This window comes from Anaerostipes sp. MSJ-23 (assembly GCF_018918155.1).
In the GTDB taxonomy this organism is placed as follows: Bacteria; Bacillota; Clostridia; order Lachnospirales; family Lachnospiraceae; genus Anaerostipes.
On sequence record NZ_JAHLPY010000001.1, the window covers coordinates 1 to 57,671 of the forward strand.

At 36.8% G+C, this 57,671-nt stretch carries 57 protein-coding genes (1 of these 57 running past the window's edge); 12 read left to right on the forward strand and 45 right to left on the reverse strand.

Going from position 1 to position 57,671, the window contains the following annotated elements:
* Positions 1-862 (reverse strand): transposase (locus tag KQI71_RS00005; protein ID WP_216432850.1); only part of this gene is annotated, 862 nt, incomplete at its 3' end.
* A 76-nt stretch (positions 863-938) separates the two neighbouring features.
* On the opposite strand from KQI71_RS00005, the gene KQI71_RS00010 reads away from it, so the two are divergent.
* Positions 939-1,511: a transposase gene (locus KQI71_RS00010; RefSeq protein WP_253287852.1), complete on the forward strand. Its 573-nt coding sequence runs from the start codon at positions 939-941 to the stop codon at positions 1,509-1,511.
* Positions 1,478-2,329, forward strand: a complete 852-nt coding sequence (locus tag KQI71_RS00015) for an IS3 family transposase (RefSeq protein ID WP_330655209.1) — start codon at positions 1,478-1,480, stop codon at positions 2,327-2,329. Before KQI71_RS00010 ends, KQI71_RS00015 begins: the two co-directional genes overlap by 34 nt.
* Before the next feature lie 97 nt (positions 2,330-2,426).
* Here KQI71_RS00015 and KQI71_RS00020 read toward each other — a convergent pair whose 3' ends face one another.
* The 4 genes from KQI71_RS00020 to KQI71_RS00035 all read right to left on the reverse strand — a co-directional run bounded on the left by KQI71_RS00020 (position 2,427) and on the right by KQI71_RS00035 (position 5,139).
* Positions 2,427-2,948 (reverse strand): nitroreductase, encoded by a 522-nt coding sequence (locus KQI71_RS00020; protein WP_216432853.1) that lies wholly within the window; start codon positions 2,946-2,948, stop codon positions 2,427-2,429.
* Between the two features lie 27 nt (positions 2,949-2,975).
* A complete protein-coding gene (gene trpS / locus KQI71_RS00025; RefSeq protein ID WP_216432855.1) occupies positions 2,976-4,067 on the reverse strand; it encodes a tryptophan--tRNA ligase in 1,092 nt (363 codons plus the stop codon).
* Between the two features lie 101 nt (positions 4,068-4,168).
* Positions 4,169-4,633: a hypothetical protein gene (locus tag KQI71_RS00030; protein WP_216432857.1), complete on the reverse strand. Its 465-nt coding sequence runs from the start codon at positions 4,631-4,633 to the stop codon at positions 4,169-4,171.
* An 80-nt stretch (positions 4,634-4,713) separates the two neighbouring features.
* Positions 4,714-5,139, reverse strand: a complete 426-nt coding sequence (locus KQI71_RS00035) for a putative ABC transporter permease (protein ID WP_216432859.1) — start codon at positions 5,137-5,139, stop codon at positions 4,714-4,716.
* A 142-nt stretch (positions 5,140-5,281) separates the two neighbouring features.
* Between KQI71_RS00035 and argH the strand changes: the two genes are divergently transcribed.
* Positions 5,282-6,664 (forward strand): argininosuccinate lyase, encoded by a 1,383-nt coding sequence (gene argH, locus KQI71_RS00040; protein ID WP_216432861.1) that lies wholly within the window; start codon positions 5,282-5,284, stop codon positions 6,662-6,664.
* 16 nt (positions 6,665-6,680) lie between these two features.
* Positions 6,681-8,366 (forward strand): hypothetical protein, encoded by a 1,686-nt coding sequence (locus KQI71_RS00045; RefSeq protein WP_216432863.1) that lies wholly within the window; start codon positions 6,681-6,683, stop codon positions 8,364-8,366.
* 35 nt (positions 8,367-8,401) lie between these two features.
* On the opposite strand, the gene KQI71_RS00050 is transcribed toward KQI71_RS00045, so the two are convergent.
* From KQI71_RS00050 to KQI71_RS00105, 12 genes are all read right to left on the reverse strand, one after another.
* Positions 8,402-9,682: an MFS transporter gene (locus KQI71_RS00050; RefSeq protein WP_216432864.1), complete on the reverse strand. Its 1,281-nt coding sequence runs from the start codon at positions 9,680-9,682 to the stop codon at positions 8,402-8,404.
* Positions 9,669-11,414, reverse strand: coding sequence for a class I adenylate-forming enzyme family protein (locus tag KQI71_RS00055; RefSeq protein ID WP_253287853.1), 1,746 nt, complete (start codon positions 11,412-11,414; stop codon positions 9,669-9,671). The genes KQI71_RS00050 and KQI71_RS00055 overlap by 14 nt, the downstream gene beginning before the upstream one ends.
* 327 nt (positions 11,415-11,741) lie before the next feature.
* Positions 11,742-12,368 carry a C39 family peptidase gene (locus tag KQI71_RS00060; RefSeq protein WP_216432866.1) on the reverse strand — a complete coding sequence of 209 codons (627 nt, stop codon included), beginning with the start codon at positions 12,366-12,368 and terminating at the stop codon, positions 11,742-11,744.
* 456 nt (positions 12,369-12,824) lie between these two features.
* A complete protein-coding gene (locus KQI71_RS00065) occupies positions 12,825-13,673 on the reverse strand; it encodes a mechanosensitive ion channel family protein (RefSeq protein WP_216432868.1) in 849 nt (282 codons plus the stop codon).
* Positions 13,674-13,773: 100 nt separating this feature from the next.
* Entirely contained in the window at positions 13,774-14,859 is a 1,086-nt protein-coding gene (gene asd, locus KQI71_RS00070) for an aspartate-semialdehyde dehydrogenase (protein ID WP_216432870.1), read from the reverse strand.
* A 14-nt stretch (positions 14,860-14,873) separates the two neighbouring features.
* Entirely contained in the window at positions 14,874-16,031 is a 1,158-nt protein-coding gene (locus KQI71_RS00075; RefSeq protein WP_216432872.1) for a phosphoglycerate dehydrogenase, read from the reverse strand.
* A 9-nt stretch (positions 16,032-16,040) separates the two neighbouring features.
* Positions 16,041-17,123 carry a 3-phosphoserine/phosphohydroxythreonine transaminase gene (gene serC, locus KQI71_RS00080; protein WP_216432874.1) on the reverse strand — a complete coding sequence of 361 codons (1,083 nt, stop codon included), beginning with the start codon at positions 17,121-17,123 and terminating at the stop codon, positions 16,041-16,043.
* Between the two features lie 25 nt (positions 17,124-17,148).
* Positions 17,149-18,843, reverse strand: coding sequence for a biosynthetic-type acetolactate synthase large subunit (gene ilvB / locus KQI71_RS00085; protein WP_216432876.1), 1,695 nt, complete (start codon positions 18,841-18,843; stop codon positions 17,149-17,151).
* A 21-nt stretch (positions 18,844-18,864) separates the two neighbouring features.
* Complete coding sequence (gene ilvD / locus KQI71_RS00090) at positions 18,865-20,529, reverse strand: dihydroxy-acid dehydratase (protein ID WP_216432879.1); 1,665 nt, start codon at positions 20,527-20,529, stop codon at positions 18,865-18,867.
* A gap of 84 nt (positions 20,530-20,613) precedes the next feature.
* Positions 20,614-21,699 (reverse strand): 3-isopropylmalate dehydrogenase, encoded by a 1,086-nt coding sequence (gene leuB / locus KQI71_RS00095; protein ID WP_216432880.1) that lies wholly within the window; start codon positions 21,697-21,699, stop codon positions 20,614-20,616.
* Positions 21,700-21,748: 49 nt separating this feature from the next.
* A complete protein-coding gene (locus KQI71_RS00100) occupies positions 21,749-22,057 on the reverse strand; it encodes an AzlD domain-containing protein (protein WP_216432882.1) in 309 nt (102 codons plus the stop codon).
* Positions 22,044-22,763 carry an AzlC family ABC transporter permease gene (locus KQI71_RS00105; RefSeq protein ID WP_216432884.1) on the reverse strand — a complete coding sequence of 240 codons (720 nt, stop codon included), beginning with the start codon at positions 22,761-22,763 and terminating at the stop codon, positions 22,044-22,046. Before KQI71_RS00105 ends, KQI71_RS00100 begins: the two co-directional genes overlap by 14 nt.
* A gap of 233 nt (positions 22,764-22,996) precedes the next feature.
* Here KQI71_RS00105 and KQI71_RS00110 point away from each other — a divergent pair, with 233 nt between their 5' ends.
* Together KQI71_RS00110 and lexA are read left to right on the forward strand one after the other, a co-directional pair.
* Positions 22,997-24,415, forward strand: coding sequence for an N-acetylmuramoyl-L-alanine amidase (locus KQI71_RS00110; RefSeq protein ID WP_216432886.1), 1,419 nt, complete (start codon positions 22,997-22,999; stop codon positions 24,413-24,415).
* Positions 24,416-24,560: 145 nt separating this feature from the next.
* Positions 24,561-25,181 (forward strand): transcriptional repressor LexA, encoded by a 621-nt coding sequence (gene lexA, locus KQI71_RS00115; protein ID WP_216432888.1) that lies wholly within the window; start codon positions 24,561-24,563, stop codon positions 25,179-25,181.
* Between the two features lie 42 nt (positions 25,182-25,223).
* On the opposite strand, the gene rsfS is transcribed toward lexA, so the two are convergent.
* The 19 genes from rsfS to thiM form a co-directional block, all read right to left on the reverse strand.
* Entirely contained in the window at positions 25,224-25,583 is a 360-nt protein-coding gene (rsfS, locus tag KQI71_RS00120) for a ribosome silencing factor (protein ID WP_216432890.1), read from the reverse strand.
* Between the two features lie 10 nt (positions 25,584-25,593).
* Positions 25,594-26,157 carry a bis(5'-nucleosyl)-tetraphosphatase (symmetrical) YqeK gene (gene yqeK, locus KQI71_RS00125; protein ID WP_253287854.1) on the reverse strand — a complete coding sequence of 188 codons (564 nt, stop codon included), beginning with the start codon at positions 26,155-26,157 and terminating at the stop codon, positions 25,594-25,596.
* On the reverse strand, positions 26,144-26,749 hold the full coding sequence (gene nadD, locus KQI71_RS00130; protein WP_216432894.1) for a nicotinate-nucleotide adenylyltransferase: 606 nt from the start codon (positions 26,747-26,749) through the stop codon (positions 26,144-26,146). Before nadD ends, yqeK begins: the two co-directional genes overlap by 14 nt.
* 15 nt (positions 26,750-26,764) lie before the next feature.
* Positions 26,765-27,064: a ribosome assembly RNA-binding protein YhbY gene (yhbY, locus tag KQI71_RS00135; protein WP_216432895.1), complete on the reverse strand. Its 300-nt coding sequence runs from the start codon at positions 27,062-27,064 to the stop codon at positions 26,765-26,767.
* Positions 27,065-27,082: 18 nt separating this feature from the next.
* Complete coding sequence (gene obgE, locus KQI71_RS00140) at positions 27,083-28,366, reverse strand: GTPase ObgE (protein WP_216432897.1); 1,284 nt, start codon at positions 28,364-28,366, stop codon at positions 27,083-27,085.
* A gap of 91 nt (positions 28,367-28,457) precedes the next feature.
* Entirely contained in the window at positions 28,458-28,739 is a 282-nt protein-coding gene (rpmA, locus tag KQI71_RS00145) for a 50S ribosomal protein L27 (protein WP_137328918.1), read from the reverse strand.
* A gap of 4 nt (positions 28,740-28,743) precedes the next feature.
* Positions 28,744-29,070 carry a ribosomal-processing cysteine protease Prp gene (locus tag KQI71_RS00150; protein ID WP_216432899.1) on the reverse strand — a complete coding sequence of 109 codons (327 nt, stop codon included), beginning with the start codon at positions 29,068-29,070 and terminating at the stop codon, positions 28,744-28,746.
* Positions 29,071-29,087: 17 nt separating this feature from the next.
* On the reverse strand, positions 29,088-29,396 hold the full coding sequence (gene rplU / locus KQI71_RS00155) for a 50S ribosomal protein L21 (protein WP_216432901.1): 309 nt from the start codon (positions 29,394-29,396) through the stop codon (positions 29,088-29,090).
* A gap of 93 nt (positions 29,397-29,489) precedes the next feature.
* The gene (locus tag KQI71_RS00160; RefSeq protein ID WP_253287855.1) at positions 29,490-30,623 is read right to left on the reverse strand and encodes a ribonuclease E/G; all 1,134 of its coding nucleotides are present in this window, start codon (positions 30,621-30,623) and stop codon (positions 29,490-29,492) included.
* Between the two features lie 6 nt (positions 30,624-30,629).
* A complete protein-coding gene (fabV, locus tag KQI71_RS00165; protein WP_216432906.1) occupies positions 30,630-31,820 on the reverse strand; it encodes an enoyl-ACP reductase FabV in 1,191 nt (396 codons plus the stop codon).
* 154 nt (positions 31,821-31,974) lie between these two features.
* Positions 31,975-32,436, reverse strand: coding sequence for a C40 family peptidase (locus KQI71_RS00170; RefSeq protein WP_216432908.1), 462 nt, complete (start codon positions 32,434-32,436; stop codon positions 31,975-31,977).
* Between the two features lie 158 nt (positions 32,437-32,594).
* On the reverse strand, positions 32,595-34,616 hold the full coding sequence (locus tag KQI71_RS00175) for a transglutaminase domain-containing protein (RefSeq protein ID WP_216432909.1): 2,022 nt from the start codon (positions 34,614-34,616) through the stop codon (positions 32,595-32,597).
* Positions 34,616-35,422: a DUF58 domain-containing protein gene (locus KQI71_RS00180; protein ID WP_216432911.1), complete on the reverse strand. Its 807-nt coding sequence runs from the start codon at positions 35,420-35,422 to the stop codon at positions 34,616-34,618. Before KQI71_RS00180 ends, KQI71_RS00175 begins: the two co-directional genes overlap by 1 nt.
* A gap of 144 nt (positions 35,423-35,566) precedes the next feature.
* Complete coding sequence (locus KQI71_RS00185) at positions 35,567-36,517, reverse strand: AAA family ATPase (protein WP_216432913.1); 951 nt, start codon at positions 36,515-36,517, stop codon at positions 35,567-35,569.
* 6 nt (positions 36,518-36,523) lie between these two features.
* The gene (locus tag KQI71_RS00190; protein ID WP_216432914.1) at positions 36,524-38,005 is read right to left on the reverse strand and encodes a Na+/H+ antiporter NhaC family protein; all 1,482 of its coding nucleotides are present in this window, start codon (positions 38,003-38,005) and stop codon (positions 36,524-36,526) included.
* Between the two features lie 13 nt (positions 38,006-38,018).
* Complete coding sequence (locus KQI71_RS00195; RefSeq protein ID WP_216432916.1) at positions 38,019-40,298, reverse strand: hydratase; 2,280 nt, start codon at positions 40,296-40,298, stop codon at positions 38,019-38,021.
* Between the two features lie 136 nt (positions 40,299-40,434).
* Positions 40,435-41,403, reverse strand: a complete 969-nt coding sequence (locus KQI71_RS00200) for a phospho-N-acetylmuramoyl-pentapeptide-transferase (RefSeq protein ID WP_216432918.1) — start codon at positions 41,401-41,403, stop codon at positions 40,435-40,437.
* Between the two features lie 110 nt (positions 41,404-41,513).
* Entirely contained in the window at positions 41,514-42,155 is a 642-nt protein-coding gene (thiE, locus tag KQI71_RS00205) for a thiamine phosphate synthase (protein WP_253287856.1), read from the reverse strand.
* Entirely contained in the window at positions 42,139-42,966 is an 828-nt protein-coding gene (thiM, locus tag KQI71_RS00210) for a hydroxyethylthiazole kinase (protein ID WP_216432921.1), read from the reverse strand. Before thiM ends, thiE begins: the two co-directional genes overlap by 17 nt.
* 138 nt (positions 42,967-43,104) lie before the next feature.
* On the opposite strand from thiM, the gene KQI71_RS00215 reads away from it, so the two are divergent.
* Positions 43,105-43,329 (forward strand): chorion class high-cysteine HCB protein 13, encoded by a 225-nt coding sequence (locus KQI71_RS00215; protein WP_216432922.1) that lies wholly within the window; start codon positions 43,105-43,107, stop codon positions 43,327-43,329.
* A 48-nt stretch (positions 43,330-43,377) separates the two neighbouring features.
* Here the strand turns inward: KQI71_RS00215 and KQI71_RS00220 are convergent, their stop codons facing one another.
* Positions 43,378-43,572: a hypothetical protein gene (locus tag KQI71_RS00220; RefSeq protein WP_216432924.1), complete on the reverse strand. Its 195-nt coding sequence runs from the start codon at positions 43,570-43,572 to the stop codon at positions 43,378-43,380.
* A gap of 42 nt (positions 43,573-43,614) precedes the next feature.
* Between KQI71_RS00220 and KQI71_RS00225 the strand changes: the two genes are divergently transcribed.
* Complete coding sequence (locus KQI71_RS00225) at positions 43,615-44,130, forward strand: hypothetical protein (RefSeq protein ID WP_253287857.1); 516 nt, start codon at positions 43,615-43,617, stop codon at positions 44,128-44,130.
* A gap of 10 nt (positions 44,131-44,140) precedes the next feature.
* A complete protein-coding gene (locus KQI71_RS00230) occupies positions 44,141-44,404 on the forward strand; it encodes a hypothetical protein (RefSeq protein WP_216432928.1) in 264 nt (87 codons plus the stop codon).
* 31 nt (positions 44,405-44,435) lie between these two features.
* On the opposite strand, the gene KQI71_RS00235 is transcribed toward KQI71_RS00230, so the two are convergent.
* The 4 genes from KQI71_RS00235 to KQI71_RS00250 form a co-directional block, all read right to left on the reverse strand.
* Positions 44,436-45,389 (reverse strand): L-lactate dehydrogenase, encoded by a 954-nt coding sequence (locus KQI71_RS00235; protein WP_216432930.1) that lies wholly within the window; start codon positions 45,387-45,389, stop codon positions 44,436-44,438.
* Positions 45,390-45,421: 32 nt separating this feature from the next.
* The gene (locus KQI71_RS00240; RefSeq protein ID WP_216432932.1) at positions 45,422-46,126 is read right to left on the reverse strand and encodes an acyl-[acyl-carrier-protein] thioesterase; all 705 of its coding nucleotides are present in this window, start codon (positions 46,124-46,126) and stop codon (positions 45,422-45,424) included.
* A 74-nt stretch (positions 46,127-46,200) separates the two neighbouring features.
* A complete protein-coding gene (gene leuS / locus KQI71_RS00245; RefSeq protein WP_216432934.1) occupies positions 46,201-48,612 on the reverse strand; it encodes a leucine--tRNA ligase in 2,412 nt (803 codons plus the stop codon).
* 35 nt (positions 48,613-48,647) lie between these two features.
* Complete coding sequence (locus KQI71_RS00250) at positions 48,648-50,150, reverse strand: L,D-transpeptidase (RefSeq protein ID WP_216432941.1); 1,503 nt, start codon at positions 50,148-50,150, stop codon at positions 48,648-48,650.
* 145 nt (positions 50,151-50,295) lie between these two features.
* Between KQI71_RS00250 and KQI71_RS00255 the strand changes: the two genes are divergently transcribed.
* Positions 50,296-50,661, forward strand: coding sequence for a VOC family protein (locus tag KQI71_RS00255; protein ID WP_216432943.1), 366 nt, complete (start codon positions 50,296-50,298; stop codon positions 50,659-50,661).
* Positions 50,662-50,709: 48 nt separating this feature from the next.
* Here KQI71_RS00255 and KQI71_RS00260 read toward each other — a convergent pair whose 3' ends face one another.
* The 4 genes from KQI71_RS00260 to KQI71_RS00275 all read right to left on the reverse strand — a co-directional run bounded on the left by KQI71_RS00260 (position 50,710) and on the right by KQI71_RS00275 (position 55,388).
* Positions 50,710-52,092: an aminopeptidase gene (locus tag KQI71_RS00260; protein WP_216432945.1), complete on the reverse strand. Its 1,383-nt coding sequence runs from the start codon at positions 52,090-52,092 to the stop codon at positions 50,710-50,712.
* A 90-nt stretch (positions 52,093-52,182) separates the two neighbouring features.
* Positions 52,183-53,328: a D-alanyl-D-alanine carboxypeptidase family protein gene (locus tag KQI71_RS00265; protein WP_216432947.1), complete on the reverse strand. Its 1,146-nt coding sequence runs from the start codon at positions 53,326-53,328 to the stop codon at positions 52,183-52,185.
* A gap of 59 nt (positions 53,329-53,387) precedes the next feature.
* Positions 53,388-53,945: a class I SAM-dependent methyltransferase gene (locus KQI71_RS00270; protein ID WP_216432949.1), complete on the reverse strand. Its 558-nt coding sequence runs from the start codon at positions 53,943-53,945 to the stop codon at positions 53,388-53,390.
* Between the two features lie 57 nt (positions 53,946-54,002).
* Positions 54,003-55,388, reverse strand: coding sequence for a L,D-transpeptidase family protein (locus KQI71_RS00275; RefSeq protein WP_216432952.1), 1,386 nt, complete (start codon positions 55,386-55,388; stop codon positions 54,003-54,005).
* 200 nt (positions 55,389-55,588) lie between these two features.
* On the opposite strand from KQI71_RS00275, the gene KQI71_RS00280 reads away from it, so the two are divergent.
* Positions 55,589-56,932 (forward strand): butyryl-CoA:acetate CoA-transferase, encoded by a 1,344-nt coding sequence (locus KQI71_RS00280; RefSeq protein ID WP_216432954.1) that lies wholly within the window; start codon positions 55,589-55,591, stop codon positions 56,930-56,932.
* A gap of 55 nt (positions 56,933-56,987) precedes the next feature.
* A protein-coding gene (locus KQI71_RS00285) for an L-lactate dehydrogenase (RefSeq protein WP_216432955.1) crosses the window boundary here: on the forward strand, positions 56,988-57,671 show its 5' portion. Its footprint extends 270 nt past the window's final position; only the first 684 of its 954 coding nucleotides appear in the window; its start codon is at positions 56,988-56,990; the stop codon falls past the right edge of the window.

Here is a 57,671-nt window from a genome sequence, read left to right on the forward strand (position 1 = left end):
CTGGAAGAAGCTGATCGTTTCCCATATAATCGCGCTTCAAGCGCATAAAAGTAGCGTCATGATCTGTTTTGGAATAGCTGTTTCTTTCTTCGCCACAAATTTTTATATGACATGCATAGATTTTCAGACGCTCCTGGTATTCCTGCAACTTTTCGAATTGTTTTTGCCAAATATCTTTTCTATGACCGCGTCCGAAAGCAAACGAGCTTTCATCAAGTTTGGTTGCTTTTTTGTACATCAGTAGTAGTTCAGAAACATAATCAACTGCATACACTTCACGTTTTTCAATCTCTATTCCAAGATACCTAAGCACTTCCTGATTCATGGAATCAATTAAAAGTGAAATTTTTTCAAAAACTTTCTGTCTGTTTTTTGTACAAGATTTTTTCCATACCCAAGTATAACGATTCGCATTTGCTTCTATTTTTGTGCCGTCAATGTATGTATGCTGCAGATCCACATGATCTTTGGCAAAAATATATGCCTTAATGTCTGTGAATATTTGCTCGACAGAATCTGTCAGTTCATTTCGAATTAAGTTACCAAAAGAAGGTGCTTTCATCCCATCAAGAAGATACAGGTAACGAATGTCATTCCGACAAAACTTTTCAATCTCTCGCAACGAACAGATACCATTTTCCATAAATGCAAAGAGTATTACTTTAAGGAGCTTTTGTTCATCCCATCTTGGACGACCTGTTTTATAGCCTTTCTCTACAAAATATCTTGATAGGTCGATGTGATCCATAACCTCACAAAAAGTATATACCGGATCAGAAATATCAATTAATTTTTCGATTTCCAATGGTAATTTCAGCTGACGAGCTGTATAATTAACATTGGTTTTTTGAGTTAGTCGCATAACTTATTATACCAAAAAGTCGCTCAGACCTGATATGTACCCCTTTTACTGGACATCCAGTAAAAGGGGTATTTTTATGCGTTATACTTACGAATTTAAGAAAAAAGCTGTTGAATTGTATCGCCAAGGAAAATGGATTGATGCACCCAATGATATAATAAATCTAAAAAATTTTCATGACATGATTGTCAGATGGCATCATTTGGAAGAATCAAATACTTCTGATTGTTTAAAACACTGTGGTACAAATAAAAAGTGGTCTCCAGAGGAAAAATATGAACTTGTTGCACGAGTTATAGCTGGAGATACTATTACTTCAGTTGCTTATACTGTGGGTATAAACAGTGGATTACTTGCTCAATGGATTCGCAAATATAAAATATGGGGTTATAATGGACTTGTAGACCGAAGAAAAGGGCGAAAACCAAAGGAGTCCGCAATGAAAAAGATGAACATAAATAATCCACGTAAATTAAATGAGTCTGAATATGAAGAACTGATTCGTTTACGAGCTGAAATTACTTATATTAAAGCAGAAAATGAAGTAATAAAAAAAGAGATCGCCTTGAGAGAAGAAAGGGAAGCTGCGCTACTCAAGGCGAAAAAGCAGCAATCATCAAAGAACTCAAAGAAAAAGGATATCTGTTAAAACACTTGTTAAAGGCTATGAATATGGCGCGTTCTACATACTATTTTGAAATTAACAAAACAGATCCAGTTGCTATACGAAATAAAGAATTACTTCTAGTTATTAAAAAAATATTCGTAGAAAACAAAGGCAGATATGGGGTACGCAGAGTTTATATGGAATTAAAAAATCGTGGCTACAACGTAAATCATAAGAGAGTTCAACGTCTTATGCATGACGCTGGATTATTTGGAAAACGTCCAAAAGAAAAATATCATTCTTATAAAGGTGAAGTTGGGAAAGTGGCCGACAATGTAATTAATAGAGATTTTTCAACTACTTTACCTCTGCAAAAGTGGACAACAGATGTATCCCAATTTAGTTTTTCGTGGGGAAAATGCTATCTTTCTCCTATTTTGGATATGAATACAAATGAGATTATTTCATATGATTTAGCGCTAAGTCCTAATTTAGAACAAATAAAAAGAATGCTTGATAAAGCCTTTGATAAGTATTCTTCTGTAAACGGTTTAATTTTGCACTCTGATCAAGGATGGCAATATCAACATGCTTATTATCGAAATCGTTTGAAAGAACATGGAATAATTCAATCTATGTCTAGAAAGGGGAATTGCTACGATAATTGCATCATGGAAACATTCTTTGGAAGAATAAAAACAGAACTGTATTATGGTTTTGAAAAAGATTATACATCATTTGAAGAATTTGCAATTGCTATTGATGAATATATTGATTACTATAATAACAAACGAATCCAGGCAAAAACAAAATGGATGCTTCCTGTAAAATACAGAGAAGCATCCATGATGTCCGCCTAACTTATAAATATGCGTCCAGAATTCTGGGTACATATCAGGTCTGGGCGACTTTTTTCTAAGGGAGTTTTTTTACAGCCCCTTATTATACACATGAATCTTATTCTACATAATATACCCAGTTTTCTTTTCTTTCAGGAGCTTTTGGATATTCTCCATCTACATATCCAAGGACACAATGACCAATTCCTTCATAATCTCCTTCAATTCCAAGAGACTTTAATAATTCTTTTCCCTCTTCTGATTCAAATTCTTCTTTTGCTCTGTGAATCCAACAGCTTCCGATTCCAAGAGCATGTGCTTCAAGCATTAGATTTCCCATAACAAGACTTCCATCATAAAGGGCTGTTGGGCGTTCCTTATTTGCAAGAACCACAAGAACTACTGGAGCTCCATAAAACGGATCGGTATCTGTTCCCATAATTTTGGCATTCCATTCGGACAACTGGTCACGGAGTTCCTTTTTGGTTATAGCAAGAATGATCGGTGACTGTTTTCCCATTCCTGTTGCCGCATAAGTTCCTGCTTCAATAATTTTTTCCAAAAGATCTTTTGGAATCATATCTGGCTTAAATTTACGAATACTTCTTCTTGTTTTGATCGTTTCTAATACATCACTCATCGTTAGGCCCTCCATGTTTTGTCTTTTTTATTTTCCCTGATATTTTTCAATCTGCTCTGCAATCAGCGCGCTATCTTCAAAATAATTGATCTTCATGGCTTCTTTCATTTTTGCCAAAGTAGCTGCGGCTACACTTTCTGCTTTTTCGCTTCCTGCTTTCAGAATTTCATATACTTTTGGAATGTTCTGTTCCCAATATTTTCTTCTTTCACGAATTGGCTCAAGTTCCGCTTCCAATACTTTATTTAAGAACTTTTTGATTTTTACATCGCCAAGACCACCTCTTTGATAATGTTCCTTTAATTCATCTAAATTTTTATAATCTGGAAGGAACTGAGCAAAATATTCATCTTTACAAAATGCATCCAGATAAGTAAAAACAGTATTTCCTTCAACCTGTCCAGGATCTGTGATCTTTAAATGATTTGGATCGGTAAACATCGACATTACTTTTTTCTTTACATCTTCTTTGGAATCTGCAAGATAAATACAGTTATTTAATGATTTGCTCATCTTTGCTTTTCCATCGATTCCTGGTAAACGACGACAAACGTCATTGTCTGGAAGTAAAATTTCTGGCATTGTCAGAACATCTTCTCCATAAACAGTATTGAATTTATGAACAATCTCTCTCGTCTGTTCTACCATTGGCATCTGATCTTCTCCTGCCGGTACGACATTCGCCTGGAAAGCGGTAATATCTGCTGCCTGGCTGATTGGATAAGTAAAAAATCCAACGGGAATGCTTGCTTCAAAATTACGCATATGAATCTCACTCTTTACCGTTGGATTTCTCTGAAGTCTTGAAACGGTAACAAGATTCATATAATAAGCCGTCATTTCAAATAGCTCTGGAACCATTGACTGAATAAAAATTGTAGATATTTCCGGATCCATTCCCGCAGAGAGATAATCAAGTGCTACCTCTACAATATTTTGTCTTACTTTTTCCGGATGTTCTGCATTATCTGTCAATGCCTGTGCATCCGCAATCATAATATAAATATCACTGTAATTTCCGGAGTTTTGAAGCTCCACCCTTCTTCTTAAGGACCCCACATAATGTCCTACATGCAGGCGTCCTGTCGGACGGTCCCCGGTTAAAATTACTTTTCCCATGTGTATATTTCCTCCTGTTAATCAAGTATTCTTTTCTTTTTATTATTGTTTTTCATTATAACACAAAACCGCCTGACTGTCAGCCAGACGGTTTATCTTCTTTATTTTTTCTTTGCAAGAACAACTGCATTGATTTTTTTTATCATTTTCTGTCCGGCATCAGCTCCAAAATACCCGACGTGATAAACTCTATTATTAATTATAATCTCTCCAGAATTACTAAAAATCAGTACATTTTTGTCAAGGATCAGCACCATCTCTGCCTGACTTCTCTGCCCAAATTGCGAAGAATTAGTAAATGTCTTAAAAGTAAAATGATATGACGCATCATCTAAAATTGCTGCAATTTTTTGAAATTCTTTCGAACCTCTTTTAAAAGTGTAAACATCTTGTTTCTTTTTTCCCTTTGCATCCTTCGACACTGTCAACGAAGATGTGACCTGTACTTGTGCTGCACCATCACTATATTTTCCAAAAGAAGAGGGACTTAACATAAAAATAGCCGCAAGGGCAACGATCAAAAGAGCAATACCAACCTTCATCTTCTTTCCTATGGTAATTTTCATAAATTCTTCCTCCGTTTTTCTTTCTTATTTATTACCATAGCAGATACACCCCATCTTGTCGACTGCTTTTATTCCCTTTTTTAGAAGATTTTATAATGCGGTTTTTCCTCGTGAAACAATTTATATCTTAAAAAATCATCCATCACAATGGCCACACTTGACACAAAAAACCAAAGAACGGAATATAACAGACAAATCTGTCCCATAAAATTATACGGAAGATTTGAATAATCCCAGATATCCATTTTAAGCCATACATTTACAATCAATCCGGTTATAAATTCTAATGCCGTGATAATCCCAGCGGAAACAACCATCTGGCTGATAAAACTCATCTTCATTTTTACATTTTCATTTAGTAGACCGCAACATAGGAAACAAGCACCGCCACATAAAAACATCGTATAATGGGAATATCCACGCACAAGCACTTCCAGAAAAAAATAGGCCATTCCGCCTATCATAAATAATATCAAGTGTTTTTCTATCTTTAATCGTCTCTCCATAATCCCACCTGTTCTTTTTTCTTATTTCTATTGTGTGCACTTACTTTTCCATATATTCTTAAGAAAATCAAAATTCTATGGAAAAATCAAGAAGTATCATGTAAAATATAAAAGAAAATATACAGAAAAGAGGAATTTATTTATGGCACAATTATGGGGTGGTCGTTTTACAAAAGAAACAGACCAGTTAGTTTACAATTTCAACGCTTCCATTTCTTTTGACCAAAAGTTTTACCGTCAGGATATCTGTGGAAGCATTGCCCATGTTACCATGCTTGCAAGCGTAGGCGTTTTGACAGATGACGAAAAAGATCAGATCATCGACGGACTCAATAGTATTTTAAAAGATATCGAAAATGGGAATATTGAAATTACAAGTAAATATGAAGATATTCATAGTTTTGTAGAAGCAAATTTGATTGACCGTATCGGTGATGTTGGAAAAAAACTTCATACCGGACGTAGCCGTAACGACCAGGTTGCCCTTGATATGAAACTTTATACAAGAGATGAGATCGTTGAAATCAAAGAACTCGTAAAAGAACTGATGATGACACTTCACCAGATGATGAAAGATAACATTGATGCATTTATGCCTGGTTTTACACATTTACAAAAAGCACAGCCAGTCACTCTTGCTCACCATATCGGTGCATACATGGAAATGTTTAAAAGAGATTATAGCCGTCTGTGTGATATTTATGAGAGAATGAATTACTGCCCATTAGGAGCTGGAGCTTTGGCTGGAACAACTTATCCTCTCGATCGAGAACAAACAGCAAAACTGCTTGATTTTTATGGACCAACATTAAATAGTATGGATTCTGTTTCTGATCGTGATTATGTGATCGAACTGCTTTCTGCATTATCAACCATCATGATGCATTTAAGCCGTTTTTGTGAAGAAATTATCTTATGGAATTCCAATGAATATCAGTTTGTTTCTATTGATGACGGTTTCAGTACCGGAAGCAGTATCATGCCTCAGAAGAAAAATCCAGACATCGCTGAGCTTGTCCGTGGAAAAACTGGACGTGTTTACGGTGCTCTGACTTCCATTCTTACCACAATGAAGGGAATTCCTTTGGCTTATAACAAAGATATGCAGGAAGATAAAGAATTAACTTTCGATGCCATTGATACTGTAAAGGGATGTATTTCTCTATTCCATGGAATGATTAAAACAATGACATTCCACTATGATCGTATGGAAGCAAGTGCAAAACATGGATTTACTAACGCAACGGATGCTGCTGATTATTTAGTAAATCATGGTGTTCCATTCCGTGATGCCCATGGAATTGTTGGACAGCTTGTTCTTCTTTGTATCGAAAAAAATATCCCTCTGGATGATCTTTCCCTTGAAGAATATAAAAAGATCAGCCCTGTTTTTGAAGAGGATATTTACGAAGCTATCAGCATGCAAACATGTGTTGAAAAACGTAATACCATTGGTGCTCCTGGACATGCTGCTATGGAAAAAGTCCTGGAAGCAAATGAAGCTTACCTTCAAAGTTTAAACTAACAAAAAGGAGACTTTCATGAAGAAAAAAATTTTTCTGACTAGTTTACTGTTTGCTCTAATCTTCCTTTGCGGATGTGGGGTAGAACTTACAAGTAATGTAAAACTTGACGAAAATTTTTCAGGTACAAGAGTCATGTCTTGTACCTTTTCTTCCAATGACTTTAAAAAAGCCTTTCAAGGAAATATGAATGATCTTGATAATATCATTGAAAGTTCCTGTCCAAAAGGAATGACGTGGAAGAAACATACCAAGGATGAACAGACCGTCTATACCTTTTCTCTTTCTTTCTCTTCTTTCAAAGATTATAAAGAAAAAGTGGCAGACATTTTAAACTTTTCCCCAAAAATTACATGGAAATATAACGATTCTCCTTTTGTATCTGGAGTGATTTATAAGGAAAATTTTTCATCCAAAGATTTAATGACATGGCTTTATACTGCTCTTTATGAGAAAAAATATATTACAAAAGATTCCGTCGATGATCTTTGGGATTTAAAAGAAACTTCTGTCTCGATTGGTCATCAAACTTATTCATGTAAGGATAAAATTTCTATTGAAAAAATGAATTATACAGAACTTTCCTCGATCGCCATTGATACGACCAGACAGGAAGACGGATCATTCAAACGAACCATTTCCTTTCAAATTCCACAAAAAGTTCTGGACCAGAATGGTGGAAAAATCACAAACTATTTTAAAGGACAAAATCTTTCTTTTCAAGGAGCCAAAGATGGAAAAACAGCCGTTATCACAATCAATGCTGATCATTTTACAGATCTTGCTGCAAAGACAAGAGATGTCTTACACTCAGATTCATCTTATGGCACAACTTCTCTTCATCTCAAGAAAGAAGAGCCATTTACTTTTCAAATTCAATATAAGGAAGCCTTGGACTTTTCCAATTTTGTACAAAAAAACGGAACCGTTCCTGTCACTTATACTATGAACGGAAAACAAATTGCTAAAGATTCTTTTCGCCAAAAAACATTAGATTTTTCTAATATAAAAAAACAATCTTTATTAAATTATGAAATTCTTACCTTGTGGCATAATGCAAAAGATATTCGACGCAAATTTATCTTTCATATGGACCATCCATATGAAGAACGAGAAATTGAAAAACTAAAAGAAGCTTTTTCTAAACCAACGATTTCTGATATAAAAATCAAAGGAAAAACGCTGTCTTTCCTACAGGAGGGCTCCGTAAAAGATTGCACAAAAGACTTATCCGATCTTTTTCCTGGAAGTTCTTTTCAAGTATCTTCGAAACATTCTATGTTTCGTGGTGCCTTAACATCATTTGAAGATGTTATTACCTTAAAAAATATAGGAAATTCTGCAACAGGTACTTATACTTTAGCAAGTGTCAGCAATGATGATTCTACAAAAGTTTCCATGACACCAGAAAAATGTATCTTAGCTATGGATAGAGATTCCATATCAGAACGTAAAATCTCAAGACTTGCTAACGGAAATGAAACGCTTCAGATTCTGGCTCAGTATAAGATAAAAGGAAATACAATGAAGCTTACTTATGAGGGCAACCGATCTGTATCTTACTGGATCTCCTCAGTCAAAATTATCTTGCCGCTTCTTATCTTGATTCTCCTTAGTTTCTTTATTTATAAAAAACAAAATTGGATTTGCGAACAAGTTGATATCGTAAAAAACTGGATAAAAGAAAAGAAAAACAATCTTTAAGCAATCGCTTTTTGATTGTTTTTCTTTTTATCTTTTTATATTGTTTCTCCCAATGGGTATTTTTTTCTTAATTTTTCTCCAGCTGCCAATGCTGCTTTTACACAAATATACAACATTGCCGCAAAAACAGCATAAAGAACCCATGTAATCTGATAGCCAAAAATCCCTTGCACAATACTTGTTAATACAGATCCCAAAGCTGCTCCAATCAAGAAAAATAAATTTAAAAATGCATATATACCTGCATATTCTTTTGTGCCAAACACCGTGGATGTAAGAACGGATGGCAACAGTCGTGGAAGGCACATCGAAAGTCCAAAGAAAACACAATATCCCCATGCAAACTTTTTATCTGCCTGCGAGAATGCCAAACTTAGCATTCCAAGAATGACAAGCGTAGATGCTGCCAAAACAGTATTGGAAATTCCAACCTTATCCATAAAAAATCCACCTAGCAACATTGATACAAGGACAACAATCGAATAAATTGATAGCAGATAGCCAGCTTCCTGTGTTGTCCATCCTATGGAAATTAAATAATTCGGCACATGGGTTGTAACACCAGAAGCCAATGCCCCAACAAGCAATACGGTTCCTATCATTGCACCAAAGGCTCCTGATCTTGTCCCTGTTCTTTTGCTGACACCAATCCATGTATTTTCGGTCTGATCTTCTTGCTTTTTCTTTTCTTTTTTGAAAGAATTATAACGATATGGTTCTTGCCCGCATTCCTGTGGAGAACGTTTTACAAAGAGCACACACAAAACGACAAGCGCTATTGTTACCACTCCTCCACTGAAAATAAATGCATATCGATAGCCATCATTGCCAGATGCAATCATTTTAGAAAGAATCGGGGACCATATGGCAGTCCCTATACTAGAGCCGCAAAAAGCAATGGACATTGCAATGGAACGCTTATCTTCAAACCATGCTGTAATTAACATGGAAACTGGCAGCTGTGTCAATCCTGCCAGAAAAAGATTACTAATCGCAAAAATAATATAAAACTGCCAAATTGCTGTGCAAATACTGGCCAATGCAAAGAGTATGCCACTTCCTATGATACAAATAAGCATACATACCTTCCAATTCTTTTTTTGATAAAAACCTGCAATAATGATAGCTCCCGCTGCACTTGTAAATGCCGCAATCAAATTAATCATAGACCATGGCGTTGTGCTTGATAAGTTCAGAGCATTGCATACCGGGTGCATGTACAAAGACAGACAGTTGCTATAAATGGCAGTTGCAAAAAAGGAAAAGAAAAACATTGCAGCAAGAACACCCCATCCTGAAAATTTACTTCTTTTCATCTTTTTCAAATTTTCCTTCCATAATTTCTCGTCCAAGTCCAATACGATTGGTTTTATAGTGGAAAAACGGACGTTCCGGTATCTGAATGATTTGTACTGGCTGCATATATTCTTCCAGGCTCTCCATCACCTGATCTTTTATATCCTCTACACCATAACCTTCTTTCAGCACAACAAATAAATATGGTAAAAAACACCATAGGTGATCGGGATCCGGTACAATAACAAAAAACTCATCATCAATTCCAGGAATTTGTGCATCCGCCAGACGATTTTCCATTGGAAGCGTTGCCAAATCTCCGCCACCATAACGAGGTGCACTTCCTCTTGTTAATGCATAGACCGTTCCATCTTCTTTCATATATCCGATGTCTCCAGTATGAAGCCAGCGTTTTCCATCTGCATGAACCTTAATTGCTTTTTTTGTAGCTTCTGGATTATCATATCCAATCATCGTTCCCGGACCACTTTGACAAATTTCCCCGAAGGTATTATAAGTAAGTTCCTCCTCTGTTCCTGGTTTAAAAATAGAAATCAGAGTCAATGGTACAGGTATACCAACATTTCCATCTCCAATTGGTTGTTTCGTCATTGGAAGAGTCATATTAGATCCTGCCTCACTACAACCATATCCCGTTGTAAAACGTGCTTTACAATTATGATCTTCTAAAAACTTTTGTGCTCTTTTTAACTGTTGATTATTATAAGCTTCTGATCCAGCCCCTGCAGAAATTAAATGTGACATATCATAATCATCCGGTACACGGCCGTTTCTCATAACATTTTCTATAAACATTGGAATTAATGGCCAGCAATTTGGACGATACCTCATCATCTCAAGATCCACATCCATTGGATCTACAAACGGACATAAAATCAAAAGTTTATTTGATGCCAGCGGCATTAATATCATTGCGGCAACGACTGCCACGAGTGTTGGCGGTAACTGTGTCACCATCCAAGTCGGACGGAATTCACCAGATGCCCCATAAAAATTCATCTGATGGATATTTCCAACCATTGTATGAGCAGAATGAATCACCTGCTTTGACGGCCCTGTCGAACCACTTGTATAAGCCCGAAACAGCGGACGATGAATGTCTTTTGAAGCTTCCACAGTTCCATTAAATGCTTCCCCAAGTTTCAAAAACTCATCCCAAGACATCGTGCATGGTCCATAAGCTGGATTTTCTGTATAATGATCATCTAAATATTTCCAGCTGTAATCTGGAATTTCTGTTCGATCTGCACTACGAATTGGACTTAAAAGGACAGCACCCCTCACGCCTCCTTCTTTTCTGTACACATTTAATTCCTCATGAGAAAGAAAATCATGAGCAATCATCATTTTTGCACCACTTTTTTTCACTGCCTCTACATTTTCTTTTAATGTATTGTCGCGACAGAGAAGAGAAGCCCCTATCTTCTCTGCAGCAAGCAGCAAATAAAGAAACTCTGGAACAGATCTCAAAAAAACTGGAATTTCATCTCCTACCCCAAATCCAATAGCTCTTAATGAGCAGGCTACCTTATCGACTTGTTCATAAACTTCTTTCCATAAAATTTCATGTCCATAATAATGAATTGCTACGACATCCTCCCCTGGACATCTTTCCTTAAGATAATCATAAACAGTACTTTCTGGAACTCGCAGCCCCTCTATCATCTGCGGTGGATAGTACTGCATCCATGGACGATCAATACTTGGCTTCCCTGTCATTTTTTGTGTCATTTTTTCTCCTTTCCCGGACATCCCCATCACCGGTCAATTGGATCGTCCTCTTTCCTTTTTTTCAAATATTTCAGCCTAGGTTTGATGTAACAATATCAGTCTATCATGGAAAAAATGGAACTGACAGGAATCAAATGGAGAAAATACAAACCATCTTGATTCCTGTCTTTCAAAAGAAAAAACTGCCTTCGTATCTTATTAAAAAATCCACTCAGACAGCCCTATTTACAATTATTAAATTTCTACGATTAATAAAACATTGTATACATCCTTGAATAACCTTGCCAAGAAAGGAATTTTTTACCATGTATTTTGAAAAAAAATGATTCAATCTTTGGTAGAAATAATCCAAAATGGACCTCCCGCACCTGCCTCACTTCTGGCTTCTTCATAAATCGTATCAAAATTCCACGCTCCGTTTCTCTTACGATCTCCACAATCTGCAACAAGGATTTTTCCATTCTTGGTCATTCCGCGAAGTACAATATAATGTCCCGTTTGTGTAAAATGTCCCTTCTTCATAATTGCTACGACTAATTGTTTCTTCTTTAACGCCCTAATCAATTTTTGTTTATCATCACCAATGCCCTCACAATTCAATCCATAATGTTTTGCTAATGCTGGAATCACTGTATGCGACCACCCAGAACCTTTGACATAATAACCATGAATCGCTGCCCACTTACAGGTTGTTACTGGAGTCACAGTCTTTTTTAATAAGGTAGAAATACAAATGGACATACTCGTTGGTCCACATCCGGATTTTGCAATCGTACTTCCACCAAAGTTAAGATTTGCCCATCTAGGATCCTTTTGTGAGTAATAGGAAACATGCACACCGCCATTTCCAGACATAGAAAATTGATGATACATCGAACGCCCAAGCAAAAAAAGGCAAACAATGATACAAATAATTTTTATTCTTTGATACAATTTTCTTTTTCTTCTTTTCATCTCTTGTGCCTCCTAGCCAAATCTTATGTGTAAATTTAACATACACCAAAATTTGTCATTCGACAAGCCAAAAAGGTACTAAAAACATTTTCAGCAAAATAACAACATAAATTAACATAACACATGGTACCAATCGAAAAACAAATACCCCATTTGATAAACTGTTGGATCCTTTACGATTTCTGTTACATTTACTAATGTATTCGGTGTAAAATTGCAATATAGTGTTCTTTTACCAGACGCTCCCCAGCTTCCATATCTCCATTTTTTATTTTCTGTATCAACAGGAAATCCATGCTCATCCTTTTCCTCCTCTCTATGCGGTTCTATATACTATAACAATCCATCTTTATAAAATTAGTACAAAAAGAAAAAAACAACCATAAAGCAGCGATAAAGCATATAACAGCACAAACACAAAGATTCGTACTGTCACATGCAAATCCAAACAAACTGCTAAATCGTTGTTTTTTCATTTTTAATACATACGTCAAGTTTCTGATATGGGATTTCAATCCCCTCTTCATCAAATTTTAATTTAATTTCTTCATTTAATTGCCATTTTGTGGTGATATAGTCTTCGGTTGGTACCCAGCAACGGATTCCCATCATAACAGCACTGTCCGCTAAACTACTCACAAAAATATTCACACCTTCCTCATCGAGAATTCTGGTTTCTTTTGCTGCAATTTCTTTTAAGATTCTTTTTGCTTCCCGAATATCTGCATCATAGGAAATTCCAACAGAAATATCAATCAGTCGCTTGTCTTGTTTTGTATTATTAATCAAGTTGGAATTACTTAAAGTTCCATTTGGTATAACAATGACACGATTATCTACTGTTTTTAGCTTTGTATAGAAAATATCCATCGCTGCAACCTGTCCTTCACATTCTGTCCCAGTCAAAACAATATAATCTCCTACCTGAAATGGTTTTAGAATTAATAAAAGAACTCCACCAGCAACATTTGATAAAGTACCCTGCAGAGCAAGACCAACAGCTACCCCGGCAGAACCTAATAATGCAACAATCGAACTTACTCCAACACCGACATTCGAAACTGCCATAAAAATGACAACACAACGAAGTGCAATCTTAAGAAAAGAACAAGAAAAAGAAATCACACCATAATCAATATCTGCCTTTTCCAGTGCTGTTTTTACAATTTTGACTAGAATTTGAATGAGTTTAAATCCAACAAAAATAATCAAAAGTCCAACAATTAATTTCCCTGCCAGACTGATTGCTACATCCATATATTTCTGAAGCATTTGATTCCAGTCTATGTTTGCTTTTAGTAACATATAAATTCTCCTCTTTTGATAAAATTGTTTGAAAAAAAGAAGCATGTAATTTTCATACATGCTTCTTTATCATACCTGTTTTATATTGTCACTGCAAGGATTATTTCTTTGTAATATAACCTTTTGCTTTCAGTGTTTCTGCACAAAGAACGGCTCCACCAGCTGCTCCACGAACAGTGTTATGAGAAAGTCCGACAAATTTGTAATCATACACAGTATCTTCTCTTAAACGTCCAACAGAAATTCCCATTCCATTTTCATAGTTAACATCTAATGTTACCTGTGGACGATTATCTTCTTCCATATACTGGATCATCTGTTTTGGTGCACTTGGAAGTTCCAGTTCCTGAGGAAGTCCTTTGAAGTTTACTAATTTTTCAATCAGCTGTTCTTTCGTTGGTTTCTTTTTGAATTTTACAAAAACAGCCGCTGTATGTCCATTTAATACTGGTACACGGATACACTGTGTAGTAATCACTGGAGTTTCTGCTTTTACAATCACTCCATTTTCCACATGTCCCCATAAACGAAGCGGTTCCTGTTCGCTCTTTTCTTCTTCTCCACCGATGAATGGAATAATATTTCCTTCCATTTCTGGCCAATCTTTAAATGTTTTTCCAGCTCCAGAAATTGCCTGGTAAGTTGTTGCTACAACTTCGTATGGTTCAAATTCTTTCCATGCTGTTAAAACTGGCGCATAGCTCTGAATAGAGCAGTTTGGTTTTACAGCAACAAAACCTTTTGTTGTTCCAAGACGTTTTTTCTGGCTTTCGATAACTTCGAAATGTTCCGGATTAATTTCAGGAACAACCATCGGTACATCTGGTGTCCAGCGGTGTGCACTATTGTTTGATACCACTGGTGTTTCTGTCTTCGCATATTCTTCTTCGATTTTTTTGATTTCGTCTTTGGACATATCAACTGCACTGAATACAAAATCAACACTTGCTGCTACTTCTTCTACTTCGTTTACATTTTTTACAACGATATTTTTTACAGCTTCCGGCATTGGAGTATCCATTTTCCAACGTCCGCCAACCGCTTCTTCATATGTTTTTCCTGCAGAACGTGGGCTAGCTGCTAATGTCTTTACTTCAAACCATGGGTGATTTTCCAGTAAAGCGATAAATCTCTGTCCTACCATACCTGTGGCACCTAAAATACCAACTCTTAATTTTTCACTCATTTGTCTCTTTTCTCCTATAAAACTCTTACTCGTACAACACCATCGACGGCCTTCATCTTCTCGATGACTTCTTTGGATGGTTCTCTTTCAATATCCAACATAGAATAAGCCCAATCTCCTTTAGATTTATTTAACATGTTCTGGATATTATGATTATCTGCCGCAAGGATTGCTGTCAGCTGTCCGATCATGTTCGGAAGATTTTTATGATGAACGGTAATTCTTGCTGTCTCTACTTCTCCAAGATCACAATTTGGGTAGTTTACAGAATTGATGATATTTCCATTTTTTAAATAGTTCATCAGCTGATCTACTGCCATCTCTGCACAATTGTCTTCTGATTCTTCTGTAGAAGCTCCAAGATGTGGAATTGTAATCACTCTATCTACTCCTGCAATTGTTGGATTCGGGAAGTCTGTAACATAATGTTTGATTTTATTGGAAGCTAATCCCTCAATGATTGCCTGATCATCTGCAAGTTCTCCTCTTGCAAAATTTAAGATATTTACTCCATCTTTCATCTTCGCGATTGCTTCTTTATTGATCATACCCCTTGTAGAATCAATACAAGGAACATGAACTGTGATATAATCACATTTCTCAAAAATTTCATCCAGGGAACTACTGTGATTGACCATTCTTGACAGGCTCCATGCAGAACGTACGGAAACATATGGATCATATCCATAAACTTTCATTCCAAGGCGATTGCAAATATTCGCTACCAGAACTCCGATTGCTCCAAGTCCAATGACACCAATGGATTTTCCTTTTAATTCATTTCCTGCATAAGCTTTTTTCTGTTTTTCTACTGCCTTTGCGAGATCTTCATCTCCTGCATGTTCTTTCACCCAGTTATATCCACCAATAATATCACGGGATGCAAGTAAAAGTCCTGCCACAACGAGTTCCTTTACACCATTTGCATTTGCTCCTGGTGTATTGAAAACAGTGATTCCTTTTGCTGCATATTCGTCAAGCGGAATATTATTCACTCCCGCTCCTGCTCTTGCAACTGCGATCATGCTATCTGGTACTTCCAGATCATGCATCTTTGCACTTCTTACAAGAACCGCATCTGCAGCACCCAAATCATCAATCACTTCAAATTCACTATCAAATAAATCTAATCCCTGTTTAGAAATAGGATTTAAGCATTTTACTGTATACATGATTTCTCCTTATTTATTTTCTTCTTCAAATTTCTTCATGAATGCAACTAATTTTTCAACACCTTCTCTTGGCATTGCGTTATAGATACTTGCACGCATACCGCCAACCGTTCTATGTCCTTTCAGGTTTTCAAATCCCTGTTCTTTTGCTTCTTGAACGAATTTTGCATCCAAATCTTTATCTCCAGTTACAAATGGAACGTTCATTAAAGAGCGGTCTTTCTTTTCTACCGTTCCTTTAAACATTTCACTTTCATCAAGGAAATCATATAAGATTTTTGCTTTTTCCTCATTTCTCTTCTGCATTGCTTCAAGTCCTCCCTGAGCTTTCAGCCATTTGAAGACTTTTCCACAAATATAAATTCCATAGCATGGAGGTGTATTATATAACGAATTGGCATCTGCCTGTGTTTTCCATTTTAACATGGTTGGTGTTCCAGGCAGTACATCGTCTGTAATCAGATCTTCACGAACGATGCACACAACAACTCCTGCAGGTCCTACATTTTTCTGTACTCCAAAGTAGATAACGCCAAAGTCTTCTACATTGACTGGTTCAGATAAAATACAGGAGGACATATCTGCTACTAAAATCTTTCCTTTTGTATTTGGAAGATTCCAGTATTTTGTTCCATAGATTGTATTGTTATAACAAACATACACATAGTCTGCATCTTCAGAAACTGGAAGATCACTACAATCTGGGATGTATGTAAATGTTTTGTCCTCGGACGAAGCCAGGATATTCGCTTTCCCATATCTGCTTGCTTCCTGATATGCTTTCTTCGCCCACTGTCCTGTGATGATAAAGTCTGCAACTTTATTTTTCATCAGGTTCATAGGAATTGCCGAGAACTGCTGCGAAGCTCCACCTTGAAGGAATAATACTTTATAGTTGTCCGGTATGTTCATTAGATCTCTTAAATCAGCTTCCGCTTCTTCAATGATATCTGCAAACATTTTCGATCTATGGCTCATCTCCATAACGGACATACCGCATCCTCTGTAATCAAGCATTTCTTCTGCTGCTTCTTTTAACACTTCCTCTGGCAAAACTGCCGGACCTGCTGAAAAGTTGTACACTCGTGCCATTTCTCTTTCTCTCCTTTTTACGCTACTACTTTGTTTCTTCTTTCTTTTTAAGGTCTGATTCATCAAATGCATCTTCGATAGATCCTCCCGGATTTACCATCGGCCATACTTTATCATCCATGCCGATATGACAATCCAACACTACCGGTCTTCCGGCACTAAGAGCTTCTTCGAAGGCATCTTTGAATTCTTCCATATTGGTGACCTTTCTGGCGATCACGCCAAATCCCTGTGCAACCTTCACAAAATCCACTGGATCCTCAAACGTTGTATAGGAATAATGTTCTTCATAGAATAAATCCTGCCACTGTCTTACCATTCCAAGAACACTGTTGTTAATAATAACTTCAATGATTGGAATGTTATAACGGGATGCCGTTGCCAATTCATTTAAATTCATTCGGAAACATCCGTCTCCTGCAATATTAATGACAACTTTGTCTGGATTTCCAACCTTGGCTCCAAGACTTGCTCCCATTCCATATCCCATGGTTCCAAGACCACCAGACGTTAAAAATTTTCGTGGCTTATCATATTTGAAGAACTGAGCCGCCCACATCTGATGCTGTCCGACTTCTGTCGTAATAATTGCATCTCCTTTGGTTCTTTCATAAATCGCATTTACGATTCCCGGTCCTGTCAAACGGCTCTGATCATAAGATAATGGATATTTTACTTTATTTTCCATAACCTTTTTTACCCATGCATTATGGTTTTGCTGTTCCAGTCGGCGATTGATCACCGTTAATACTGCTTTTACATCCCCAATGATATGTGCATAAGTCATAATATTTTTATCAATTTCAACTGGATCAATATCAATCTGAAGAATCTTTGCATTCTTTGCAAAAGTATTCGGATTTCCAAGGACTCTGTCACTAAATCTTGTTCCAATCGCAATCAAAAGATCACATTCGGAAACTCCAAGATCGGATGTCTTTGTTCCATGCATTCCAAGCATTCCGGTATACAAAGCGTCCGTTCCATCAAAAGCACCTTTTCCCATCAAGGTATCACATACTGGGCAGTGAACTTTTTTGACGAATTCTTTTAATTCTTCTTCTGCATTTGAAATCGAAGCTCCTCCTCCAACAAGAATATATGGTTTCTCGGACTCTTCAATCATTTGAATTGCAGTATAAATATCCAATTCACGGATATGTTCACTAGAACGAATGATCTTTGCCGGAACTTCCTTTTCATACATTGCTTTGGCTGCCGTAACATCTTTTGGAATATCAATCAAGACAGGTCCAGGTCTTCCTGATTTTGCAATACGAAACGCTCTTCGAATCGTATCAGCTAAATCATTGATATCTTTAACAATGAAATTATGTTTTGTAATCGGAAGGGTAATTCCCGTGATATCTACTTCCTGGAAACTATCTTTTCCAAGAAGTCCGACACCAACGTTGCAAGTAATGGCAACAATCGGAACAGAATCCATATATGCAGTTGCAATTCCTGTTACGATATTCGTTGCTCCTGGTCCGCTTGTTGCAAAACAGACACCAACTTTTCCTGTCGATCTCGCATATCCATCTGCTGCATGGGATGCTCCCTGTTCATGAGAAGTAAGGATATGTGTAATTTCATCTTTTTGTTTATATAATTCATCATAAATATTTAAAATTGCTCCACCTGGATAACCAAAAATCGTATCCACACCCTGCTCTTTTAAACATTCCAAAACAATCTGAGCACCAGTCAATTGTTTCATTTGTGTTGACCCTCTTTCTTCCTATTTATTGATTTCCAAAACTGCGCCACGGTTTCCAGAAGTAACCAAGGATGCATATCTTGCAAGATATCCTGTTGTAACTTTTGGTTCTCTTGGTGTCCAGTTTTCTTTTCTCTTTGCTAATTCTTCATCGGATACTTTCAGATTTAATGTATTGGCATCGATATCGATTGCAATAATATCTCCTTCTTCAACCAATGCGATTGGTCCACCTACAGCTGCCTCCGGTGATACATGTCCGATACATGCTCCTCTGGATGCTCCAGAAAATCTTCCGTCTGTAATTAAGGCAACGCTTGATCCAAGTCCCATTCCCATGATCGCAGATGTTGGATTTAACATCTCTCTCATACCAGGACCTCCTTTTGGTCCTTCATAGCGGATCACAACAACATCTCCTGGTTTGATATCTCCACCTTTGATTGCTTTGATTGCATCTTCTTCACAGTCAAAGACTCTTGCTGGTCCTTCCATCTTTAACATTTCAGGAGCTACTGCAGAACGTTTTACAACCCCGGAATCTGGTGCTAAATTTCCTTTTAATACAGCAATTCCACCAGTCTGGCTGTATGGATTGTCGATTGGGCGGATAACTTCCGGATTGCGGTTCTCACATCCTTTAATGTTTTCTCCAACAGTTTTTCCTGTTACCGTAATAAGATCTGTGTGAAGAAGTCCTTTTTTATTTAATTCATTCATAACGGCATAAACACCACCAGCTTCATTTAACTCTTCGATGTAAGTATGTCCTGCTGGTGCAAGATGACAAAGGTTTGGTGTCTTTGCACTGATAGCATTTGCTTTATCAAGATCCAGACGAATTCCTGCTTCATGTGCGATTGCAGGAAGATGAAGCATACTGTTAGTACTGCATCCAAGTGCCATATCAACAGTTAATGCATTTTCAAAAGCTCCTTCTGTCAAGATATCTCTTGGGCGAATATTCTTTTCCAGAAGTTCCATAACCTTCATTCCTGCATGTTTTGCGAGACGAATTCTTTCAGAATATACTGCTGGAATTGTTCCATTTCCACGAAGACCCATACCAAGAACTTCAGTCAAGCAGTTCATAGAGTTCGCTGTGTACATTCCTGAACAAGAACCACAAGTTGGACATGTTTTATTTTCAAATTCGTCCAATTCTTCTTTGGAAATTTTTCCTGCTGCATAAGATCCTACAGCTTCAAACATGCTGGAAAGGCTTGTTTTCTTTCCTTTTACGCACCCGGCGAGCATTGGTCCGCCACTGACGAACACTGTAGGTACATTGACACGAGCCGCAGCCATTAAAAGCCCCGGTACGTTTTTATCACAGTTTGGTACCATAACAAGTGCATCAAACTGATGAGCCATTGCCATACATTCAGTAGAGTCTGCAATCAGATCACGAGTTACAAGAGAATATTTCATTCCAACATGTCCCATAGCGATACCATCACATACTGCAATTGCAGGAAATACAACTGGAGTTCCTCCTGCCATTGCTACTCCCATTTTAACAGCTTCTACGATCTTGTCAATATTCATATGTCCAGGGACGATCTCGTTATAGGAACTAACAATACCAACCAATGGCTTTTTCATCTCTTCTTTTGTGAATCCAAGTGCGTTAAATAATGATCTCTGAGGAGCATATGCTTCCCCTTCTGTAAATTTGTTACTCATAACAACCTCCTAATACTACGGACAAGTCCTAAGGAAGGCCAAACCCGCTATTTTTCAGCCTTCCTGGACATTTTTCTTTTTTAATTATTTTAATTTTTCGATGATCTTCTGACCCATTTCTTTACATCCGACCTGTTTCATTCCATCAGACATAATATCAACTGTACGATATCCATCAGAAAGAACAGCCTTCACCGCATTTTCGATGGCATCTGCTTCTTGATCTAGGTCAAAAGAATAACGAAGCATCATGGCAGCAGATAAAATCGTAGCAATTGGATTTGCAATATCCCGTCCTGCGATATCTGGTGCTGATCCATGACTTGGCTCATATAATCCGAATTTTCCTTCTGCAAGACTTGCGGAAGAAAGCATACCAATCGAACCTGTAATCATACTTGCTTCATCGGATAAAATATCACCAAACATATTTTCTGTAAGAATGACATCAAACTGTTTTGGATTATTCACAAGCTGCATTGCACAGTTGTCAACTAACATATGTTCATATGTGACATCTTCGTAATCTTTTGCCACTTCCTCTACGACGCTTCTCCATAATCTAGAAGAGTCTAATACATTGGCTTTGTCTACGCTAATCACATGTTTCTTTCTTTTTCTTGCAATGTCAAATGCTTTAATCGCAATTCTTCTAATTTCTTCTTCACTATAAGTTAAAGTATCTGTTGCTACGCGAACTCCATCTACTTCTTCTGTATGGCGTTCTCCAAAATACAGACCTCCGGTCAGCTCACGCATAATGACCATATCAAATCCGTCACCAATGACCTCATCTCTTAAAGGACATGCCTTTTTTAATTCTTCATATAAATATGCCGGACGAATATTCGCAAACAATCCTAAAGATTTTCTAAGGGCAAGAAGTCCTGCCTCCGGTCTTAAGTTTGCAGGAAGTTTATACCATGGAGAAGTACTTGTATTTCCTCCAATAGATCCCATTAAAACGGCATCACTTTTCTTTGCGATTTCCAGTGCTTCCTCTGTCAGAGGTTTTCCATAAGCATCAATGGATGCACCTCCCATCAAAATTTGTGTGTAAGAAAATGTATGCCCAAACTTTTCTCCCACTGCGTCCAGAACGTTCATTGCCTCTGTTACAATTTCTGGTCCAATTCCGTCACCTTTAATGACTGCTAAATTACAATTCATAAGTTCCTCCTTTTATCGAATCAGAGTTTTAATCACTCTGTCTCTTACTTTATAATATAACCAAAACAGCAAATGCTGCCAGACATCCCACACATGCAACTGTTACCATATTCTTCTCCCATAATGCAAGGATCACTGCTGTTGCAAATCCCGCTGTGGATGCACGCCAGTTCCCGGTTGCAAAAAATACATCCGGAATAATCATAGAAGCTAATGCTGCGTATGGTACATAATATAGAAATGATCTGAAAAAATGGTTATCTATCTTTTTTTGTATGGCTACAAGCGGAATCATTCTAATTAAATAAGTAGAAACTGCTGTCACCACAATATAAATCAACAATCTATGAATGCTCATCCTCTTCCTCCTCATCTATCGGAAAACAAATCGCTCCGATGGCTGCCGCTGCCAGCGTACAAATGATAATTACAAATCCACTGGATACAAAGGAAAGTGCTTTTACAAAATGGAATAAAAGACTAATCCCAGCTGAAAGAAAAATCACAACAATAATGTGTCGATCATGCTTTGCCGGTGGAATAATAATCGCAAGAAGCATTCCATAAATGGCAAGTCCAAGAGCATCTCTTAAAATTAATGGCAAAATTCCTCCAGCTGCTGCCCCAAGGAATGTTCCAACGGTCCAGCTAATCCATGGAATTGTCATTAACGCATAAAAATATTTTGGTGTAATCTGCCCTGGTCTTCCACAAGAAACAGCAAAAATTTCATCTGTTACTTCAAATGCCATTGTCAGACGGTTTAAAATGGTTGCTTTTTTTGTTAATTTCTGTCCAATGGCAATCGACATAATGGAATATCTCAAATTGATAATAATTTGAGATAAAATCAATTCTACCAAAGATCCTCCTGCGGTTATAGAAATAATTGCCGCAAATTGACCTGCCGAAGTTACACAAGTTGCTGAAATCAACGTCAGAGCCCATAACGGAATTCCTTTCGATGCACCCGAAATCCCAAAAGCGAAGGAAACAGCTACATAGGCAAGTCCGATAGGGATTCCATCAATCAAACCTTGTTTAAAATCATCATGTGCTTTCATTTTTTACCCTCTACTACAAAAAATGGCCCGGTTTTATAAAAAATCTTAAAGTACACCGAAGCATACTCGATGCTGCGATAAAATATCCAAAAATCGAGCTTATATATTAGGATAACACATTTGTTTTAAGAATGGAAACTATTTTTGATGAAAGTTGGCATTTCATTGAATTTCCAGACATTTTATCTTATAATAGAAGTATCACTGAATATGTAAAGGGGTTATAATTTATTATGATTAAAAAAAATATGATTTGTCTTGGATTATCTGTTGTGCTTTTCAGTAGCAGTATCATTCCAGCTCGGGCTACTGTTTCAGCCGGTGATTCTTTTAAAATGAAAGATTACAGTACAAACAAGGTTTCTACAAAAACCGCCATTAATGCTAAATTTGATAACAAAGTCATCAAAACGAATATGCCGGGATTTATTGATCAAAACACTGCTTTTTATTCCGCCTACTGGGTTTTTGATCGCTGTTCTGAACTTGGTACAACTTATTCTTATTCCAGCAACACAAAAAAGATTACTTTTAAACGAGGATCTTCTACGGTGGTAATGAAGCTTGGCAGCACTTCCGCTACTTTAAACAATAAGACATTCAAATTGTCTGCTGCTCCAAAAAAAGTGTATTATTATGGAAATAAGAAAAACTATATCATGGTACCAGGTGGTATTTTAGCTGAAAAACTTGGTTTTTCTTACAAATGGAATAAAGATGCAAAAACTGGAGAGATCACAAAGAAATCTTCTAGTTCCAATGCACCAACTCCAAATACTAATAATAACAATCAGACTGCTTCCATTACACCAAGTACAAAAATCACTGCTTCGGCAAATAATTATTCTGTTCGGATTAAAAAACCTTCTGGTCTGAATACTTCCAGTATCACTGCAGATGATGATTACCATAACAAACGTCTTCGCCTCGTGATTAAAGGAAATTATAAATCACATTTTGCCGCATCATCTAATCACAATGTAAAGGCTTCGATAAACTATAGTGTTTCTTACAGTGGTGGAAAAACTTATGTAAACTTAAAAACTTCAACAATCAAAGGATTTAGTGTTACACAGAATTCTTCCTATATTTATGTAAAATATGCTTCTCCACAAAGTATGTTTTCCCGTGTTATTGTCGTTGATGCAGGACATGGCGGAAAAGATTCAGGCGCAGTCGGAAATGGTTATGTTGAAAAAAATATGACGTTAAAAATCGTACAGGCTATCAAAAAGAATTTTGATAAAGATGCAAAATATAAGGTTTATTATACACGCCTTTCTGACACTTATCCAAGCTTGTCCGAACGTTACCGCCTGGCAAATGAAGTTGATGCAGACCGCTTTTTAAGTGTACATATTAATTCTTCTGATAATTCTGCCAGTGGAACAGAAACCCTATATAAGACTTACAAAACTTATGCAGGAATTCTTCAGAAACAGGCATTAAACGGAATGGGTTATAATAGTAGAAGTTCTCATGACCGTGGCTTAAAATATCGTTCAGACCTTGCAGTGCTTAATGGTCCGAAAATGACAACCGCACTTGTTGAAATGGGATTTATTACAAATAAAACAGAGGCATCTAGAATTAATTCTCGTACTTCAACCATTGGTGCAGATCTTTATCGTGGAGTTTGTAATTCTTTCTAAGAACGAAAAAGAAAACCATTTAGACAGAATATGATATTAACCTCATATTCTGTCTTTTTTTCTTCGAAAATCTGTTCGCGAACGCTTGTTTCTTCCTATGGTTTATGCTATGATAATCATATTAAACAGGATGGAGGAATAGCCTATGCCAAAAGAACCATTAAGTGACAAACAACAGCAGATTCTGGAATTTATTAAACAGAGAATTTTAGAAAAAGGATATCCGCCGGCCGTTCGTGAAATATGCCAGGCTGTTCATCTTCGTTCTACTTCTTCTGTTCATTCTCATCTGGAAACATTAGAGCGCAAAGGATACATCCGAAGAGACCCAACAAAACCAAGAGCTATTGAGATTATCGACGATGAATTCAATCTTTCCAGAAGAGAGATCGCTCATATCCCGATCGTTGGAACAATCACCGCCGGAGAACCAATTCTTGCCGTTGAAAATGTAGAAGATTATTTTCCAATCGAACCAGGTTTGATTCACCACAAAAAAGATACTTTTATGCTGCATGTTCGCGGAAATAGTATGATCAATGCAGGAATTTTTGATGGAGACCTTGTAATTGTTGAACGTCAGACAACTGCAGACAATGGAGAAATTGTCGTTGCTATGATAGATGATTCTGCCACTGTAAAACGTTTCTTTAAAGAAAAAGATCATTATCGCTTGCAGCCGGAAAATGATTCGATGGAGCCAATCATTGTATCAGAACTTACCATCATTGGAAAAGTCATTGGATTATATCGTTCGATTCAGTAACAAAGAAAAAACTCCCAAAGCTTTTGCTTTGAGAGTTTTTTCTTATTCAGAAATCAATTCTTCCACATTGACTTCTTTTCCATCTTTCCAAATTCTTTCCAGATCATAAAAAAGTCTGTTTTCTTTATCAAAAATGTGAATGATGATATCATTAAAGTCTAGTAAAACCCAGCTTCCTGCCCGGTATCCTTCCATCTGTTTCATTGGGTATCCAGCCTTCTCAAGCTCTTCTTGTACGTTGTCTACCATTGCCTGCACCTGATTTTTATTTGTTCCATCTGCAATGATAAAATAATCAGAAACAACGGAAACTTCCCGGATGTCAATGACTTTGATATCTTCTGCAAGCTTATCATCCAATGCCTGATAAGCAATTTTTACCATATCTAATGCCTGTTCCATATTTTTCTCCTTACAGTTTTCGATAATACTCATAGGTTTCTATTGTCTGGTGGCCAATCTTATTCCCTTGCGATTTCAAATAATCGATCGTCTGTTTTAAAATAAAACATGTACAATCATTCAAATCTGTAAATGCAAGTTTTCTTGCTCTTGTAAGTCCCGGTATCATCTTCCGGTTTGGCTCAATATAATCTGCGATAAAAATAATTTTTTCAAGATTTGTCATCGCTGGTTTTCCTGTCGTATGACATTGAATCGCAGAAAGAATTTCTTCATCGCTTTCTTCATAAAATTCCCTGGCAATATAAGGTGCCAAAGCAGAATGCATCAATTGTGGACTATCATGAAAAAGCTGTTCATCCATAATGTTATACTGTTCACATAATCGGCTTTGTTCTTCCAAAGCGTATCCTTTGGCACAGTCATGCAAAAGCCCCGCACGATAAGCTTTTGATAAATTTTCTTCAAAAGCCATCGCCATGCTTGCAGCTGTATAGGCAACACCGACTGTATGACGATATCTGCTCGGTTTTAAATGTTCTTTGAGTTTTTGTTCTATCTCATTTGTGTTCATATAAACCATTTCTTTCTATATAATCAATGACTGCTTCCGGAAGGAAAAAGTGAATGCTTTGCCCTGAAATATTTTTTTTCCGAATTTCATTAGACGATATTTCAATACTTGGGCTGCTCAGATGAAAAATTTTTCCATGATATTTTTCTTCCAGATACTCGATCTGTGCATCAAGTGCACTTCTAGAATCATTTCTTGTTGCCACAAGTACATTGACCATTGATAAAATTTTATCCGGATCTTTCCATGTTTCAATCTGATACAGAGAATCCGCACCCATAATAAAATAATACTGATCTTCTTTGTTTTTCCTTTTTAATTCTCTTAATGTATCTACGGTATAGGTCGCACCTTCCCTTCGAAGTTCCATATCGCTGAATTCAAAATACGGAAAATCACGGATGGCTAGCTTAATCATATCAATTCTATTTTGCTCGGTAACTCCGCCACTGATTGTTTTGTACATTGGATTCTTATTTGGCATAACAAGAATTTTATCCAAACCAAATTCCTCTTTTGCAGATTGTCCAAGAATCAAATGTCCAAAATGAATCGGGTTAAATGTGCCCCCAAGAATTCCTATCTTTTTCATTTTTTTCTCCAAAGATTATTTCTTTACTTTTGGAAGTTCAATTCTTTTATGATTTTTTGATTCCTTATATAATACAATTTTTTTGCCAATCACCTGTACAACCTGTGATCTTGTTCTTTCTGCCAGTACTTCTGCCAACTGTTTTGGATCATCCATACAGTTTTGCAAAACTCCTACTTTGATCAGCTCTCTGGCTTCCAAAGCATCTCTGACTCCTGCGATCAGCTCTGGAGAAAGACTTCCTTTTCCGATATTAAAGATCGGGTCAATCTTCATCGCCAAACTTTTTAAATATGCTCTTTGTTTGCTTGTCATCTGTTCTCTCCCTTATTTTTATTCATAAAAATCAAATTCCAGGCTATACAGACGCACTGTATCCCCTTCTTCAATACCTTTGGCCTTTAACTGTTCAATAATGCCATTTTCTTTCATAAACTTCTGGAAGAAATCAAAACCTTTTTCAGATTCCAAATTCGTATATCCAAGCATTCTCTCAATTTTTGGTCCTTCTACGGTATAGACACCTTCTTCTGGGTGCTCGATTGTATAACCGCCTTCTTCTTCCTCAAAGTTTAGTTCATATTCTTGTTCAAATTCTGTTGCGCCTTCTGGAAGTTCATCCAGCATCCCCTGTACATACCATAAAAGTTTATCAACACCTTCCCCGCTGACTGCAGAGATCGGAAATACCTTGATTCCTTTTGGTTCAAATTCTTCTCTTAAAAGTTCAATCACTGTTTCTTTATCTTCCGGTGTCATTGCATCCATTTTATTGGCAGCAATCACCTGTGGGCGTTCTAGAATATCTTTATTATATTTTTTCAATTCATCTGTAATTGCATAAATATCCTGAATTGGATCTCTTCCTTCCACGGATGCCCCATCTACCATATGAATCATAACTTTGGTACGTTCGATATGGCGCAGGAATTCAAATCCAAGTCCAATTCCCTCTGATGCCCCTTCAATAATTCCTGGAATATCTGCAATAACAAATCCTTTATGACTTCCCATATCCACAACACCGAGATTTGGATTCAATGTTGTAAAATGATAATTTGCAATTTTAGGTCTTGCGTTGGTTACCCTTGATAAAAAGGTTGACTTACCAACGTTTGGAAATCCAACAAGTCCAACATCGGCAATCACTTTTAATTCTAATGTTATTTCAATTTCCTGTGCCTTTCCACCGGGCTGTGCATATTTTGGTGCCTGCATCGTTGGTGTGGCATAATGTTGATTTCCTTTTCCACCGCGTCCTCCTTTTAGTAAGACGACTGGTTCTTTTTTATTTGACATATCAAGAATAACTTTTCCTGATTCTTTTTCTTTTACAATCGTTCCTGGCGGAACTTTTAAAACAATGTCTGCACCATCTGCACCATGACATCTTCTTCTTCCGCCTTCCTGTCCGTCTCCGGCTTTGAATTTTCTTCTATGTCGGTAGTCTGTCAGCGTATTAATTCCTTCATCTACAACAAAGATCACGTCTCCTCCGCGTCCTCCGTCACCGCCATCCGGGCCACCGTTTGGCACATAAAGTTCCCGGCGAAAGCTGACATGTCCGTCACCGCCTTTTCCGGATCTGATTATAATATTGGCTCTATCTGCAAACATGGTCTTTCCTTTCCATAATTTGAAAAAAACGGCCTCAAATATGTATTTGAAGCCGTAATTGCTGTTGCCTTCTGTATCTATAATCTGCTGCTTATGCAACTGGATGTACAGAACACTGTTTCTTATCTCTACCTTTTCTTTCGAAACGTACAATACCGTCTACTAATGCAAACAATGTATCGTCTCCTCCGCGTCCTACGTTAACGCCTGGATGAATCTTTGTTCCGCGCTGTCTGTAAAGAATGTTTCCAGCTTTTACAAACTGTCCATCAGCTCTCTTCGCACCTAATCTCTTGGATTCAGAATCTCTACCGTTCTTTGTAGAACCCATTCCTTTTTTATGAGCGAAAAATTGAAGGTTCATTTTCATCATTTTGTTACACCTCCTCAAAAATTACATCTAGATACTGTCCATGATCTTCCTCAATACTTGTAAGACCAAGGATCAGTGATTTCAATAACAAACTTCCCTCATTGGAAAGTTCTTCCGTAAATATCACGTTGATTTTCGCATTCTGCTGGTCAACATCTACCTGATAGTGATCATCAGTAAACTCTTCCAGAGAATTCACGAAATTGATTACCAATGCAGATACTGCAGAACAGACAATATCCTGTCCTTCTTCCGCATATCCTGCATGGTCACTGGAATCAAATCCCTGAAAGGACCCGTCTTCCCTTTGATAGAACGTTATCTTTGTCATAACTCTATCTCCGAATATTATCCAACGATACTATCGATTTTAACCTGTGTAAATAACTGTCTATGTCCGTTTTTCTTATGGTATCCAGTTTTTCTCTTATATTTGTAAACGATAACTTTTTTTGCTTTTCCTTCGCTTACAACTGAAGCTTCAACTTTCGCACCATCAACGGTAGGTGTTCCAACTTTCACAGTATCTCCACCAACTAAAAGTACATCATCAAATGTTACTTTAGCTCCTACTTCAGCGTCAAGTTTTTCAACTTTGATTACGTCGCCTTCGCTTACTTTATACTGTTTTCCACCTGTTGCGATAATTGCGTACATTACGGCACCTCCTATTATCAATCTCGCCAGCTTTGGTGATTTTTCATACTTATACCTCGCTGTGCGGCATACTATGATATAATAACAGTTGTTTTATAAATTGTCAAGGCTTATTTGACAATTTATTGGATTTCTTTCTCTTTTTCGTGTAATTTCCATTAATCCTAATTTCGTAATATCCACTGCAACCGCTTTTTTCGAATCTTTATTTAAATATTGCTGCATTTCCTGAAGAAGCATTTCCTGATCTTCCTTTGATGTCATATCAATAAAATCTACAAGAATAATTCCTGATAAATTTCGAAGTCGAATTTGTCGTGCAATCTCTCTGGCAGCTTCGAAATTTGTTTTTCGAATATGAGTTTCTTTTTTCTCTTTCCCGATTGATTTTCCCGTATTTACATCAATTACAGCCATAGCCTCTGTCTGCTCCACATATAAAAATCCTCCGGATTTCATCCATACCTTTTTGCTAAGAGCCTCTTTCAAATAGTGTAGGACTCGGTAACGGCGATCAATGTCTCCTGCTTGTTCAGACAAACGTTCCACAAAATAACCATCCATTTCAAATTCATGTGCAACCTCTTCCTGATCCGTAATAACTTTTTCTACCTGCTTAGCATCAAGTCCAAAAGAAAGTATTTTTTTTAAATCCTGGTTTGTTCCAAGCATCTGAAGAGGTGTTCGATACGCACCTTTTTTTAAAATTTGCTCATATTTTTCTGCAAGCATCTTTGCCTCTGCAACAACATCCTCTTTTTTTGCTGTAGCGGCACTTGTTCTTAAAATAAATCCATAATTTTGTGTTATAAGCGGTTGTGTAAGACTTTTCAATTCTTGACGCTGTTCTTTTTGTTGAATTTTATTAGAAATTCCAATCGAAGTTTTATCACTCGTCAAAACAAGATACTTTCCCGTCAACTCAATCTGTTGGGTTAACATCGCCTTCTTTTCTCTTGTTGCCTCTTTTTTTACCTGAACAATAATTTCCTGTCCAATGACAAGATTCTTTTTCCGTATCGGAAGAAATCCAATGACCCCCTTCTGAAATTCCACAAAGGCACCATTAATATTTTTCACAATATTTTTTACAATGCCAAGATAAATATTTCCAACTGCATCTTCCCTGTCTATACGATTGCATACAAACTCTACTATTGTTGCATTTTGCATCCAGGCACTGACCATATGCTCTTTCACTTTTGTAATTACAATCTGCTGTGACATCAAATGTTACCCTTCCATACTAGAAATCGATACGACTGGATCCACATCCGCCTCATAATCAACACCTTCTTCACCGAATCCGAACATGTGATAAAAATCTTCCCAATAACCTTCAATATCACCAAGCTCTTTGATATTATCCGTATCTACCAATTCCCAACGTCTTTTTACTTCTGTCTGTACATCTTTGGATAATTCTAAATCATCTAAACGAATCCATCCATGTTCATCAACCTCTGGTTGATCCAAAAGCTGTTTTTGTAAAAACAGTCGATCAATCTGCTCAATACACCCTTCATGTACCTTCTTTTCTTTCATCACTTTATAAAGAATTGCCATATATAAAGGCACAATCGGAATTGCAGCACTTGCCTGTGTTACCAGCCCTTTGTTCACAGAAATATAAGCGTGCACTCCTTTTTCTTTCATTTCCTCTGTAATTTCCTGTGCTGTCTTATGAAGATCTTTCTTGGCTGCACCTATCGTTCCTTCAAAATAGATCGGATATGTAAGTTCTGATCCAATATAAGAATACGCAACTGTCACTGTATTTTCTTCCAAAACATCAGCTTTACTTAACGCTTCCATCCATAATTTCCAGTCTTCTCCACCCATAACCTTTACAGTATCATGAATTTCTTCTTTCGTTGCTGCAGGGATTGTCTTTGTTCCTACGGTATTATCTTTTAGGTTAAGATTCTTGTTTGTAAACTCTTCTCCTGTTGTTTTAAGGACCGAACGATAAGTTACCTCATCGGGTGCCGTTCTTCTTGGAGCTGCCAGACTATATATCACCAAATCCACTTTTCCAAAATCTTTGCGAATCATTTCAATTGTCTGGTCTTTTACTTCCTGAGAAAAAGCATCTCCATTAATTGTCTTTGCATAAAGATTTTCTTCTTTTGCAAATTTCTCAAACGCAGCTGTATTATACCACCCTGGTGTTGCAGTTCTTTTCCCTTTTGCCGGCTTTTCAAACATAATTCCAATCGTATCTGCATGACAGCCAAACGCAGCCACAATTCTGGAAGCCAATCCATATCCGGTAGAACATCCAATCACTAATACTTTTTTTGCCTGTCCTGGGATTTCTCCTTTAGAGCGAACATATGCAATCTGATTGGATACATTCTTTTTACATCCCTCCGGATGAGCTGTTAAGCATAAAAAATCTTTTACTTTTGGAGCTATGATCATAATCTTCTTCCTTTCAAACTAAACTTCACTACCCGTTTGGCAATTATTTTTATTATCAAACGATTCCATTAATTATAATATGTTTTTCTTAACCCTGTCAAACAAAAAAACAGGATATTCCGCATTCGGAATATCCTGTGATTTCATGAATTTCTTATTTTACAAGTCTTCTGATCGCTACAATTTTTCTGTATCCTGCATTGTTAGAAATTTTAATTCCACCTTTTGGATAAGGTGCTGAGTTACTTGCATGTACAATCTTATTTCCACCCATGTATAAAGCTACATGTCCATCATAACAAATCAGGTCTCCGGCTTTTGCATTTTTTAAACCGTTTACTCTTGTTCCAACACTTCTCTGTCCGCTTGAAGAATGAGGAATGCTTTTCCCAAACTTTCTGTAAACTGACATTGTGAATCCAGAACAATCTGTTCCATTTGTAAGGCTTGTTCCACCCCATTTATATTTATTTCCAACAAACTGTTTTGCATAACTTACAACCTGTTCTCCTGTGGTTGCTGCCTGTGCCTCTTTTTCTTTATTATGTACGGTAAATGTTAAAGCGCTAACTGCCAGTGTAAATACTACTAATGTTTTTGCTAATAAACGTTTCATTCTTATCTCCCTAATAATTATTTCTTTTATATTTCATCTTTAATTCTGTCTTTTTTATTTCATTTGTTGCTTTCAACAATTCATATACTACATGAAACAGAAACAATTGTCAAGAGTTTTTTAAGATTTTTTCACTTTATGTAATATTTTCGTAACATTTAAGATTTTTTCTTTAATAAATCAAGATATCTTTTTACTGCAAAAACCTCTTGTTTTGTCATTTCATGTGGGCTATACCTCGCTTTATCAATGACTTTTGACACAAAAATTTCCACAGATCCCACATTTTCATGGTTTTTTTGAAGCTGTTTCTCAATTTTTTGTGCATACCACAAAATTTTTTCCCGATTAGACATTCTTTTCCATTGTTGTTTTTTTTGTAACATTTTCGTAAAAATCCAAATAGAAAAACCGAGAAAAAGTATCAACATAATTGTTACAAATTTCTTTACATTTATTACAATTTGTTTTTTACGACTTAAAACTTCTTTTCTTTGATTTCTCTTCTGAATCTTATGATAAAATTTTTTTCCTGTATCATTCCCTGTGGTATCTATTGGTATCCACCCTGTATTTTCTAAATAAATTTCTGCCCAGGCATGTACATTATAATCCGTAACATCTGCCCGTGTCCCTTGAAATTCATTTTCAGAAATTTTATATCCTTCTACATACCTTGCTGGAACTCCTGCCATGCGAAGCATCATAACGGTTAAAGAAGCGTATTGCGTACAAAATCCCTTTTTACTTTTCCCATAAAAATATAAAATTGGATCCATCCCTTTTGGAGTTCCTCCAGGTTGATATGTATAATGATAATGTGTTTTTATGTATTTTTTCACCCAGTCAATTTTTTGTTCCAGCGTTTTTCCATTCAAACTCGTTTGGATTTCTTTTTCTAATTCTTTCTGAATATTTTTAGGGATAAAAAGATTATGTTCTTTTACATAAGTGTTATATTCTTTCATCGCCTTTAAATAATAATCTTTTGGACTTCCTTCTTCGATGCTTTTTTTCACTTTTTGTTTGATCTTTCCGTTAGCTTTTAATAAACGTTGTAAATTTTTTACTTCATAATACTGAACCCGATACTCCAAACGTCCCTTTTCCAAAACTACAGAACCATCTCCAGATACGATCCCTGCTATATTATTCAAATCTGCAAAATAAGGAACCGGAAGATATCCATATGTATCCTTTTTCTGTGGATACTCAATGATTACTTCTCTCTGGCGACTAAAGTTTTTTTTCTGAAATCCAAGTTCTGAAAAAGCAAACGGAAGTGCTGCAGACACTTCTCCTTTACATAAGTTTGTTTCCTTTTGTGTATTTTCCCATCTTCCATTACGATAATCACTGCTAATATATTCTCTTAAATAAAGTGTTTTTTTACTTTCTGTCGTAATAGAAAATAAGTGTTTTCCTGTTAACGATAAAACATTGATCTTTCCAATCTCCCCATTTCCAATTCCACCAACACCAGAAGTATTATTTTCTTTTCCCTGCATCAGTTTTTTCATAACAATCCATGCATTTTTCTTACACTCGGTTACATGCTGTAAAGCTGATTGATCATATAAAAACAATGCACTAGATGCAACTGCAAAAATCACAAAGAATATCCCTCCAAAATAATACCGCTGTTTTTTAAAAGAATAACATGCAAACCAAATACCAAGGAAAAAGAAAAAAGGCGATGTAATGCTATACGGAACAATCAATGCTAAAAAACTTTCCAATATTCCAGTAAATAAAAACAAAAATAACAGATGATTTCGAAATAATGCGATCAAAAAACAAGCACATAAAAGGATAAAACAACCGGCAAGAAAACAATCCATCCTGCTTTGTTCCAAACGAACCGGAACATAATAATAAAACCCAAGCCCTGTATTTTGATTTAGCATGTCAATCATTTTATTACTGATCGTATAAAATCCATTGATGAATGCTACTCTTTTTATAATTCCAAATACAATAAATATTGGAATTGAGAGAAAAATGGTCCATTTTGTACGCTCCATAAATGCACAATACAGCCATAAAATAATTCCTCCGGCCATCACAAACATCCAATCATAGGATTGAATATAAAATCCTGCAAAGACACTATAAATCATCGTAGCAAAAACTAGGGCAAGCATCGTGTTTTGTATTTTTTTTCTTGTTGTTTCTTCCATTATAACTCCATATCATACAATGCATCTTCTGCTGTCTTGTATTTCGAATCCAGATGAATCCAGATTACCTTCCGCTTTCCAAGTTCCGGGACATGTTCTAATGACTCTCGGAAAATAAAATAAAACAGCTCTTCATATTGTTCCATTGACTCAAGAAAATAGCTGCGATTTCCAAAATAAATTTCCTGTGAAATACCATGTTCTATAAAAAAGGCCGAAAGAGAATAAAATATCGAAAAATAATCTGAATATCGTTTAGGAGAAACACCATGAAGCGTTAAAGCGATCTTTTGTGGTGTTTTCTTTTCTTCCTCGTACTCTCTTACATATAGTTCTCTTTTCCCAGCGAAAATTTTCCAATGAATATTCGAAAGTCTATCTCCCGGTCGGTAAGATCGAATTCCATCATAGTCCGAAAAAAATCCTTGTGTTCTTTTTTTCAATTTTTCTTCCATAAATTCCAATGGATAACGTTTAGGAAGAACGAGGATAGAGCCACATGCATTTAATTCAACCTTAGCTGTATAAACTCCCGTCACATCTTTCCATTTTAATGTTTTAAATTCAATTTCATAAAAATCACAAGCAAGCACTCCAAGTTTTAAAGAAATTTCCTCAGATGCCTTGCTTCCAACAAAAAATTTTACACTACACCGTTTCTTTTTTTTGCGAAGCCCTGCCTTTACAAAATAAACAAGTTCTGCCTCCCTTTGGTTATAAAACGTTTTCCCTGAAAAATTTCCAAAAAACTCTGCCTTCTCGCCTTCTACAAAAATCTGTGTTCCTTCTTTAAAAGAAAATTTCATAACATTCCCATCTTTTTTTGAAAAATAAATAGAAAAAAAGAGAACTAGAAACAGGGATGTCACAAGACATCCCCCAATCCAATTCCCATATATTATCCAATAAAAAATTGCAAACAATATCGTAAAAAGATACATAAAATAACCTCATCGGTTTCCTTTTGGCAAAGGAGTCGCCTCTAAAATTTCTTTTAAGATTTCTTCTGCTGCTTTCTTTTGAATTTTTGCTTCTTTACTTAATAAAACTCTGTGCCCTGCAGTCACATAAAAAATATCTTTAAGATCTCCCGGCACGACATAGTCTCTATCACAAAGATAAGCATTTGCTTTTGCCATCTGAAGCATGGCAATTGTTCCTCTCGGGCTGATTCCAAACGCAAGAAATCTAGACTTTCTCGTTGCATTAGCAATCGATACGATGTAATTTAATACATCATCATGTACATAGACCAATGCCACTTCTCTCCGCATCAATCTCAATTCTTCCATCGTTACCTTTTCTTCAATCTGATCAATGGAAAGATTCACTTGCTGTTGTTTTAGCATGGCAACTTCACTTTCCTGATCTGGATATCCAATGGATGTACAAATCATAAAACGATCCAGCTGTGATTCCGGAAGAGACTGTGTTCCAATCGATCCCATAGGATTTTGCGTGGCAATAACCACATAAGGATCCGGAAGCATTCTTGTTTTTCCATCCGTTGTAATTTTTCCTTCTTCCATTGCTTCTAGAAGCGCTGCCTGTGTTTTTGGCGATGTACGATTAATTTCATCTGCTAACAAAAGATTGGTCATCGCCGCACCTTCCTGAAACTGAAATTCTCCTGTATCTGGCTGATAAACAGAAAAACCAACGATATCAGATGGCATAACATCCGGCGTAAACTGAATTCTCTTATACTGAAGATCTAAAACCTTTGAGAAGGCAAGGGCAAGTGTTGTCTTGCCGACTCCTGGAATATCTTCAATCAAAATATGTCCACCGGCAAGAATTGCTGTCATCATTTGTCTTATAACGCGATCCTTTCCTACCATGACTTTTTTAATTTCATCCATAGCTTCCTGAGCCTGACTGGACGCAAATACTTCTTTCATTCGCTTTTATCCTCGCTTTGTCTTTGCCACAATCACTGCCATACATCCGATCAAAGCTGCAATCGCGAACCCAAAACCAATATATCCATTAAATGTCACTCCTGCTACAATATAGCCAACGATTGCACATCCCGCAACAAGGAAAGCATAAGGCATCTGTGTAGATACATGATCAATATGCTTACACTGTGCTCCTGCAGAAGAAAGAATGGTCGTATCTGAAATCGGTGAAATATGATCTCCACAAACAGCTCCTGCAAGAATAGAACCAACACACACAGTCATCATCATCAAATTTCCTCCAAGAATGGTTACTGAAATTGGAATCAAAATTCCAAAAGTTCCCCACGAAGTTCCTGTTGCAAAAGCAAGTCCAAGAGCAACCAGGAAAAATACAACCGGCATAATTGCTACTGCCATTGTGCTTCCCCCAATGGCTGTTTTTACAAATCCTTGAATATTTAAATATTGTTCACTACAAATTCCAGAAAGAGACCATGCTAAACATAAAATCATAATTGCAGAGGTCATTGCCTTAAATCCCTGCACAAAACTTCCGCAAAAATCAACAAATGCAATGACTTTTCTTGGAATATATAAAAGAAATGTAAAAATCAATGTGAGAAAAGATCCAAGGACAAGACTTCTTGCGCTGGAACAATTCGCAAATGCTTTTACAAGTGAAACTCCACGGAATGCTCCTCCTGTATAAAGCATAAATGTAATACAAGAACCGATCAAAAACAAAATTGGCAAAATCAAATCGATCACTTTTCCGTGTCCAACAATTGGAACTTCATCTTCTTTATCAATCTGCAGTTCTTCTTTTTCATGTGTTTCTTCATATTTTTTCATTTTTGAAAAATCAGTATCAACGATGATTAAAAATATAAGAAAAATCAATGTCATTAACGCATAAAAATTGAATGGAATAGCTTTCAAAAATAGAGAAAATCCATCAATATGTGACCCTTCTGGTAAAGAAGATCCAACAGCTGCTGCCCAACTTGAAATCGGTGCGATGATGCATACTGGAGCTGCCGTCGCATCAATAACATAGGCAAGCTTTGCTCTTGTAATTTTATATTTATCTGTCACCGGCCTCATAACCGTTCCAACTGTCAGGCAATTAAAATAGTCATCTACAAAAATAACAACACCAAGGCATACCGTAGCAAATAATGCCTGCCTTTTTGTTTTTATTGCTCTGGATGCCCATTTTCCATAGGCCCTGGAAGCCCCTGATTTTGTAATCAGGGCTACCAGGATTCCTAAAAGGACAAGAAATATCAAAATATCACAATTATCTCCGATTTTTTGCGACATAATCGTAAAAATCGTATCCATTGCTTTGATTGGATGAAAACTGTTAAACATCAGGGCACCTGCAGCAATCCCTACCATCAATGATAAATAAACTTCTTTTGTGATTAATGCCAATATAATGGCGATTACTGGTGGCATAATTGCCCAAAATGTACCTGTCATTTGTAATTACTCCTTAACCTCTATAATAATTAATCAGACATCCTTTCAGGATAATCTCTCTCTCATCATCGGTGAGTTCACCGAGTTTTAATGTAATTTCTTTCATTCCCTTGTTTACAACATAAGCTGGAATTTCAGAAAGTTTATCTTCAATAGCCTTTTTTATCTGTGGCACAAAGATATAATCTTTATTTTCAAACGGAAGTTCTCCTTTATCGATGATAAATGGAACCATTCCCCAGTTAATCAGATTCGAACGATATCTCTTTGTTGCATATTCGTTTGCAATATTAGCCCATCCGCCTAATACTTTCTGACAAGATGCAGCCTGTTCACGTGCAGAACCATCTCCAGGTTTTACTGCAAAAATTGTACTTCCAATTCCAAGATTATCGTTTGCTACACCTGGATACTTCTTCTGTACTTCCTCCAGAATTTCTTTTACTTCTGGGAATGCTTCCTGTGGTTCTTCTCCTGATTCAATCGCTCTCTGCGCTTTCTGCACTTCTTTTGCAAGACCCACATAAGCAGGATCCTTTCTTGACAATGCAAATTCTGCAAGTCCTAACGGATTAGAACGATAAGAAGATGTCTCTCCAGAAGGAATCAATTCATCCGTTGTTGTTACCGGATCATGAATTTCTGATACAACCTTTAAAAGCATATTTTCTGGAAGTGCTGACATTTCCGGCCAGTCTTTGATGTTTGGTCCAAACTGAATTTCTACAGATGGATCTGCAATTCCTTTGCTGTCAAAGACACGATTTTCATAAATTCCTTTATCAAAATGATATTTTGGAATGAAGTCACTGGCTTCCACATCCGTTGCTGGTGTTAAATATCCTTTATTCGCAGCAGTTGCCGCAATAGAACGCGCGTCCATCAAAGCGACAGAAGCAATCTGTCCACTCTGAAGTTTTGATCCTTCACGGTTCGGGAAGTTTCTTGTCGAATGGCGAATACTAAAGGCATTATTTGCCGGTGTATCTCCTGCACCAAAGCAAGGTCCGCAAAATGCAGTTTTAACGATTGCACCTGTCTGCATCAGATCTGCAACTGCTCCATTCTTCACAAGTTCCATAAAAATTGGTGTACTTGCCGGGTAAACACTTAACGTAAATTCATCAGAACCAATACTTGTTCCTTTCAGAATATTTGCTGCGGCGCAGATATTTTCATATCCACCTCCTGCACATCCTGCGATGATTCCCTGATCAACATAAAGTCTTCCATCTCGGATCTTATCCTGCAGAGAATATTCTACCGCACCATCAAGACTTACCTGTGCACATTTTTCTACATCTGCAAGAATATCAGAAAGATTTGCATTTACTTCTTCAATTGTATACGTATTACTTGGATGGAATGGCATTGCAATCATTGGTTTTACCTTATCAAGATCGACTTCCACGATTCCATCATAGTATGTAACAGCTCCAGGATTTAATTCCTTATAATCCTGCTTTCTTCCATGAATTTCATAAAATTCCTTGATCGTATCATCCGTTCTCCAGATAGATGACAAACAGGTCGTCTCTGTCGTCATAACATCCACACCGATTCTAAAATCTGCGCTTAAAGAAGAGACACCAGGTCCTACAAATTCCATTACTTTATTATTAACATAGCCTTTTTCAAAAACTGCTCCGATAATTGCCAACGCAACATCCTGAGGCCCAACACCTTTTACCGGTTTTCCTTTCAGATAGATTCCAATCACTCCAGGCATATTAATATCATAAGTACGATTTAATAACTGTTTTACAAGTTCCGGTCCACCTTCACCCATTGCCATTGTTCCTAATGCTCCATAACGAGTATGGCTATCTGATCCAAGGATCATTTTTCCTCCGCCTGCAAGCATTTCCCTTGCAAACTGATGAATAACCGCCTGATGAGGTGGCACATACATTCCGCCATATCTCTTTGCAGCAGTCAGTCCAAACATATGATCATCTTCATTAATTGTACCGCCAACTGCACAAAGACTGTTATGACAGTTTGTTAATACATATGGCACAGGGAATTTTTCAATTCCTGAAGCTCTGGCCGTTTGGATAATTCCTACAAAAGTGATGTCATGAGAAGTCAGTTTATCAAACTTAATCTGAAGCTTCTGCATGTTCCCGGATATATTATGTTCTTTTAAGATACCATAAGCAATCGTATTTTTAGCTGCCTCTTCTTTCGACGGAACAGATCCTGTTAGTTGTTTTAATTTTTCTTTTTCTGATTCTTTTACCAGAGTTGTTCCATTTACAAGATATGCGCCTTCTGAAAACAAATGAATCATGTCTTTTCTCCTCCTGCAATACATTTTTTCTAGTAATTATACCATAATCCGTCATACAATGGAAGAAAAAAAGACCGGGGAGCCATTCTGAATTAGAATATTAGGATAGTTTCCCCGCGAATTTTTTATATATTTTTTAAATCAAAATCAAATAAATTGTCGCGATTGATATGACAATCTGAATAATGGCAAAACGAAAAACTGTCTGTGTGTTTGACCATTTAAATTTTTCATTTTTACGGACATGATCGTGAAGCGGCATTGTAGTATTTTTGAAAATATGTATTTTCAGGAATCGAAGCAGAGAAACTTTTACAAGTCCAAGTCCTCCATCCACGATTAAAACAGCTGCTACTAGTAAAAATAAGAATGGACTTCCTGTTTTTAACACTGCAATACTAATAAAAATTCCCATAGCACGAGATCCTGCATCTCCCATCATTAACTTACTTGGTGCTGCATTATACCAAAGATATCCAAGAATACATACAACAAATAATAAAATGATATAAGCAAAATCCATATCCGCCTTCTTTAGCTGATCGATGACATAGATTGTAACTAAAGTAATAATTGTCAAAGTACCAGAAAGACCATCGACTCCATCGGAACAGTTTGTTACATTAATCGCTGCCCATACAAGAATGATCGTCAAAATAAAGAATAATACTTTTGGAATTTCAAAGTGAACCCCGATCGTTGCAAGACTAACCTTGGTTGAATTGAAATGTATAAAGTTCAGTGCAACAACAGCTGCTACAAGGAAATCAAGAATTCCCTTTTTATATTCTCCCCAAGGTTCATCTGCTGCATCATCCATATATCCCGTAATCATTTCAATAAATACAAGAACCAAATAGATAAATATCTCCAGAGACATCTGTCCAAAAATCAATGCTGCAACAGTAAAAGAAGCAATGAAAATAATTCCAGCTCCTCTTGGTTTCCCTGCAGATAGTTTTCCATCATGGGCAAATGCACGCCCCATATCTCTTGGAAGAAACTGGTTCAGTCCGGATGTCAGCGTACATGTAAGTGCAAATGCAACAATGACACCAAGAAATGCCATAACCGGAAACGTTTCTCCCGTGATTAAATAAATCATTGGTAATCCTCCTAATTTTTCTTTTGATTTTATCCTTTCCCTTTAAGAATCCAGCTTTTTTCTGAAATTCTGCCGGTATCTAGTATAACACTCAAAAAAAATAATTCAACTTATTTTTCTTTGATTTTAGAAACTTTTGCAAAAAGTTCTCTTGCTGCTTCTTTAATATCTTTTGCTGCAAAAATAGCAGATACAACAGCAATCCCGTCAACTCCTGTATTTTCTAGCATCGAAAGATTATCTTTATGGATCCCACCAATCGCAACAACCGGTATCGATACACTCTCACAAATTTTTTTCATTTCTTCCATGGAAACAACCGATGCATCACTTTTGGTTGCTGTTTGACAAACAGCTCCAACTCCAAGATAATCTGCACCACCTTTTTGTGCTTTCAATGCCTCCTCCACATTATGAGCAGAAACCCCGATGATTTTATCTTCTCCAAGAATTTTTCGAACTTCTTCTACCGGCATATCATCCTGCCCAACATGGACTCCATCTGCTCCAGATTTCTGTGCGATTTCAATATTATCATTGATTACAAACGGAACCTTATACTTTTCTGCCAACTGTTTCATTTCTTTAGCTTCTTGTAAAAACGCCTCTTTTGACAATTTTTTTTCTCGAAGCTGCAAAAAAGTAATTCCTCCCTCCAATGCTTCTTTTACTTGTTCCATCAGACTTTTCTCTCCTGTCCACGCTCTATCTGTTACCGCGTAAACAGTCATTTGTTCAGATTTTACTTTCAATGTTTAACTTCCTTTCTATTTCTTCTATTGTAAGTGTACTCATTGCATCCATCAGATGCATCCGGAAAGATCCCGTTCCACTGCATTTTTGTTGTGCGATTTCTCCGCAAATTCCCATGGAGATCACTGCCAAAGAAGCTGCTTCCCATAAATTTTCCTGATTTGAGGCAACAAAGGATGCGATCACTCCATCCAGCATACAACCAGATCCTGTGATTCTTGCCATCATTGGGCTTCCATTATAAATAATACATGCTCTATCTTCATAAGCCACAAGATCAATCTCTCCTGTAATCACAATGACACATTTTGCTTTTTTTGCAGCACTTTTTGCCAATTCAATCATCTCTTGTAAATTTTCTCTCGTTACACAGTCAGAAGATGCCGCATCTACTCCCATTTCCGCTGCATTCCCCTGAAAAATAGCCTTAATTTCTGAAAGATTCCCGCGAATCACAGAAAAATCAATTTCTTCAAACAGTTTTTTTACTGCTTCTTTTCGAAAGGAAGATGCTCCAACTCCTACTGGATCTAAAATCACCGGATGTCCCAGTTCATTTGCTTTTTTTCCCGCAAGAAGCATTGCCTCTAGCTTTCGTTCATTTAAAGTTCCCATATTCAAAACAAGATCTGTTGTCAGCGCTGTAATTTCCTGTACTTCCTTTGGATCATCTGCCATAATCGGAGATGCACCACAGGCAAGAATGATATTTGCTACATCATTAACCGTCACATAATTGGTCATACAATGAACCATTCCAGGATGTTTTTCTTTTTTTTGAAAAATCTTTCGATACTCCGGATTTTTCATCATCATTATCTCCTTTTTCTTTTTGTATCTTTGCATTATACCACAAATCTTTCGATCTTTGTGGAATCTTTGCAATTGTTTCACATCTTATGACTTTTCGAATAGTATAAACTGTAATCAAATCTAGGAGGATTTAACATGAGTGATTTAGCTGCAACTGGCTGCGGAAATTCCTGCAATTCAGGATGTGGAGGAAATGGATGCCTTCTTCTTCTAATCTTACTTTGCTGCTGCAACGGCTGTGGAGACGGATTTGGATTTGGAGGAGATAACGGATGTGATAATATCATCTGGATCATTATTCTTCTATGCTGCTGTGGAAATGGATTCGGTAATAATGGCGGATGTGGATGCGGATGCTAGAATCCTTTTTCTAAAATTAATGCAAACCGGGGCAATTGCCCCGGTTTCTTATTTTGTACAAAGCAAACATAAGATAATGATCCAAAAGAAATTTTGATTTCCTTTTTTTTGCATTCCCTGACTTTTGTATGATTTTGATTTTTCTTCTCTTTTTTCTGTTTTCTTTTGTTTTTCCTTTTCTTTGAGACATTCACTGTCTACTTCGTAAACTGTATTTTCTTCTTCTACAAAAATTTCACTCATAATTTACTCCACCTCTTAATACTATAGGATATGAGAAGAAACATGAAGGTTGTGACGAAATTGGAACAAAAAAAGGAAAATTGGGATCATTTTTTTCGAGATGATTCTTCAAATATGCTGGAAGATGCCCTTCCTTATTTACCTGCATCACTAAAAAAAACGGCCGCTGTTTATATTAAATTTACAGAACTTATAAAAATCATGCAACAATTTGATCAACAGGAAACTCTGTCCGCTTGTGGCCTTGATGAAGATCATGCCTCTCTTGAACTTCTTTTAAACGCCATGAAACTTCGTGCGCCAAAAGAAACCGCTGCCCAAATCAATCAGCTTCTTCAAATGATGCAAATGATGCGTTTTTACCAAACATATCAGTCTTTGATTCAATCAAACCCTTCTCTTGCCTCTTCTGTTTCTAAAGCAACAGAAAATAATGATATGCTTACAAAACTTATGCCTCTTTTGATGCAACAAAATAAAAATCCAAAAACATCTTCTGTATCAGACACGCCAAATCATGATTTTTTAAATCAGCTAAATCAGATCTTAAATAAATAAAGGAGTCTCTATGAATCAAAACTGGAAAAATCATCCTGCTTTAAAAACAATCGACCAAAAGAAGCTTGAAATTATGGAACTACTTGTCTCACAATGCCAAGGAAAATCTTTGGAGAGTGTTCTTCCAGATCTAATGGCCACATCAAGCCGACTTTCTGAACTTGGTCTTTCCTTTACCAATACAGAAACTTCTATCATCATCGATGCTCTAAAAGAAGGAATGACGCCCGAAGAACAACAGCGGATTGATATGATTCGAAATCTGATCATGTAAAAAAGAAGGGAAATAAAATTTCCCTTCTTTTTTAAGAAAGCATTTTTTCTGCCTTATTCAAATATCCACGAATCACTTCACAAGAATGCATAAACTCTTCTTGTTCCCGTTCATCAAGTGAAATTTCTACAATTTCTTCTATTCCATTACGTCCAATGACCGTTGGAACACCTACTGCAACTTCTTTTTGTCCATATTCCCCATTTAGGTGAACAGATAATGGCCAAATTTTCTTTTCATCATGAAAAATGCTATTGACAATTTCACTAAAAGCAATTCCAATCCCAAATTCTGTACTTCCTTTTCCCTCAATAACCGTCATACCCGCATCTCTGACTGCCTGTTGTAATTCTTCCAACGTAAGTTCTTCGGAAAGTTTTGGCTGCTCTTTTTTCAGTTGATCAAGACTTTTTGCCCCAAAACGAACTTGAGAAAGCGGAACCATCTGGGAATCTCCATGCTCTCCCATACAAAATGCCTGAATAGAATTACGGCTATAACCAGTTTTTTCTTCTAAGATACGTTTCATTCGAAGAGTATCAAGACTTGTTCCAGTACTGAAACAACGAAAACGATCCATTCCAAGTTCTTTTCTTAAACATTCTCCAACAACATCTGCCGGATTCGTAATACTAATTAAAATTCCATCAAAATGACTATTTTTAATCTTTGGAATAATGTCTTTCAGACGCTCCATGGAATCCTCAAACATATCGAGTCTTGTTTCTCCTGGACGTCTGCTTCTTCCAATTGCATTTACAAGAATTTGCGTATCTTTAAGATCCTCATAATCTCCTGCACGAATTACTGTTTTTGTTGGAAGACAAGCCCCCATATCATTCAAATCAAGCGCCTGACTGGCTGCTTTTCCAGGATGGCTGTCAATCAATACAATTTCATCTGCCAGCCCACGGAACATAAGACTTGAAGCACAATGTGTTCCAACATGACCTGCTCCAAGAATCGTAATTTTACGTTTTTCCATAAATATAAGTCCTTCCCTTTCTGTCTTTTGTGTTATGCTCGGAACTCGACAATCGCATATGGTTTTTGATCCTTATCACACAAAGCAACGACAATCCGTCCTTCCTCTTTTGCATATCTTGGATATAAAAGATCTCCTTCCAACGCCTGTTTTCGATACTCTACACGAATTCTTCGGATATTGCTTCCCTCTGGTAATTCGTTATAGGCCGCTTTGACATATCGACTGTTATTAACATGACGATTACTATCAATCCAACTTTTTCGAACAAGAATCGGCTCTCGTTCCTCCCATTCTGCTTTGATACGAATCTTTTTGCTCTGTTTTTCCATTATAATCGGCGGTTCCGGTTTGTATCGGTCGATTTCTTCCTGTGTTGGCTTTACTGGAATTTGATGTTCCAGATCCATATAGGCCCATATAGAATTCGCATAAGCAAGCATTTCTCCATCTTCTGTTTCCATCGTAAAATTTCTACTTCCATGAAATTTTTCAAAACCAGAAGCCCACGTACTAACTGCGATCTTTTCACATTCTGCCGGAAGGCGATTGATCACGATTTGCCAAGCACTTAAAAGCCAGGCACGTTTATGCTGGGCCAAATATGCCACACCCACACCAAGTTCCTCGGACTGGAAGACACTGCAATCTTGAAAATAATCAACAATACCTCCTGGCGCCAATTTTCCTGTCGGATCCGTCTCACTGTATCTGATTCTGCTCTTAAATGTATACATACTTTTCCTTCCGATTTTCTTAAAAGAAAACAGTATAAACAGCGTATTTCACTGCCTATACTGTTTTGGTCTTTTTATTTTACAACGATATTTACAATACGTCCAGGTACATAAATTTCTTTTACAATATTTCCAGAAAGCTTATCTCCAAGAACTTCTTTTGCTTTTGTAAGAACAGAATCTTTATCTTCCTCTGCTCCAACTACAAGTTTTCCTTTAACTTTTCCATTGACCTGAACAACGATTTCTACTTCGTCTTCTTTCATAGCTTCTTCATCATATTTTGGCCATCTTTGAGCAAAGACACTTTCTTCATGTCCAAGTGCCTCCCATAATTCTTCTGCAATATGAGGTGCAAATGGTGCAATCAGAATAACAATTGTTTCCAGAGTTTCTTTATCAACTCCTTCTTTTTTCGCCATAGCAGTCAGTTTATTTGTGTGCTCCATGAATCCACTGACAACTGTATTTAAACTAAAGTTATCCAGACGAGTGGTAATATCATAAATCAATTTATGACGTTCTTTTAACAGTTCTTTGTCTGCTTTTACATTCTGATCTTTTTGATCAATCACTAATTTATATAGTTTAGTGAGGAAACGATGCACACCATCAATTCCACTTTCATCCCATTCCGCATCTAATTCTGGTGGTCCTACAAATAATTCATACATTCTTAAAGAATCACATCCATAATCACGAACAAGATCATCTGGTGAAACAACATTTCCTTTGGACTTGCTCATCTTGATTCCATTTTTTCCTGTAATCATACCCTGGTTAAACAGTTTATGGAATGGTTCATCAAAGTCAATAACTCCGATGTCACAGAGGAATTTTGTATAGAATCTTGAATAAAGCAGATGCAGTACTGCATGTTCTACACCACCGATATACATATCAACTGGTAAATATTTATCTGCTTTTTCTCTAGAAACAAGTTCTTCACTGTTCTTATTATCAATATATCTTAAGAAATACCAAGAAGATCCAGCCCACTGAGGCATTGTATTGGTTTCACGTTTTGCAGGTTTTCCACATACAGGACACTTACAATTTACCCAGTCTTCAATATCAGCAAGTGGAGATTCTCCAGTTCCTGTTGGTTCATATTTTTCAACTTCTGGAAGTGTCAGTGGAAGTTCTTCTTCTGGCACTGGAACAGCTCCACAATCTGGACAATGAACAATCGGAATTGGTTCTCCCCAATAACGCTGACGGCTAAATACCCAGTCACGTAATTTATAATTTGTTGTTTTCTTACCAACGCCCATTTTTTCAATGATTTCTGGTGCTTCTTCTTTCAGCTGTGCAGATTCTTTTCCATTCCATTCTCCAGAATTGATCATAATACCTGAAGCATCAGTATAAGCTTCTTCCATGTTTTCAATTTCTTTTCCATCTTTTGCGATAACCTGAATGATTGGAATATCAAATTTCTTTGCAAATTCAAAGTCACGATCGTCATGCGCAGGTACACACATAATTGCTCCAGTACCATAGTCTGCCAGTACATAATCAGATAACCAGATTGGTACTTTTGCTCCGTTAATCGGATTGATCGCATAACTTCCGGTAAACACACCCGTTTTCTCTTTATCCTGCATACGATCAACAGAGGATTTTAAGGATGCCTGATAAATATAATCTTCCACTGCATCTTTTGTTTCTTCTGTTGCAAGATCTTTTGCAAGTTCATGTTCCGGAGCCAGTACCATGAAAGTTGCTCCATATAAAGTATCTGGACGTGTTGTATAAACTGTAATTGTCTCATCTTTTCCATCGACTTTGAAATCTACTTCTGCACCATGGCTTTTTCCAATCCAGTCAGCCTGCATTTTCTTTACTTTTTCTGGCCAATCCAGCTTATTAAGATCTTCTAAAAGACGATCTGCATACGCTGTAATCTTTAACATCCACTGTCTTAAATTCTTCTTTGTAACATCTGCACCACAGCGTTCACATTTACCATTGACAACTTCCTCGTTTGCCAATCCTGTCTTACAAGATGGACACCAGTTGATTGGCATCTGTTTTTCATATGCCAAACCTTTTTTAAACATTTTCACGAAGATCCACTGTGTCCATTTATAAAATTCAGGATCTGTTGTATTTACTTCCATATCCCAATCATAAATTGCAGAGATTTCGTTGATCTGACGCTTAATGTTTTTAATATTTGCTTCTGTAGAAATTCTTGGATGTGTTCCCATCTTAATTGCATAGTTTTCTGCAGGAAGTCCAAATGCATCCCATCCCATTGGATGAATGATGTAATATCCGTTTAATAATTTGTAACGGCTCCATACATCACTGATTACATAACCTCTCCAATGTCCTACATGAAGACCGCTTCCTGATGGATAAGGGAACATATCCAGACAGTAATATTTGGGTTTCTTCCCATCATTTACATTAACGGGATGTTCTTCCCAATGCTTTCTCCATTTTTGTTCAATTGCCTTATGATTATAAGGTGTTGCCATATTTCTCTTCCTCCTCGCCGTACTTGACGTCTTTTTTATTCATTTTGAGCCGTTGTCTGTGTTGATGCCGGCTGTTCTGTCGTTGTCTGTGCTGTTGTAGATTCTGTTGTTTCTTCAAACTGAACCGTTTTACATATGATATCAAACTGTTTTGTCACTGTATATCCACTCTTTCCTTTATAGGAAACCTCGGCTTTTACTACTTGTTTTTTATCATTTTTTACAAGCGTTACATTTGCCGCTGTGATCTTAACCGTTTCTCCATTGTCCTTTACGGAAACAGCTTCAATAACTGCCTGTGTGATCTGCGCATCACTTGCCCCTTCTTTTACGACAATATCTTTAATATCTTTTTTCTGTGTAATCTGTGCATCGCTATAGCAAGTAATCGTCACCGTCTTTGTTGAAGAACGATAAGGTTTATTCGCACTTTTTACTGTATATTGAACGCTATAAGTACCTGCTTTTGCAAATTTATAAGCTTTTGCCTGGCTATAAGTATAAGAAGTGTAAGTTTTTGCACCTGGTGCCTTGATCTTCACATTCATTGCTGTTGTTCGATCCTGTCCAGATACCGTCTTTGCACTTACTCCAGAAACTGCATTAACTTCATTCACTCTTACTGTACGATTCTTTGCAGAAATTACTGGTGCTTTTGTATCAACCACACTCATTGTAAAGTCTTTAGAAGCGCTTGTACCGCCAAGACTCTTTACTGTATAAGTAAACTTATAAGTACCTGTTGTCTTTGTTGAGAAAGAAGCTTTTACATAAGCTTTCTTCTTGCTGTCATATTTCTTCACAGAATATTTTATCTTGCTTGTCAAAGAAATTCCTGTTGTCTGCTGTTTTGCACTTACTCCTGCCATCACATTATAATTTGATCCATATTCTGCTGTCCTTGCCTTTTTGCTTGAAATTGTGATCACTGGTTTCTGTTTATTGTATGGATTGTTTTTATCTGGATCTGTTGGATCCCAATACATTTTTCTTGCGGTAGAAACCTTAATTCCTTTTGGTTTTCCAAGAGGTCCCGGATTTTTACTGCTATAAATTGTTACCTTTGTCTTTAATGGACAATGATCATAAATCCACTTTGCATCAATAACAGCCAGTCTGACACATCCATGAGATGCTGTCGTTCCAAGTTTATTAAATTCCTTTGTAGCCTGACTTGCTTTGCTGTGAGAATAGTACCATACAGAATGGAATAAGACTCCTTGATGAATTCTTGTACAATACTGTCCATAGCTTGGTCCCTGTAATGTGTGCCAGCGATATTTTGCCGGTGTATAATACGTACCGCTTGGTGTGTTAGCTCCACCACATGAGACAAGAAATGCTTTGATCGGTTTATATTTTCCATCTTGTAGTTGATAAACCGTCGCAACATTTGCCTGTTTGTTAACTTTGATCCAGTACTTTGTATTTCCCGCCGCATGAACTGTATCAGAACTTGCCACGGATACCCCAAAGGCCATCACAAGAACCAGCATCAAAGCACACAACTTTTTCATTGTTAACGCTAATTTTTTCATATGCTTTCCTTTCTATGAATATCCTTCCTTTATTGATTCAAACGTTCTTTTCTATTATATATTTCCAGCTTTCACTTGTAAATAGAAAACAATATGATATTATAAAAATAAAAGAATTTTCATAGAAAAGAAAAGGAGAATTTTTATGATTACTTTTAACCATTTTAATTTCAATGTTTTAAACCTTGAAAAAAGCTTGGATTTTTACAAAAAAGCTCTTAATCTTTCCGTTGTCCGTGAGAAAGACGCTTCTGACGGAAGTTTCCGTCTTGTTTATCTTGGAGATGGAAGCAGCGATTTTACGCTGGAACTTACCTGGCTTGCTGATCGTAAAGACCCATACAATCTTGGAGACGAAGAATTCCATCTTGCTTTTATGACTGATGAATTTGATAAGCTTCATAAACTTCATGAAGAAATGGGATGTATCTGTTTTGAAAATCCGGATATGGGTATTTATTTTATCAATGACCCAGACGGATACTGGATTGAAATCGTTCCTCAAAAATAAACATAAAAAAGTCAGCATGAATTAAAATCCTGCTGACTTTTTTCTTTTTTATTTACAATGTGTTAGAAATGCTTCATAACCTTTTTCCACTTCATAAATATCAGATTTGCTTGTAATTTCCCATGGTGCGTGCATATTTAAAACGGCAACGCCACAATCAATAACATTCATTCCATAAGATGCTGGAATATATGCGATTGTTCCGCCTCCTCCAATATCTACTCTTCCAAGTTCTGCTGTCTGGAAAGCAACACCTTCCTCATCAAAAATCTTGCGAAGTTTTGCAATGAATTCTGGATTTGCATCATTTGATCCAGATTTTCCCCTTGCTCCTGTATATTTATTTAATACCAATCCTTTTCCGAAATAAGCACTGTTTTTCTTTTCCATAACTGCTGGATAATTTGGATCAAAAGCGGCACTGACATCTGAAGATAACATATAGGAATTTGCAAGCGTTCTTCGTAAAACAAGGTCGTTATAATCCCCGGAAAGTGCCAGAATTTCTGCAACTGTATTTTCAAAAAACTTAGAATGCATTCCTGTCGCACCAACACTTCCGATTTCTTCCTTATCAACCAGCACACAACAAGAAGTTCTTTGTGGAGCCTCTACATTTAACATTGCCACAAGAGATGTATATGCGCAAACACGGTCATCCTGTCCATAAGACATCACCATGCTTCGATCCAATCCAAAATCTCTTGCCTTTCCTGCAGGTACAACTTCAATTTCTGCAGAAAGAAAGTCCTCTTCTTCTATATTATATTCTTCTTTTAAAAGATCCAGCATCTGTTTTTTCACTGCATCTTTTTCTTCTCCCTTTAATGGACGACTTCCGATGAGAACATTTAAATCTTCTCCTTCAATGACAACACTCGCCTTTTTTTCCATCTGTTTTCCAGATAAATGAATCAAAAGGTCCGTAATTCCCACAACTGGTTCATCTTCTTTTTCTCCAATGGAAAGTTCAATTTTCGTTCCATCTTTTTTCACAACAACTCCGTGCAATGCCATTGGAAGTGTCACCCATTGGTATTTTTTCACTCCACCATAATAATGAGTATCCAAAAGTGCCATTTCTGTATCCTCATATAATGGATTCTGTTTTAAATCAAGTCTTGGAGAATCAATATGAGCCCCTAAAATATTCAATCCAGCTTCTAGCGGTTCTTTTCCAATCTGAAATAACACAATCGTTTTTTCCATCCAAACACGGTAAACCTTGTCTCCCGTTTTCAACGGTGTCTTTGATGCAATCATTTCATTAAGATCTTTATATCCTGCCTTTTTGGCCAGTGCTACAGATTGTCTAACACATTCACGTTCTGTTTTTCCATTGGACAAGAATTCTTTATAATCTTCATTAAGATCTGTCAGTTTTACAAGATCTTTTCCTTCATAAGTTGTCCACGCATTTGCTTTTTCCATAACTGTATCTCCTTCCTTTGCGTTTTTCTTCAACAGATATCTTACCACAAAATAACAAAAAACGGCAAGGCGTATCTATCGATTCAAATCTTACAAAGAAAATTCCTCTAATATCTTTCCAAAATACCACCAGTAATCTTTTTTCTGTACCGATTGTAAAGCCGTAATTGCACTTGTTTTTATGCATTTTCCATTTGACATGTATCGAATGGCCCCAATCCGTTGTCCTTTTTTTACCGGTGCTTCTATTTGATCTGGTATCTGGCAACGAATCTCCACCTTATCTGTCTTTTTCAAAAGAAGTCTTACTTTCTTTTCTTTTACCTTCAAAGGAAGAGTCTCCTTCATTCCCCCGTTTACATAAATCTTAGAAATTTTGGTTATATCCGGTATAATTTCCTGATAATCATAATACATTTCTCCATACTGTGCCAATGCACGTATGTCACTCCATTTATAACTTTTATGCGGCGGCCATCCACTTGCCAATACAACTGCGATCATTTTCAATTTCTTTTTTTGAAAAGCCCCAACATAACAATATCCAGCCTTGGATGTATAACCTGTTTTTCCTGAAATAGCTCCTGGCATAGAAGATAACAATGCATTGTGATTATTACATGTAAATGTACGATTCCCGGAAAAATCTTTAAAATGGTAACTTTTTGTCCTTGTGATCGTGAGAAAATCTTTGTTTTTTATGCATTGTCTCATAATCATTGCAAGATCTATCGCATTTGTCTGATGGGCACCCTTTTCATCACTAGCATCTAATCCATTCGGTGAAACAAAATGTGTTTTTTTTGCACCGATCTTTTTTGCTTCCTTATTTAATTCCTTGGAAAATGATGCAACAGATCCTTTCGCATACTCTGCAAGTACGACTGCACAATCATTAAACGATTCCAACATCAATCCATAAAGAAGATCTCTTACTTTATATTTTTCTCCTCTTTTTACACCAAGATGCACTTTCGGTTGATTTTGTGCATTTTGCGAAACTTCTACCCAATCATCCAGATTACAATGTCTTACAATATAAAGACAGGTCAAAATTTTTGTTGTACTGGCATTGGCCATCGGCGTTTCCTCTGATTTCCCATATAAGATTTTTCCACTGTCTGCATCCATCAATACTGCTGCTTTTGCATATAACTTCGGCTCTTCAGCAAAAACAGGAAGATCTATAGAGAATATGAGACAGAGCACAGACAAAAATACCATGCATTTCTTCATTTTTCTTGTCCTTTCTATTCCAAGATATTATATGAAAAAATACATGGCATTATTCATGACTATTTTAATTTTACAAGAAATACTGGCATCGGCGGATGGTTTTTCTTCGTTGGAAAATCTTCTTTTATAACAAAATATGTTCGATCATCCAACTCTTCCAGCCAGTCAAGTACCTGATCACGTTCTTCAAACCCACTATCTCCTCCGCTATAAATGCAAATGCTCATAATTCCTCCAACTTTTAACAGCCGAAGTCCTGCCTCAAAAGCTTCAATACTTGTTTTTGGACGAGTTACCAGCTGATGGTCTCCCCCGGGAAGATACCCTAGGTTAAACATAATACACTGAATGGTCCCTGAAGCAAAATAATTTGCCATATGTTCATGTCCATCTTGTATTAATTTAGCCTTAACTCCATGTTTTTCTAATTTTTCTTTTGTCATCTCTAATGCCTGCTTTTGAACGTCAAACGCAGTGACTTTCCCACTTTGTCCAGTCCTTTGACAAAGAAATAACGTATCTCCGCCTTTTCCCATGGTTGCATCAATACAATGATCTCCTTCTTTGATCTGCCCTTCCAATACTTTATGAATCCAGTCTGTAATTGTGATTCGCATATCATTCCTCCAAAAAAAGAAGCTGCATATCAAATGAAGCTTCTTTTTTATTTTCCTTTAATAATAAGTTACAACCGGGTCTCCCTTACTTACTAGTTTATACAATGCTGCTGCAGAAGAAACTGGTAAATTGACACATCCATGAGATCCGCCAGATATGTATTCGCTACCTCCAAAAGAACTTCTCCATGGGGCAGAATGGAATCCTACATTTCCATTAAACGGCATCCAATACTGCACTGGTGAACTATAACCTTGCCCATTTAAGGTTGCTTTTGGCTGTTTATATAAAATATAAGAAACGCCTTCTGGAGTTTTACGTCCTGCTGTCATCATCCCAGTGACACAAGATGTTGTGTATTTAAGCTTTCCTTTTTTATAATAGTAAACGGTCTGTGCTCCAATATCAACTTCTACATAAGTATCTCCAATATCACCGTTAATACCATCATATACTCTTCCTTTTTCTCTCCAATAAGGCTGTCTTGTTTCAACAGTTCCTTCTTTCAACATTTTCTTTACAGATGCTAATTCTTTATCTTTATTCATACGCCATCCATAAGTTCCACCATAAATCTTTTTCTTACGTCCATCATGCGTTTTAAACTTATGCCATCCATACTGCGTATTATATTTGTACATAAATTTTAGTACCCAATTTTCCATTGCATTTTCATCAATAGAATAACTTGTTCCATCTTTACTGATCTTAAGCCATTTGTTGTAGATATCTTTGTTCAAAACAACCTTTTGTTTTCCAAACTCATAGGTAATACTTCCTTTTAAAATACCATTCATTTTATTAGCAAGATCTTTGATTTTTTTGCTATCTGATGTATATTTTGGATTATAATAGCATCCTGCTTTTTCAAGGTCAATCGTACTAATACCACTTTTGATTGCTTGTGTTACCTGCTGTAATGTACGAGCTTCGTTAAGCTCTGTTCCTTTTTCTTCTTTTTGTATTACATATTTTCCATCTTTGTAAACAGGTCTCGCGTCAACTCTTTTTACAATATGTTTTTTGTCAAAACATCCAAGTTTTTTATAAGCTTCCTCAAAAGAAGTCTTATCATAAGAAAACATGGTAATATGATTGTATTTTTCTGCTCCCAAAATTCCTTTAATCCATAAAAAAGCATTTTGTCCATTTTTGATTTTCTGAATATTTTTGGCACCCTCAAATTTTGCTTTAATCTGATCGCTTTGAATCACTTCTTTTTGATTTTTACGTTCCTTTAAAGTCAGATTATAATCATCTGCCTTTTTTTGAAAAATTGCAGTTGCCTGCTGGACTGTCTTCCCGGACACATCAATTCCATTAATCTTTGTTCCCTGAACAAATCCTTTGCTGTTATATACGGCAAGAAGACAATAAATTACAAGAACTGCCACTATGACGATTCCGACATAATGTTTCCATGTTAATTTTTTTGTTTTCATTACTAAACCTCCTAGATACAATTCCCTATTATAATACAGACACTTTAAAATAACCACTCTTTTTTAGACTTTTTTTCAAAGATTGATAAATTTTTCACATAAAACCTTGTCTTTCTTCATGCAAAATGATAAAATACAGTTAGTGTGTTAATCACGCAACGTATTAATCTCATCTATATTTTAGGGAGGAATTTATTATTATGTCATTCACTCAAGAATATCAAAAAAAATTAACAACTGCTGATGAAGCGGTAAAAGTTGTAAAATCAGGAGATCGTCTGGAATACGGATGGTGTGTTACAACACCTGTTGCCTTAGACGAAGCTCTGGCAAAACGTATGCCTGATCTTGAAAATATTCAGATCCATGGTGGTATCGTCATGCGTCCGCTGGCAATTACTCAGATTGAAAATCCAGCAGATCATTTTACATGGAATTCATGGCATATGGGCGGACTGGAAAGAAAATGGATCAACGAAGGTTTTTCTTTCTATGCACCAATCCGCTATTCTGAATTACCAGGATATTATCGTGACTATCTTCCAGCAACAGACGTTGTTATGATGCAGGTTGCACCAATGGACAAGCACGGATATTTCAATTTTGGTCCAAGTGCTTCTCATACAGCTGCTATGCTTGAAAAAGCAAAATGTGTTATCGTTGAAGTTAACGAAAACATGCCTCGATGCCTTGGAGGATTTGAAGAAGGAATTCATATTTCTAAAGTTGATATGATCGTAGAAGGAACAAATCCTGCCATCGATGAATTAGGTGGCGGCGGTGCTGCAACAGAAGTCGATCAGGCTGTAGCAAAATTAATCGTAGATCAGATTCCTAACGGTGCATGTCTTCAGCTTGGAATCGGCGGAATGCCAAACGCTGTTGGATCTCTGATTGCAGAATCTGACTTAAAAGATCTTGGTGTTCATACAGAAATGTATGTAGACGCATTCGTTGATATTGCAAAAGCCGGAAAAATTACAGGTGCTCATAAGAATCTTGACCGTTATCGTCAAACTTATGCATTTGCAGCTGGTACAAAGAAACTGTATGATTATCTTGATGACAACCCTGAATGCATGAGTGCTCCTGTTGATTATACGAATAATATCGCAACAATTTCTGCTCTTGATAACTTCATCTCCATTAACAATGCCGTTGATGTTGACCTTTATGGACAGATCAGTGCAGAATCTTCAGGAATCCGTCAGATCAGTGGTGCCGGCGGACAGCTCGATTTCGTTATGGGTGCATATCTTTCAAACGGTGGAAAGAGCTTTGTATGTCTGTCTTCTACTTTCACAAACAAGAAAGGAGAAACATTCTCAAGAATCCTTCCAACCTTACATGCAGGTTCCGCTGTAACAGATACTCGTGCAAATGCACATTATATTGTTACAGAATATGGCATGGCAAACATGAAAGGTCTTTCTTCATGGGAACGTGCGGAAGCACTGATCAATATTGCTCATCCAGACTTCAGAGATCAGCTGATCAAAGATGCAGAAGCTGCTCACATCTGGAGAAAATCAAATCGTCGATAGATTTTTGTATAAAAAACCTCCTTTTCCGGATACTAAACGGAAAGGAGGTTTTTTTATGTTAAATATGAGAAAAGCTGCAATCATTGGATGTGGATTTGTCGGTTCTGCGACTGCTTTTAGTCTGATGCATCAAGGTCTTTTTACAGAACTTGTATTAATCGATGTCAACCATGAAAAAGCAAAAGGAGAAGCCATGGATTTAAGCCACGGACGCCCTTATGTTGATACCGCAAAAATCTATGCAGGGTCTTATGATGATATTTCTGACTGTTCCATGATTATTATCACTGCCGGAGCAAATCAGAAACCTGAAGAGACAAGACTAGATCTCGTCCAGAAAAATGTTGCAATCTTAAAAACAATCATACCAGAAATTACAAAGCGAGGCTATGATGGCATTCTTCTTATCGTTTCCAATCCTGTTGATATTTTAACATATGCGGCTTATTGTCTCTCCGGGTTCGAACCAGGACGAGTTCTTGGTTCCGGTACTGTTCTTGACTCTGCACGCTTGCGTTATCTTTTAAGTGAACATTTAAAAGTTGATACAGAAAGCATCCACGCTTTTATTATTGGAGAACATGGAGACAGTGAACTTGCTGTTTGGAGCAGTGCTCATGTTGCTGGAATTCCAATTCATGATTTTTGTGAATTTCGCGGACATTTTTGCCACCATGATGCCATGGAAAACATCTATCAAAACGTCCGTGAAAGTGCTTATGAAATTATTCACCGAAAA

Coding starts and splice junctions, on each gene's coding strand:
- KQI71_RS00010 (WP_253287852.1), top strand. CDS start 939: ATGCGTTATACTTACGAATTTAAGAAAAAAGCTGTTGAATTGTATCGC.
- KQI71_RS00020 (WP_216432853.1), bottom strand. CDS start 2,948: ATGAGTGATGTATTAGAAACGATCAAAACAAGAAGAAGTATTCGTAAA.
- trpS (WP_216432855.1), bottom strand. CDS start 4,067: ATGGGAAAAGTAATTTTAACCGGGGACCGTCCGACAGGACGCCTGCAT.
- KQI71_RS00030 (WP_216432857.1), bottom strand. CDS start 4,633: ATGAAAATTACCATAGGAAAGAAGATGAAGGTTGGTATTGCTCTTTTG.
- KQI71_RS00035 (WP_216432859.1), bottom strand. CDS start 5,139: ATGGAGAGACGATTAAAGATAGAAAAACACTTGATATTATTTATGATA.
- argH (WP_216432861.1), top strand. CDS start 5,282: ATGGCACAATTATGGGGTGGTCGTTTTACAAAAGAAACAGACCAGTTA.
- KQI71_RS00045 (WP_216432863.1), top strand. CDS start 6,681: ATGAAGAAAAAAATTTTTCTGACTAGTTTACTGTTTGCTCTAATCTTC.
- KQI71_RS00050 (WP_216432864.1), bottom strand. CDS start 9,682: ATGAAAAGAAGTAAATTTTCAGGATGGGGTGTTCTTGCTGCAATGTTT.
- KQI71_RS00055 (WP_253287853.1), bottom strand. CDS start 11,414: ATGACACAAAAAATGACAGGGAAGCCAAGTATTGATCGTCCATGGATG.
- KQI71_RS00060 (WP_216432866.1), bottom strand. CDS start 12,368: ATGAAAAGAAGAAAAAGAAAATTGTATCAAAGAATAAAAATTATTTGT.
- KQI71_RS00065 (WP_216432868.1), bottom strand. CDS start 13,673: ATGTTACTAAAAGCAAACATAGACTGGAATCAAATGCTTCAGAAATAT.
- asd (WP_216432870.1), bottom strand. CDS start 14,859: ATGAGTGAAAAATTAAGAGTTGGTATTTTAGGTGCCACAGGTATGGTA.
- KQI71_RS00075 (WP_216432872.1), bottom strand. CDS start 16,031: ATGTATACAGTAAAATGCTTAAATCCTATTTCTAAACAGGGATTAGAT.
- serC (WP_216432874.1), bottom strand. CDS start 17,123: ATGGCACGAGTGTACAACTTTTCAGCAGGTCCGGCAGTTTTGCCAGAG.
- ilvB (WP_216432876.1), bottom strand. CDS start 18,843: ATGAAACAATTGACTGGTGCTCAGATTGTTTTGGAATGTTTAAAAGAG.
- ilvD (WP_216432879.1), bottom strand. CDS start 20,529: ATGAGTAACAAATTTACAGAAGGGGAAGCATATGCTCCTCAGAGATCA.
- leuB (WP_216432880.1), bottom strand. CDS start 21,699: ATGAATTGTAATTTAGCAGTCATTAAAGGTGACGGAATTGGACCAGAA.
- KQI71_RS00100 (WP_216432882.1), bottom strand. CDS start 22,057: ATGAGCATTCATAGATTGTTGATTTATATTGTGGTGACAGCAGTTTCT.
- KQI71_RS00105 (WP_216432884.1), bottom strand. CDS start 22,763: ATGAAAGCACATGATGATTTTAAACAAGGTTTGATTGATGGAATCCCT.
- KQI71_RS00110 (WP_216432886.1), top strand. CDS start 22,997: ATGATTAAAAAAAATATGATTTGTCTTGGATTATCTGTTGTGCTTTTC.
- lexA (WP_216432888.1), top strand. CDS start 24,561: ATGCCAAAAGAACCATTAAGTGACAAACAACAGCAGATTCTGGAATTT.
- rsfS (WP_216432890.1), bottom strand. CDS start 25,583: ATGGAACAGGCATTAGATATGGTAAAAATTGCTTATCAGGCATTGGAT.
- yqeK (WP_253287854.1), bottom strand. CDS start 26,157: ATGAACACAAATGAGATAGAACAAAAACTCAAAGAACATTTAAAACCG.
- nadD (WP_216432894.1), bottom strand. CDS start 26,749: ATGAAAAAGATAGGAATTCTTGGGGGCACATTTAACCCGATTCATTTT.
- yhbY (WP_216432895.1), bottom strand. CDS start 27,064: ATGACAAGCAAACAAAGAGCATATTTAAAAAGTTTGGCGATGAAGATT.
- obgE (WP_216432897.1), bottom strand. CDS start 28,366: ATGTTTGCAGATAGAGCCAATATTATAATCAGATCCGGAAAAGGCGGT.
- rpmA (WP_137328918.1), bottom strand. CDS start 28,739: ATGATGAAAATGAACCTTCAATTTTTCGCTCATAAAAAAGGAATGGGT.
- KQI71_RS00150 (WP_216432899.1), bottom strand. CDS start 29,070: ATGACAAAGATAACGTTCTATCAAAGGGAAGACGGGTCCTTTCAGGGA.
- rplU (WP_216432901.1), bottom strand. CDS start 29,396: ATGTACGCAATTATCGCAACAGGTGGAAAACAGTATAAAGTAAGCGAA.
- KQI71_RS00160 (WP_253287855.1), bottom strand. CDS start 30,623: ATGTCACAGCAGATTGTAATTACAAAAGTGAAAGAGCATATGGTCAGT.
- fabV (WP_216432906.1), bottom strand. CDS start 31,820: ATGATCATAGCTCCAAAAGTAAAAGATTTTTTATGCTTAACAGCTCAT.
- KQI71_RS00170 (WP_216432908.1), bottom strand. CDS start 32,436: ATGAAACGTTTATTAGCAAAAACATTAGTAGTATTTACACTGGCAGTT.
- KQI71_RS00175 (WP_216432909.1), bottom strand. CDS start 34,616: ATGGAAGAAACAACAAGAAAAAAAATACAAAACACGATGCTTGCCCTA.
- KQI71_RS00180 (WP_216432911.1), bottom strand. CDS start 35,422: ATGAAATTTTCTTTTAAAGAAGGAACACAGATTTTTGTAGAAGGCGAG.
- KQI71_RS00185 (WP_216432913.1), bottom strand. CDS start 36,517: ATGAAAGAAGTATTTGCGTCCAGTCAGGCTCAGGAAGCTATGGATGAA.
- KQI71_RS00190 (WP_216432914.1), bottom strand. CDS start 38,005: ATGACAGGTACATTTTGGGCAATTATGCCACCAGTAATCGCCATTATA.
- KQI71_RS00195 (WP_216432916.1), bottom strand. CDS start 40,298: ATGATTCATTTGTTTTCAGAAGGCGCATATCTTGTAAATGGAACAACT.
- KQI71_RS00200 (WP_216432918.1), bottom strand. CDS start 41,403: ATGATTTATTTAATCACGGGAGAAACGTTTCCGGTTATGGCATTTCTT.
- thiM (WP_216432921.1), bottom strand. CDS start 42,966: ATGAAAAATCCGGAGTATCGAAAGATTTTTCAAAAAAAAGAAAAACAT.
- KQI71_RS00215 (WP_216432922.1), top strand. CDS start 43,105: ATGAGTGATTTAGCTGCAACTGGCTGCGGAAATTCCTGCAATTCAGGA.
- KQI71_RS00220 (WP_216432924.1), bottom strand. CDS start 43,572: ATGAGTGAAATTTTTGTAGAAGAAGAAAATACAGTTTACGAAGTAGAC.
- KQI71_RS00225 (WP_253287857.1), top strand. CDS start 43,615: ATGAAGGTTGTGACGAAATTGGAACAAAAAAAGGAAAATTGGGATCAT.
- KQI71_RS00230 (WP_216432928.1), top strand. CDS start 44,141: ATGAATCAAAACTGGAAAAATCATCCTGCTTTAAAAACAATCGACCAA.
- KQI71_RS00235 (WP_216432930.1), bottom strand. CDS start 45,389: ATGGAAAAACGTAAAATTACGATTCTTGGAGCAGGTCATGTTGGAACA.
- KQI71_RS00240 (WP_216432932.1), bottom strand. CDS start 46,126: ATGTATACATTTAAGAGCAGAATCAGATACAGTGAGACGGATCCGACA.
- leuS (WP_216432934.1), bottom strand. CDS start 48,612: ATGGCAACACCTTATAATCATAAGGCAATTGAACAAAAATGGAGAAAG.
- KQI71_RS00250 (WP_216432941.1), bottom strand. CDS start 50,150: ATGAAAAAATTAGCGTTAACAATGAAAAAGTTGTGTGCTTTGATGCTG.
- KQI71_RS00255 (WP_216432943.1), top strand. CDS start 50,296: ATGATTACTTTTAACCATTTTAATTTCAATGTTTTAAACCTTGAAAAA.
- KQI71_RS00260 (WP_216432945.1), bottom strand. CDS start 52,092: ATGGAAAAAGCAAATGCGTGGACAACTTATGAAGGAAAAGATCTTGTA.
- KQI71_RS00265 (WP_216432947.1), bottom strand. CDS start 53,328: ATGAAGAAATGCATGGTATTTTTGTCTGTGCTCTGTCTCATATTCTCT.
- KQI71_RS00270 (WP_216432949.1), bottom strand. CDS start 53,945: ATGCGAATCACAATTACAGACTGGATTCATAAAGTATTGGAAGGGCAG.
- KQI71_RS00275 (WP_216432952.1), bottom strand. CDS start 55,388: ATGAAAACAAAAAAATTAACATGGAAACATTATGTCGGAATCGTCATA.
- KQI71_RS00280 (WP_216432954.1), top strand. CDS start 55,589: ATGTCATTCACTCAAGAATATCAAAAAAAATTAACAACTGCTGATGAA.